At 53.1% G+C, this 57,671-nt stretch carries 47 protein-coding genes (1 of these 47 only partly in view); 44 read left to right on the top strand and 3 right to left on the bottom strand.

Features of this window, described 5'->3' with window-relative positions; all coding sequences use genetic code 11:
- The first annotated feature begins 60 nt into the window (after positions 1 to 60).
- From AB1500_02730 to aroH, 23 genes are all read left to right on the top strand, one after another.
- Positions 61 to 348 carry a response regulator gene (locus AB1500_02730; GenBank protein ID MEW6182081.1) on the top strand — a complete coding sequence of 96 codons (288 nt, stop codon included), beginning with the start codon at positions 61 to 63 and terminating at the stop codon, positions 346 to 348.
- Positions 349 to 522: 174 nt separating this feature from the next.
- Positions 523 to 2,394 (top strand): methyl-accepting chemotaxis protein, encoded by a 1,872-nt coding sequence (locus tag AB1500_02725; GenBank protein MEW6182080.1) that lies wholly within the window; start codon positions 523 to 525, stop codon positions 2,392 to 2,394.
- 88 nt (positions 2,395 to 2,482) lie between these two features.
- Positions 2,483 to 2,989 carry a chemotaxis protein CheW gene (locus AB1500_02720; GenBank protein MEW6182079.1) on the top strand — a complete coding sequence of 169 codons (507 nt, stop codon included), beginning with the start codon at positions 2,483 to 2,485 and terminating at the stop codon, positions 2,987 to 2,989.
- Positions 2,990 to 3,484: 495 nt separating this feature from the next.
- Positions 3,485 to 6,001: a methyl-accepting chemotaxis protein gene (locus tag AB1500_02715; protein MEW6182078.1), complete on the top strand. Its 2,517-nt coding sequence runs from the start codon at positions 3,485 to 3,487 to the stop codon at positions 5,999 to 6,001.
- A 711-nt stretch (positions 6,002 to 6,712) separates the two neighbouring features.
- The gene (locus AB1500_02710; GenBank protein MEW6182077.1) at positions 6,713 to 9,208 is read left to right on the top strand and encodes a methyl-accepting chemotaxis protein; all 2,496 of its coding nucleotides are present in this window, start codon (positions 6,713 to 6,715) and stop codon (positions 9,206 to 9,208) included.
- A gap of 766 nt (positions 9,209 to 9,974) precedes the next feature.
- Positions 9,975 to 10,481: a chemotaxis protein CheW gene (locus tag AB1500_02705; GenBank protein MEW6182076.1), complete on the top strand. Its 507-nt coding sequence runs from the start codon at positions 9,975 to 9,977 to the stop codon at positions 10,479 to 10,481.
- A 101-nt stretch (positions 10,482 to 10,582) separates the two neighbouring features.
- Positions 10,583 to 13,771 carry a methyl-accepting chemotaxis protein gene (locus tag AB1500_02700; GenBank protein MEW6182075.1) on the top strand — a complete coding sequence of 1,063 codons (3,189 nt, stop codon included), beginning with the start codon at positions 10,583 to 10,585 and terminating at the stop codon, positions 13,769 to 13,771.
- A 272-nt stretch (positions 13,772 to 14,043) separates the two neighbouring features.
- The gene (locus tag AB1500_02695) at positions 14,044 to 14,529 is read left to right on the top strand and encodes a chemotaxis protein CheD (protein MEW6182074.1); all 486 of its coding nucleotides are present in this window, start codon (positions 14,044 to 14,046) and stop codon (positions 14,527 to 14,529) included.
- Positions 14,530 to 14,729: 200 nt separating this feature from the next.
- Positions 14,730 to 15,110: a response regulator gene (locus AB1500_02690; protein MEW6182073.1), complete on the top strand. Its 381-nt coding sequence runs from the start codon at positions 14,730 to 14,732 to the stop codon at positions 15,108 to 15,110.
- A complete protein-coding gene (locus AB1500_02685) occupies positions 15,107 to 15,580 on the top strand; it encodes a chemotaxis protein CheX (GenBank protein ID MEW6182072.1) in 474 nt (157 codons plus the stop codon). Before AB1500_02690 ends, AB1500_02685 begins: the two co-directional genes overlap by 4 nt.
- Position 15,581: 1 nt before the next feature.
- Positions 15,582 to 16,043 carry a chemotaxis protein CheX gene (locus AB1500_02680; protein ID MEW6182071.1) on the top strand — a complete coding sequence of 154 codons (462 nt, stop codon included), beginning with the start codon at positions 15,582 to 15,584 and terminating at the stop codon, positions 16,041 to 16,043.
- A gap of 289 nt (positions 16,044 to 16,332) precedes the next feature.
- Positions 16,333 to 18,624 carry a chemotaxis protein CheA gene (locus tag AB1500_02675; protein ID MEW6182070.1) on the top strand — a complete coding sequence of 764 codons (2,292 nt, stop codon included), beginning with the start codon at positions 16,333 to 16,335 and terminating at the stop codon, positions 18,622 to 18,624.
- Positions 18,625 to 18,700: 76 nt separating this feature from the next.
- The gene (locus AB1500_02670) at positions 18,701 to 19,207 is read left to right on the top strand and encodes a chemotaxis protein CheW (protein ID MEW6182069.1); all 507 of its coding nucleotides are present in this window, start codon (positions 18,701 to 18,703) and stop codon (positions 19,205 to 19,207) included.
- 95 nt (positions 19,208 to 19,302) lie between these two features.
- Positions 19,303 to 21,819, top strand: a complete 2,517-nt coding sequence (locus AB1500_02665; protein MEW6182068.1) for a methyl-accepting chemotaxis protein — start codon at positions 19,303 to 19,305, stop codon at positions 21,817 to 21,819.
- 360 nt (positions 21,820 to 22,179) lie between these two features.
- The gene (locus AB1500_02660) at positions 22,180 to 23,010 is read left to right on the top strand and encodes a protein-glutamate O-methyltransferase CheR (GenBank protein ID MEW6182067.1); all 831 of its coding nucleotides are present in this window, start codon (positions 22,180 to 22,182) and stop codon (positions 23,008 to 23,010) included.
- A gap of 17 nt (positions 23,011 to 23,027) precedes the next feature.
- Entirely contained in the window at positions 23,028 to 24,098 is a 1,071-nt protein-coding gene (locus AB1500_02655) for a chemotaxis response regulator protein-glutamate methylesterase (GenBank protein MEW6182066.1), read from the top strand.
- 242 nt (positions 24,099 to 24,340) lie between these two features.
- Entirely contained in the window at positions 24,341 to 24,724 is a 384-nt protein-coding gene (gene ytfJ / locus AB1500_02650) for a GerW family sporulation protein (GenBank protein ID MEW6182065.1), read from the top strand.
- Between the two features lie 287 nt (positions 24,725 to 25,011).
- Positions 25,012 to 25,614: a nucleoside recognition domain-containing protein gene (locus AB1500_02645; GenBank protein MEW6182064.1), complete on the top strand. Its 603-nt coding sequence runs from the start codon at positions 25,012 to 25,014 to the stop codon at positions 25,612 to 25,614.
- Positions 25,607 to 26,131: a spore maturation protein gene (locus tag AB1500_02640; GenBank protein ID MEW6182063.1), complete on the top strand. Its 525-nt coding sequence runs from the start codon at positions 25,607 to 25,609 to the stop codon at positions 26,129 to 26,131. Before AB1500_02645 ends, AB1500_02640 begins: the two co-directional genes overlap by 8 nt.
- 146 nt (positions 26,132 to 26,277) lie before the next feature.
- Entirely contained in the window at positions 26,278 to 26,748 is a 471-nt protein-coding gene (locus AB1500_02635; GenBank protein ID MEW6182062.1) for a CBS domain-containing protein, read from the top strand.
- A gap of 248 nt (positions 26,749 to 26,996) precedes the next feature.
- A complete protein-coding gene (locus tag AB1500_02630) occupies positions 26,997 to 27,731 on the top strand; it encodes a pseudouridine synthase (GenBank protein ID MEW6182061.1) in 735 nt (244 codons plus the stop codon).
- 177 nt (positions 27,732 to 27,908) lie between these two features.
- The gene (locus AB1500_02625; GenBank protein ID MEW6182060.1) at positions 27,909 to 28,373 is read left to right on the top strand and encodes a hypothetical protein; all 465 of its coding nucleotides are present in this window, start codon (positions 27,909 to 27,911) and stop codon (positions 28,371 to 28,373) included.
- Positions 28,374 to 28,412: 39 nt separating this feature from the next.
- A complete protein-coding gene (aroH, locus tag AB1500_02620; GenBank protein MEW6182059.1) occupies positions 28,413 to 28,781 on the top strand; it encodes a chorismate mutase in 369 nt (122 codons plus the stop codon).
- 134 nt (positions 28,782 to 28,915) lie between these two features.
- Here the strand turns inward: aroH and AB1500_02615 are convergent, their stop codons facing one another.
- Positions 28,916 to 29,770 (bottom strand): diguanylate cyclase, encoded by an 855-nt coding sequence (locus AB1500_02615; protein ID MEW6182058.1) that lies wholly within the window; start codon positions 29,768 to 29,770, stop codon positions 28,916 to 28,918.
- A 116-nt stretch (positions 29,771 to 29,886) separates the two neighbouring features.
- Between AB1500_02615 and AB1500_02610 the strand changes: the two genes are divergently transcribed.
- A complete protein-coding gene (locus AB1500_02610) occupies positions 29,887 to 30,996 on the top strand; it encodes an HD-GYP domain-containing protein (GenBank protein ID MEW6182057.1) in 1,110 nt (369 codons plus the stop codon).
- On the opposite strand, the gene AB1500_02605 is transcribed toward AB1500_02610, so the two are convergent.
- Together AB1500_02605 and AB1500_02600 are read right to left on the bottom strand one after the other, a co-directional pair.
- Positions 30,993 to 32,573 (bottom strand): 1,4-alpha-glucan branching protein domain-containing protein, encoded by a 1,581-nt coding sequence (locus AB1500_02605; protein MEW6182056.1) that lies wholly within the window; start codon positions 32,571 to 32,573, stop codon positions 30,993 to 30,995. The genes AB1500_02610 and AB1500_02605 overlap by 4 nt on opposite strands.
- Positions 32,574 to 32,575: 2 nt before the next feature.
- Complete coding sequence (locus AB1500_02600) at positions 32,576 to 33,532, bottom strand: DUF4912 domain-containing protein (GenBank protein ID MEW6182055.1); 957 nt, start codon at positions 33,530 to 33,532, stop codon at positions 32,576 to 32,578.
- Positions 33,533 to 34,080: 548 nt separating this feature from the next.
- On the opposite strand from AB1500_02600, the gene AB1500_02595 reads away from it, so the two are divergent.
- The 20 genes from AB1500_02595 to AB1500_02500 all read left to right on the top strand — a co-directional run.
- The gene (locus AB1500_02595) at positions 34,081 to 34,512 is read left to right on the top strand and encodes a CoA-binding protein (protein ID MEW6182054.1); all 432 of its coding nucleotides are present in this window, start codon (positions 34,081 to 34,083) and stop codon (positions 34,510 to 34,512) included.
- Positions 34,509 to 34,967 (top strand): tRNA (uridine(34)/cytosine(34)/5-carboxymethylaminomethyluridine(34)-2'-O)-methyltransferase TrmL, encoded by a 459-nt coding sequence (gene trmL / locus AB1500_02590; protein ID MEW6182053.1) that lies wholly within the window; start codon positions 34,509 to 34,511, stop codon positions 34,965 to 34,967. The genes AB1500_02595 and trmL overlap by 4 nt, the downstream gene beginning before the upstream one ends.
- A gap of 279 nt (positions 34,968 to 35,246) precedes the next feature.
- Entirely contained in the window at positions 35,247 to 38,648 is a 3,402-nt protein-coding gene (locus AB1500_02585; GenBank protein MEW6182052.1) for a DNA polymerase III subunit alpha, read from the top strand.
- A gap of 138 nt (positions 38,649 to 38,786) precedes the next feature.
- Positions 38,787 to 39,017 carry a trp RNA-binding attenuation protein MtrB gene (mtrB, locus tag AB1500_02580; protein ID MEW6182051.1) on the top strand — a complete coding sequence of 77 codons (231 nt, stop codon included), beginning with the start codon at positions 38,787 to 38,789 and terminating at the stop codon, positions 39,015 to 39,017.
- A gap of 85 nt (positions 39,018 to 39,102) precedes the next feature.
- Positions 39,103 to 39,297, top strand: coding sequence for a glutamate decarboxylase (locus AB1500_02575; protein ID MEW6182050.1), 195 nt, complete (start codon positions 39,103 to 39,105; stop codon positions 39,295 to 39,297).
- 344 nt (positions 39,298 to 39,641) lie between these two features.
- A complete protein-coding gene (accD, locus tag AB1500_02570) occupies positions 39,642 to 40,505 on the top strand; it encodes an acetyl-CoA carboxylase, carboxyltransferase subunit beta (protein MEW6182049.1) in 864 nt (287 codons plus the stop codon).
- On the top strand, positions 40,489 to 41,442 hold the full coding sequence (locus AB1500_02565) for an acetyl-CoA carboxylase carboxyltransferase subunit alpha (GenBank protein MEW6182048.1): 954 nt from the start codon (positions 40,489 to 40,491) through the stop codon (positions 41,440 to 41,442). The genes accD and AB1500_02565 overlap by 17 nt, the downstream gene beginning before the upstream one ends.
- A 136-nt stretch (positions 41,443 to 41,578) precedes the next feature.
- Complete coding sequence (pfkA, locus tag AB1500_02560; GenBank protein MEW6182047.1) at positions 41,579 to 42,541, top strand: 6-phosphofructokinase; 963 nt, start codon at positions 41,579 to 41,581, stop codon at positions 42,539 to 42,541.
- A gap of 86 nt (positions 42,542 to 42,627) precedes the next feature.
- Complete coding sequence (gene pyk, locus AB1500_02555) at positions 42,628 to 44,379, top strand: pyruvate kinase (protein ID MEW6182046.1); 1,752 nt, start codon at positions 42,628 to 42,630, stop codon at positions 44,377 to 44,379.
- Positions 44,380 to 44,529: 150 nt separating this feature from the next.
- Positions 44,530 to 45,135, top strand: coding sequence for a DedA family protein (locus tag AB1500_02550; GenBank protein ID MEW6182045.1), 606 nt, complete (start codon positions 44,530 to 44,532; stop codon positions 45,133 to 45,135).
- A gap of 145 nt (positions 45,136 to 45,280) precedes the next feature.
- Positions 45,281 to 45,979, top strand: a complete 699-nt coding sequence (gene sigI, locus AB1500_02545; GenBank protein MEW6182044.1) for an RNA polymerase sigma-I factor — start codon at positions 45,281 to 45,283, stop codon at positions 45,977 to 45,979.
- 18 nt (positions 45,980 to 45,997) lie between these two features.
- Complete coding sequence (locus AB1500_02540; protein ID MEW6182043.1) at positions 45,998 to 46,825, top strand: hypothetical protein; 828 nt, start codon at positions 45,998 to 46,000, stop codon at positions 46,823 to 46,825.
- A gap of 636 nt (positions 46,826 to 47,461) precedes the next feature.
- Positions 47,462 to 49,204, top strand: a complete 1,743-nt coding sequence (locus tag AB1500_02535) for an adenosylcobalamin-dependent ribonucleoside-diphosphate reductase (GenBank protein ID MEW6182042.1) — start codon at positions 47,462 to 47,464, stop codon at positions 49,202 to 49,204.
- 410 nt (positions 49,205 to 49,614) lie between these two features.
- Complete coding sequence (locus tag AB1500_02530) at positions 49,615 to 51,015, top strand: MurT ligase domain-containing protein (protein MEW6182041.1); 1,401 nt, start codon at positions 49,615 to 49,617, stop codon at positions 51,013 to 51,015.
- On the top strand, positions 50,978 to 51,721 hold the full coding sequence (locus AB1500_02525; GenBank protein MEW6182040.1) for a glutamine amidotransferase: 744 nt from the start codon (positions 50,978 to 50,980) through the stop codon (positions 51,719 to 51,721). Before AB1500_02530 ends, AB1500_02525 begins: the two co-directional genes overlap by 38 nt.
- A gap of 665 nt (positions 51,722 to 52,386) precedes the next feature.
- Positions 52,387 to 53,175 carry a heparan-alpha-glucosaminide N-acetyltransferase gene (locus AB1500_02520; protein ID MEW6182039.1) on the top strand — a complete coding sequence of 263 codons (789 nt, stop codon included), beginning with the start codon at positions 52,387 to 52,389 and terminating at the stop codon, positions 53,173 to 53,175.
- Positions 53,176 to 53,718: 543 nt separating this feature from the next.
- A complete protein-coding gene (locus AB1500_02515; GenBank protein MEW6182038.1) occupies positions 53,719 to 54,543 on the top strand; it encodes an MqnA/MqnD/SBP family protein in 825 nt (274 codons plus the stop codon).
- A gap of 81 nt (positions 54,544 to 54,624) precedes the next feature.
- A complete protein-coding gene (locus tag AB1500_02510; protein MEW6182037.1) occupies positions 54,625 to 55,773 on the top strand; it encodes a glycosyltransferase family 4 protein in 1,149 nt (382 codons plus the stop codon).
- Positions 55,774 to 56,054: 281 nt separating this feature from the next.
- A complete protein-coding gene (locus AB1500_02505; GenBank protein MEW6182036.1) occupies positions 56,055 to 57,485 on the top strand; it encodes a sugar transferase in 1,431 nt (476 codons plus the stop codon).
- A gap of 101 nt (positions 57,486 to 57,586) precedes the next feature.
- Positions 57,587 to 57,671, top strand: partial view of an HD domain-containing phosphohydrolase gene (locus tag AB1500_02500; GenBank protein ID MEW6182035.1) — the 5' end (the start) only. It continues 2,183 nt past the right edge of the window; only the first 85 of its 2,268 coding nucleotides appear in the window; its start codon is at positions 57,587 to 57,589; the stop codon falls past the right edge of the window.

Raw genomic sequence — 57,671 nt, 5'->3', positions numbered from 1 at the left:
CCGGCGGTCGGTAAAGCTATGCGCAGCCTATCGCTGCGCCAAACGAGGCGCTGAATACTTATGAAAGTACTGCTGATCGACAACGATAAGGACATTCTCGACAGCTTATACACGGCGCTTGAGCCGGCGGGGTACCGCTGCTATGGGTTTTCCTCCCCGGAAGAGGCATTGGAGGCCTACCGGCGACGCCGTTGCGACGTGGTTGTTACGGATTTAATGATGCCAGGCTTAAGCGGAATTGATATCCTCCGAAAGATCCTTTCCTCGGACCCGAAGACAAGAGTCATAGATATAAGCGCTTCCCGGATAAGAAAACGGCCGGTACCGTTATGCTTACGCCTTTCTTGAGAAGCCGGTCGATTTCAACGCACTAATAAGAATATTGGCAAAAATTGAACGAGAGCTGTAAAGGGGGGAAGCCTGGTAAGAGGATCAGTACATGTCAGTATCTTTGGCTAAAGGACAATAAATAAAGGAGCAATGATCGAGAACGATTGGCTTTAAAAAAGGAGGAAACGATTGATGATTCAGAACATGAGACTTGGTACAAGAACGATTACAGCGCTTTGCGCGGTAACGCTGATCGCTGTGGTGGTGGGTGTGGTGGGATACCTCGGAATGGCCGGGATTATGAGAATGACGGACGAAATAGCTGAAAGTGATTTACCGAGAGTACAAGCGCTTCTTACCATCAACGAGGGACAAGTTGCCATCAAGGCGGCCGAGCGTACGATGCTCGTTCCGGGTATTTCCCGGGAAGAACTGCAGCGTCAGACGGCAAACATCAAGAAAGCATGGGAGGAGATAGACGACGCCTGGAAGACATATGAGTCAACGACGCATAACGAAGAACAAGAGGCGCTCTGGAAGAGTTTAAAACCGGTATGGGAGGTCTGGAAACAAGACAGTGAACAGTTTTTAACTCTTTACGAGCAATATGCGCGAACAGGCGATAAGAACGCTTACGCCAGGATGCAGGAACATGCGTTAGATAAAGAAGATGATGCATTCACAGAAGTCGAGAAACAGCTCCACGCGATGATTGATTTAAGCCAGCAAACGGCGGATAAAAATAGTAAAGAGGCGGATATAGTACAGTCTTCTTCCGTGAGGAACCTGGTCGGGGCGCTCATACTCGGCGTGCTTGCCGCGCTTGCGCTGGGGATCTTCTTCTCGCGGAGCATCGGGGGCATCGTCAGCGGTCTGCTGGCGGAGACCAAGGGACTGGTTGAAGCGGCGCTGGCCGGAAGGCTTAAGGAGCGCGGCCATACGGATAGAATCAACTTTGAGTTTCAAGGGATAATCCAGGGGATGAACGAGGTTCTCGACGCCGTGATTGATCCGGTAAACGAGGCGGCGGAGTGCCTTAAGGAAATGGCAAAGGGAAACCTGGACATGCAGATGACCGGCGATTACAAAGGGGATCACGCAGTGGTTAAAAACGCGCTGAACGCAACCATCAGCGCGATTAACGAGATCCTGGGGCAGGTTCAGGTTGCGGTCGATCAGGTGGCCAGGGGTGCGCGGCAGATATCCGATTCGAGCCAGTCATTGTCACAGGGCGCAAGTGAAACGGCGAGTTCGTTGGAAGAGATAACTTCGTCCATGCAGGAGATAACCGCACAAACCAAACAGAACGCGGAAAACGCCACCCAGGCCAACCAGTTATCCGGTCAGGCAAAGACGAGTGCGGAGAAGGGCAACGAGCAGATGGCGGCGATGGTTAACGCCATGAACGACATCAACGAAGGCGCCAACGATATATCGAGGATTATCAAAGCGATCGACGAGATCGCCTTCCAGACCAACCTGCTGGCGCTGAACGCTGCGGTTGAGGCGGCGCGCGCCGGCAAGCACGGCAAAGGCTTCGCGGTGGTGGCCGAGGAGGTGCGCAACCTTGCGGAGCGCAGCGCCAAAGCGGCCAAAGAAACCGCCGATCTAATCGAGGGGTCGATTAAGAAAACGGAGGCAGGCACTCATATCGTTGAAGATACATCGAAGGCGCTGGAGGAGATAGTTGCCGGCGCGACCAAGGTGACCGACCTGATCGGCGAGATCGCTTCCGCGTCAAAGGAACAGGCTTTCGGTATCGGACAGATCAACCAGGGGCTCGGACAGGTGGACCAAGTCACGCAGCAGAACACCGCCAGCGCAGAGGAACTGGCGGCATCGAGCGAGGAGCTGTCTTCCCAGGCGGTACAACTTAAACAAATGCTGGCCAAGTTCAGATTGAGGGCGGAACACATATACCAAGCCCAGGGTGTTGCCCGGAAGGCCGTTGGACAAGGTTGGAGCGAGGGAATGCGCGAGGCCGCCGCGGGGTCATCCTCGAGTGGAAAGGGAAAACCTGAAGAGGTAATCCATCTTGACGACCATGAGTTCGGGAAGTTCTAATATGCGCAGTTACCACGGGGCGCAGGTATAACTCAACCTGCGTCCCGGCTTTCACGGAGTGCGATTAATTAAAAGGGGTGAATCAGTTGTGGCATTAAATGAAGATTCGGGCAGCGAATTGCTTTATGAAGAAGAGGACGAAGATACGCAGGAGGATAAGTTCCTCACGTTTGTGTTGGGTGAAGAGGAGTACGGCATCGAAATCCGTTACGTAACCGAGATAATTGGAATCCAAAAAATTACAGATGTTCCCGACATGCCTTCCTACGTCAAAGGTGTAATCAACCTGCGGGGCAAGGTCATCCCGGTTATGGACGTGCGTCTGCGTTTCGGGATGGAAGAGCGGCCTTATGACGACCGGACCTGCATCGTGGTCATCAATATCAACAACCACGCGGTAGGGCTAGTTGTGGACCGGGTGTCGGAGGTGCTGGACATTCCCGGGACCGACGTGGAACCGCCGCCAAAGGTTAGAAAAGGTGAAGGAAGCCGCTTTATTAAGGGCATGGGAAAGGTCGGCGAGCAGGTGAAGATCATGCTGAACGCGGAACACGTGCTTTTCGACGGGGAGGAGGAATGGGCCGGCGCGGTATAAAGAATCGCGCGATAGTCGATGATTCTGCTTTGAAAGGGTTATTAACGGCGGCGGAGGCGCGCGGATATGACAATGTCCGACCGGCCTTGGCCGCTGTTTTATCTATGCGGAAAGCCGCGATTTGTATCTTTGCCCTCTTGCTTCTGGCACCTGCTCGTAAAAATCTCGGAGCGAATATAAGCGCTTATGCCGAAAGGACTTGCCATTATATGGCTCTCAAGGCGGCCGGGTATAGGGCCGATTTAATTTACAGGTCCTATTAACTGCTCCTTTTATTTACCTGAGATGTCTTTATATTGCACCCGGGATGCAAAAACGTCCGTTTGATAATGAAATAACAGTGCTTTTTAAGAATAAAGCCGGAATCGAAAAATTCGTCACCATGAAATATGGTGATTAGTCAGGGGGAATGAATAAAAAGCTAAGTTACTCCTCCATATGGTTAAAACAATACGCTAAAAAATTCAGCAATAACAAGAAGGGGAGGATGTAAGAGTGTTTGCGCGGATGAAACTTGGAACTAAAATAATTACGGCTTTATGCGCGGTTACCTTTATATCACTTACAATAGGTTTTATCGGTTATAAGGATATAAGTGATATAACAAAAGACACACGGGAGATTGCGCACAATTGTCTCCCGGGTTTGCAGTACCTGCAAGCGATCAACGAGGCCAAGACAGCGGTGAAGGCAGCGGAGAGAACGATGTTGATCCCGGGTATCGGGGAGGAACGGTTCAAGCATGAGCTGGAACAAAGAGACAAAGCGTTCATCCGAGCCGAAGAGGCATGGAAGAACTACGGTATGCTTCCCAAGGCGCAAAAGCAAGAGGAACTGTGGAATAGTTTTGTGCCGGCATGGGAGACATGGAAGACAGACAGCCAAAAGTATGCCGACTTTATGAAGAAGTATTATGAAAGTAATGACGACACCATATACGCCGAGGCGAAAAATCAATGCTTGGTTACCGAATCGCAGTCATTCAAAGCGGCTGAGGCGCTGCTCGGTGAGGTGATCAACGAAAATCTGAAGGAATCGGCTGAAACGGTCAAGAGCACAGAAGAAACGGGATCTACGGCCAAAAGGATTCTGATCGGGGCGATCATCGCAGGCGTGCTGCTTGCGCTTGTATTGGGAATCCTGTTTTTACGTAGTGTCAGCGGCGTCATAAACGGTTTAATGGCGGAATCGAAAAAATTGGTTGAATCTGCCGTTATCGGCAGGCTTGATATCCGCGGTGACATGGAAGGGACTAATTTTGAGTTCCGGGGAATCGTTCAGGGAATGAACGAGGTTCTGGATAAACTGGTGGGGCATATTGACGCCGTACCGACCCCGGTGATGATCATAGATAAGGATTTTTCCATCCAGTATCTGAACCAGACAGGCCTGGACCTTCTCGGCTTAACAAGACAGCAGGTGATCGCCACCAAGTGCTATAACCATTTCAAGACCTCGGACTGCAACACGGCAAACTGCGCCTGCGGGCAGGCCCTCCAGCAGGGGCAGAAGGTAAGCCGCGAGACCGACGCGCACCCAAGGGGAATGAATCTTGATATCGCCTACACCGGCGTGCCGATAAAGGATGCGGGCGGGAAGACTATCGGCGTGGTGGAGATCGTGGTCGACCAGACCGCGGTCAAGACCGCGGGGCGGAAGGCGCAGAAGCAGGCCGCCTATCAGGAAAAAGAGGTCGAAAAGCTGATCGTCAACCTCGGGAAGCTGGCAAAGGGTGACCTCCGCGTTGAGACAGAGGTTGCCGAAACCGATGAAGATACCAGGGCCGTCGGGGAAAACTTCCATAAAATTAATACCAGCCTGGGTGATACCGTTCAGGCCGTCAATCTAATGGCGGTGGATGCCAACATGCTGGCTCAGGAGGCGGTTGAAGGCAAGCTTAATACCAGGGTCGACGCCTCCAGGCACGGCGGGGAATACCGGAATATCGTCGAGGGAATCAACAGAACGCTTGACGCAGTGGTGCACCCGATCAGCGAAGCGGCGGAGTGTCTCAAGGAAATGGCCCGCGGCAATATGAATGTTGCGATGACCGGCGACTACAAGGGCGACCACGCTATAATTAAGAACGCCCTGAACTCCACCATTGATTCAATTAATGAAATCCTGGGACAGGTGGAGGTTGCCGTGGACCAGGTAGCCAACGGTTCGCGGCAGATATCCGATTCGAGCCAGGCGCTGTCGCAGGGCGCCAGCGAATCGGCCAGCACCCTCGAAGAGATAACCTCTTCCATGGAGCAGGTGACCGCACAAACCAAGAATACCGCGGACAACGCTACGCACGCCAATCAACTGGCCGACCAGGCGAGACAGAGCGCGGAAAAGGGCAACGGCCGGATGATGTCGATGGTCGAAGCCATGAACGAGATCAACGAATCGGCCGCCGACATCTCCAAGATCATCAAGGCGATCGACGAGATCGCCTTCCAGACCAACCTCCTGGCGCTTAACGCGGCGGTGGAGGCGGCACGCGCCGGCAAGCACGGCAAAGGATTCGCGGTGGTGGCCGAGGAAGTGCGCAACCTTGCGGAGCGGAGCGCCAGGGCGGCAAAAGAAACCGCCGAATTGATCGAAGGGTCGATCAAGAAAACGGAAGCTGGTACGAGGATCGTGGAAGAGACCTCTAAGGCGCTGGAGGAGATAGTTGCCGGCGCGACCAAGGTGACCGACCTGATCGGCGAGATAGCCTCTGCATCCAAGGAGCAGGCGCTCGGCATCGGGCAGATCAATCAGGGTCTAGGCCAGGTGGATCAGGTTGTGCAGCAGAACACCGCCAGCGCCGAGGAACTGGCGGCTTCGAGCGAGGAACTGTCGGCGCAGGCCCTGCAGCTCAAGCAAATGCTCGGAAGGTTCCAGTTGAAGGCGCAGCGAGCGTTGCAGGCGCAGGGAGTAGTGCGCAAGGCTGCGGGACAGGCCCGGGGCAAAGGAATGCGGGAGGCCGCTGCTGCGGCAGACGCCATTTGCCTCGACGACCAAGAATTCGGGGATTTCTAATCGTATTATAATTACGAAGCAAAAAAGCAAACGCACCGGGGCGCAGAATAATTCTGCGCCTTTTGTTATGGAGGGATAATGGGCTGAAAAAGCCCGATACCCACTTGTGTTTATATACAGCAAAATCATGTTTACTGCGTTAAGAATTTACCGAAAAATGACGAGTTATTTAACAAGTGCTCTAAATGCCTTATTAAAAATAAACCAAAGCCGGCAAAAATCATCCCAAAGACCTGCTTTTATCAAACCACTATCCGAACTTAGCAAAAGCATCCGGCGAATTCGAGAAATAGAAATGACGCGAAAGACTAAGACGGGCCGGGCAGAGAACGAGATCCGATGTCTGGGCAGTTCAGAGAAATGTTACTAATTATTTACGAAGTTTGATATCTGATGTCCTTCATCCAACCTTATTATCAGCCAGGCCTCGAAAAGGATGAAACAAACTACCTCCGGACGGCTTTATTTGTTTAAAGAGGGGTTGGAAACCTCCTCCGAAGGATCATAAAGGGAATGAGCGGACGTCCCCGATACGAGCAGAGTTGAGGACGGATGTTATTTCACGGGGAGAGACTGCCTGGAAAAGGTCTGACGTCCGATATTTGAGGTCCGACGTCGGTAACGAGGAAGGAGCGGATAAAGAGGGTGTAAATCAGTCGTCGAAGAGTTCGTTATGCTGTCAGGAACCCTAGAACAAGGGAGGAAGATGCCATGTTGTCCAGAATGAAACTCGCGAACAAAATTGCGCTCGCGCTTGGTTTGGTCGTCACCATCGCGGTCGCAGTCGGTTGCATCGGTTACTGGAAGATCGGCGCCGTCGGCAGTGAGGCGGAAGACTTGGGCACGGAGCATTTGACAAGCGCTATAAGTTTGCTGCGTATCCATCTCGCCCAAATGGAAATCAACGCCCTGGAGAGAAGCATGCTTATTCCCGGACTGGATAAGGCGACGATAAACGAGTTTAAAAGCGAAATGGCGGGACACTGGAACGATGCGGAAAAAGAGGATTGGGTAAAATACGATAAGGCTGAAAAAAGCGACGAAGAGAAGAAGTTGTGGGCCGATTTCCAAAAGTCCTGGGACGCCTGGAAGGAAAAGCACGCGGCGTTCATGGAATACGTGAACGCCGGCCGGTTGGACAAGGCGCGCACGTTCGCCATAGTGGAGGACGCTGCTGCCTTTGAAGAGACGGAAACAATCATCGACAGCCTCATGACGGAGAACGCCAAGTTTGTCGACCAAACGGTGAACAGAGCAGGTATCACGGTCCGGTATTCAAAGACGATCATGCTGGCCACGATGATTATCGGTCTTCTGCTGTCCGTTTTGTCGGGTGTTTTCTTCGAAAGGCACATCCGCGGAATTATCGACGCGTTGATTACGGAGACCAGGCGGATTGTCGAGGCGGCGGTAGTCGGCAAGCTGGACGCGCGGGGTGACGGCAATCGGATTAACGATGAATTCCAGCCGATTATGGACGGCATAAACGACGTTATTGACACTATGGTGGGGCACTTGGATAACATGCCGCTACCGGTAATGATTATCGATAAGGAGATGGATGTTCGGTATATGAACAAGGCGGGCGCCGGGTTGCTGGGTCTCTCCCAGCAGCAATTGCTCGGCACAAAGTGCTACGATCACTTCAAGACCTCGGACTGCCATACATCGAACTGCGCCTGTGCTACAGCGATGCGGCAGAGACAGCTAACCACCAGGGAGACGGACGCGCACCCGCGCGGGATGAATCTGAACATCTCTTACACCGGTATTCCGATCAAAGACGCTAATGATAAGGTCGTTGGTTGTATGGAGTTTGTGGTCGACCAGACAGGCATGATGTCGGCGCTGAAGGCGCAGAAGCAGGCCGCCTATCAGGAAAAAGAGGTCGAAAAGCTGATCGTCAACCTCGGGAAGCTGGCAAAGGGTGACCTCCGCGTTGAGACAGAGGTTGCCGAAACCGATGAAGATACCAGGGCCGTCGGGGAAAACTTCCATAAAATTAATACCAGCCTGGGTGATACCGTTCAGGCCGTCAATCTAATGGCGGTGGATGCCAACATGCTGGCTCAGGAGGCGGTTGAAGGCAAGCTTAATACCAGGGTCGACGCCTCCAGGCACGGCGGGGAATACCGGAATATCGTCGAGGGAATCAACAGAACGCTTGACGCAGTGGTGCACCCGATCAGCGAAGCGGCGGAGTGTCTCAAGGAAATGGCCCGCGGCAATATGAATGTTGCGATGACCGGCGACTACAAGGGCGACCACGCTATAATTAAGAACGCCCTGAACTCCACCATTGATTCAATTAATGAAATCCTGGGACAGGTGGAGGTTGCCGTGGACCAGGTAGCCAACGGTTCGCGGCAGATATCCGATTCGAGCCAGGCGCTGTCGCAGGGCGCCAGCGAATCGGCCAGCACCCTCGAAGAGATAACCTCTTCCATGGAGCAGGTGACCGCACAAACCAAGAATACCGCGGACAACGCTACGCACGCCAATCAACTGGCCGACCAGGCGAGACAGAGCGCGGAAAAGGGCAACGGCCGGATGATGTCGATGGTCGAAGCCATGAACGAGATCAACGAATCGGCCGCCGACATCTCCAAGATCATCAAGGCGATCGACGAGATCGCCTTCCAGACCAACCTCCTGGCGCTTAACGCGGCGGTGGAGGCGGCACGCGCCGGCAAGCACGGCAAAGGATTCGCGGTGGTGGCCGAGGAAGTGCGCAACCTTGCGGAGCGGAGCGCCAGGGCGGCAAAAGAAACCGCCGAATTGATCGAAGGGTCGATCAAGAAAACGGAAGCTGGTACGAGGATCGTGGAAGAGACCTCTAAGGCGCTGGAGGAGATAGTTGCCGGCGCGACCAAGGTGACCGACCTGATCGGCGAGATAGCCTCTGCATCCAAGGAGCAGGCGCTCGGCATCGGGCAGATCAATCAGGGTCTAGGCCAGGTGGATCAGGTTGTGCAGCAGAACACCGCCAGCGCCGAGGAACTGGCGGCTTCGAGCGAGGAACTGTCGGCGCAGGCCCTGCAGCTCAAGCAAATGCTCGGAAGGTTCCAGTTGAAGGCGCAGCGAGCGTTGCAGGCGCAGGGAGTAGTGCGCAAGGCTGCGGGACAGGCCCGGGGCAAAGGAATGCGGGAGGCCGCTGCTGCGGCAGACGCCATTTGCCTCGACGACCAAGAATTCGGGGATTTCTAATCGTATTATAATTACGAAGCAAAAAAGCAAATCACCGGGGCGCAGAATAATTCTGCGCCTTTTGTTCATGCACTGAAAATTCTATTTATATCTTGTTGCGAAAAAAGTTCGCAGCGCAGATTTGATTAATTCGCGTAAGAATTGTCACAGCTGTTATGTCATTCTGATATATCGATAAATATATCTGGTTCAGTCTGTTAAAAGGCGTTAATATAGCTTATACCAATTAATGGTATAATGCTGCACAAATGTTGTAATATACAACAAAAAACTATGGTTTTGGGGTGTAAAGGTAAGACAAAAGCAACGAGATAATTATTAAAAGCCTCATTAAATGAAAACAGAATACGTATCCTGTAATATTCCGACTTTATCTCGCAAAGATCTGCTTCTCACACAACTACATCAACCTTCTAAACAGAAACGAATTCTCTACATCCAGCAACAACACCTCTCCCAACACTGACTGTTATAGCTGCCACATTCATTCTCACTTCGCAGTAAAGCTACGACCGGCGTAACGTTAATGAGGCAATTCTGGTTTCACTATCCCATAATAACGTAATATGTGGATGGTATAGTTACATATTGCCATAATACGTCTATTGATATGGAATACGCAGCAGCAGTTTTTGTGCCGGCAAGGCTGCAGGGGAACTCAGCCATACCAGAAAGAAGGGGGGGATGCTAAAGGTCGGCAACGGTACTTTTCGACAGATATTTTAGGACAGGCGTAAAACGATTTCTGTGCGTGAGGTGAAATCAGGTGAGCATAAAAGAGCGTCTTGACGTCGGTTCAATCGAAGAGGATGAGGAGGTTGAAAACCAGGATGATAAGTTCCTGACTTTTATCCTTGGAGAGGGTGAATACGGGATTGGGATCGGCAGCGTGACCGAGATAATCAGGGTCCAGAACATCACCGATGTTCCCGACATGCCGTCGCACGTCAGGGGGGTTATCAACCTGCGCGGAAAGGTCCTCCCGGTTATGGATGTACGGTTGCGTTTCGGGATGGAGGAGCGGGCGTATGACGACCGGACCTGCATTGTGGTGATCAACGTCAACAACCATACCGTAGGCCTTATTGTCGACCGCGTTTCCGAAGTTCTCGACATACGTAAGAGTGATATAGAGGCGCCGCCGCAGGTTAAAAAAGGAGAGGGCAGCCGTTTTGTAAGCGGCATGGGGAAGGTTGGCGAAAAGGTAAAAATCTTGCTGAACGCGGATAGGGTCCTTTTTGACGGGGGAGGTGAATGGATGGAAGAAGGATAGTCGGTTGAGTGAGAGTGACAATCCTCCTTTTATCCGAACACCAAAACAAGCAACGGTTATAAAAGAGGGATGGTTATAAGAAAAAACAGGAGGCAGATAGGATGTTTAAAAACATGAAACTGGGCGTAAAAATGACCGCGGCTTTCGCAATGCTCCTGGTGGTTACCGTGATAATCGGTCTTGTAGGTTACAACGGTGTAAAAAAGGTTAATGACTGCGCCACCGATATCCATGACAACCACCTTGCGGGCGCGCAGGCCCTGCTTCACCTGCATGCCGCACAAATGGACATCGGCTACGCGGAGCGGACGCTGCTCGCTTCGGGGATAGACAAGCAGACGGTCGACAGGCAATACGCGTACATGACTGAAGCATGGAAGGTCATCGATGAAAACTGGAAAACCTATGAGGGAGTGGAGAAGGACCAGGAAGAGACCGCGCTCTGGAATAAATTCGGCTCCGCGTATGCGGCCTGGAAGAAGAATGAGGATGAGTTTCTAAGACTCCATAAAGCGGGCAGCTTGAACCAAGCAAGGGAACAGAGTCTCGGCGCAACAGACGCCTCTTTCAAGGAAACCGAAACGGCGTTGGAAGAACTGGTCGCGTTGAATGCCAAAATAGCGGACCAAACGGGTACTGAGGCCGACAATACGGCAGCGGGCTCGACCAGGAACATCGTTCTGGCGATCGGAATCGGCCTTCTCCTGGCGATCGGTATAGGGGTCCTGTTCTCTCGTCATGTGGGCTGCATAATCAGCTCACTTGTCGGTGAAACAAAACGTCTCGTTGGGCTGGCCGTTGTCGGTAAGCTTGACGCCCGGGGCGATGTCGAAAAGATCAACACGGAATTCCAGGGGATCGTTCAAGGGATGAACGACATCATGGACACGCTGGTGGGTCATATCAACGCCGTTCCTGTTCCGGTAATGATCATCGACAAGGATTTCACCATCCAGTATATGAACGGTACTGGGGCCGGTCTTCTCAATCTCTCGCAGCAACAGGTGGCCGGCACCAAGTGTTACGACCACTTCAAAACCTCCGACTGCCACACGACCAACTGCGCTTGCGCGCAGGCCATGCAGCAGGGCAGGATTGCATCGAGGGAGACCGACGCGCACCCGCGCGGCATGGACCTGGATATCGCTTACACCGGCATACCGGTAAAGGATGCGAGCGGTCAGATCATCGGTTGTATGGAGTTTGTGGTGGACCAGACCGCGGTCAAGACGGCGGCGCGGGTGGCCCAAAAACAGGCGGTCTACCAGGAGAAGGAAGTCAAAAACCTGATCATCAACCTCGGCAAGTTATCCAAGGGAGACCTGCGCGTTGAAACTAGGGTGGCTGACACCGACGAGGATACAAAAGCCATCGGTGAGAACTTTACCAAAATCAACGGCAGCCTGAGCCAGACCGTTGACGCCATCCATTTAATGGTGCGGGACGCCAACATGCTCAGCGAGGCCGCGGTGGAAGGCAGGCTCAGCAACAGAGCCGATGCCTCGAAGCACGGCGGCGAGTTCCGCAACATCATCGAAGGGGTGAACCAGACCCTCGATACCTTAGTCGGTCACATCGACTCGGTGCCGGCGCCCTTTATGATTCTCGACAAAGATTTCGGCATCCGGTACCTGAACAAGACCGGCCTGGACCTGCTTGGTATGACGGGGCAGCAGGCGGTCGGCACGAAGTGCTACACCCACTTTAAGACCTCCGACTGCAACACGGCCAACTGCGCCTGTTCGCAGGCGATGCAGCAGGGGCGGACGGTAACGCGGGAGACCGACGCGCACCCGCGCGGCATGGACCTGGACATTTCCTATACCGGCACGCCGCTTAAGGACGCGGACGGGAAGACGATCGGGGTCGCGGAATTCGTGGTCGATCAGACCGCGATCAAGACCGCGGCGCGGGTGGCCCAAAAGCAGGCGGTCTACCAGGAGAAGGAAGTCGAAAACCTGATCGTAAACCTCGGTAAACTGTCCAAGGGAGACCTGCGTGTTGAAACAAAGGTTGCGGCTACCGACGAGGACACCAAGGTTATCGGCGACAACTTTGCCGCCATTAATCGCAGCCTAAGTGATACCGTAAAGGCCATCAACCTTATGGCTGAGGACGCCAACATGCTCAGCGAGGCCGCGGTGGAAGGCAGGCTCAGCAACAGGGCCGATGCCTCGAAGCACGGCGGCGAGTTCCGCAACATCATCGAAGGGGTGAACCAGACCCTCGACGCCGTGTTGCACCCCATAAATGAAGCTGCGGAGTGCCTTAAGGAAATGGCCAAAGGCAACATGGATGTGGCGATGACGGGTAGCTATAAGGGCGACCATGCGATAATCAAGAACGCGTTAAACGGCACAATCGATTCGGTTAACGAGATCCTGACCCAGGTTTCCGTGGCCGTGGACCAGGTGGCCAACGGCTCGCGGCAGATATCCGACTCGAGCCAGGCGTTGTCGCAGGGTGCAAGTGAATCGGCAAGCTCATTGGAGGAGATTACTTCGTCCATGCAGCAGGTTACCACTCAGACCAAACAGAACGCGGACAACGCCACCCATGCCAACCAACTGGCTGGGCAGGCGAGAAGCAGCGCGGAAAAAGGCAACGGGCAGATGGGGGCAATGGTCGGAGCCATGAACGAAATCAACGAGTCTGCCGCAAACATATCGCGGATTATAAAGGCAATCGACGAGATCGCCTTCCAGACCAACCTGCTTGCTTTGAACGCTGCGGTTGAGGCGGCGCGCGCCGGCAAGCACGGCAAGGGTTTCGCGGTGGTCGCCGAGGAGGTGCGCAACCTTGCCGAGCGCAGCGCAAAGGCGGCAAAGGAAACGGCGGAGTTAATTGAAGGTTCGATTAAAAAGACGGAAGCCGGTACGAAGATCGTGGAGGAAACCTCCAAGTCGTTGGAGGAAATCGTTGCCGGCGCAACCAAGGTAACTGATTTAATCGGCGAAATCGCGTCCGCTTCGAAGGAACAGGCATTCGGCATCGGGCAGGTCAACCAGGGCCTCGGACAGGTGGACCAGGTTACTCAGCAGAACACCGCCAGCGCGGAGGAACTGGCAGCCGCCAGCGAGGAACTGTCGGTTCAGGCCGTGCAGCTCAAGCAGATGCTGGGCAAGTTTAAACTTAAGGCGCAACAAACGTACAAGGGAATGGCTCTTAAATCTACGGAGTCAGCACGGAGTGCGGGCGTTCTCGAGGCAGCCGCCGTATCCGGCGCCGGTGAAAAAAAGAAACCTAATGACGCTATTCACCTTGACGACAGAGAATTCGGCAAGTTCTAGTACACCGGAACAGGGACGCAGGGTCGCCCAGGCTTCCCTGCGTCCCTGCCGTATAGTATCACGGTGTGGATATATCGCCGCCTACCATGATTACCGGAGAAAATGTGACCATAGTCAACCAGGCGACGATTCTTGCAATTGAGATAGTAACGGACGCGGGTCTGATCGAGGTCAATGTCGGCCTTGACGCATAAGGCCTTTGCCGCGGAGTGAAACAATGGGTGTTTCTATGATTTGGGTTAAAAGTTTTTGTAAAGTTCAGGGGTAAGATAATGACAACAATTTTCATAGGCATAGGTGAACTGGGGGCTACGTGCCTTGGGAGCGGGGTGCTTAGAACATATGCCCTGAGTTCCTGCGTTGCGGTGATAATGCTGGCGCCCCGAAAGCGGGCCGCGGGCCTTCTGCACGTGGCGTTACCGACATCGGATATCGACCGTAATCTGGCTATGGACAAACTCGGGTATTTTGCGGACACAGGAGTGCCGGCACTGTTACGGCGCATGAGGGAATGCGGCTGCCGGAAGGATGATCTTGTCGTTAAAATCGCCGCCGGCGGCGCCGTATCGATAGAATCCGGCCTTAGATCGAATATAGGCGGCCGCAACCTAGAGGCGGTCAGGGAAGAGCTGAAAAAATACGGGATGGGCGCCGCCGCACAGGATGTCGGCGGAGATATTGTCCGGACGGTAAGCGTCTTTGTGGAAACGGGAGCGGTTATCATTTCATCGCATGGAAAGGCCCTTGGGGAATTATGAAGGGCTCAAGTAACCGCATAGGATACCGACTTAATCTGTAGGCAGATTCTTCGCATAGTCCTAAATGCACCTCGCTTCCACCCCGGTGAACTGTCTGAAAACGACAGGAATCGGTCACGCAACAGCACCTGTATGGAGCTACACAAAAAACATCTGGTTTAAGCTTCTATGGGTAAAACGGCGCGAAAGGACTGGGACAAATGGATAAGACAAGAATATTGGTCGTTGATGATTCACCCTTCGTACATAAACTGGTGGCCAAAGCCCTGCCCGCCGATTCATACGAGGTATGCGGCGTCGCGAAGAACGGGAAAGAGGCTCTGGATATGTACGCTAAACTTGTTCCGGATGTGGTGACCATGGATATCACCATGCCCGTAATGAACGGGCTCGATGCCTCCCGGGAGCTTCTGGCGACAGACGCCAAGGTGAAGATAATAATGCTGACCTCGCGGGGCGACAAGGATTGTGTCCAGAAGGCAAAAGACATAGGAGTTGGTGTATTTCTGCAAAAGCCTTTTGAGCCGGAAGAATTACTCCGGGCGATCGAAACAATATGTAAAGGGATGAGAGAGTCTTGAAAAAACAGGACGGCTACCTGAATCAGTTTGTTTCATCCTTCGGAAAAAATATTAATACGATGGCCGGGTTGAACTGTGAGTACGACAAGCCGCGGAGGCAATCAAGCACCTTCAGGTCAAACGGCCTTACCGTGATTATCGGTATTACCGGGGCGAGGCCGGGAATTATTATCGTTGACACCGGCAGGGAGCTTGCCCGCAGGCTCTGTGAGTTGATCAACGGGGAAGAGTATTCAACCGACGATGAATTCGTCTTATACACCATCGCCGAGTTCGCCAACGTTTTTTCCGGACATGCCGTTTCGCTTTTAAACGACTCGAACGGTTTGCAGCTTGATCTCACACCCCCGAGCATTTTATTTGGAGACAAAGTGGTAATCACGAGTCCCAAGATAAAACCCGAAGTCATCGAAATCAAAACGCCGCTTGGGGAAATATCTATCACGGTGGGATTTGAGAGGAGTCTTTGAATTGGACGTAAAAATGTACATGCCCTTTATTGAAGCATTTTACCAGGTGCTGCCTCAATTCGGTTTTTCCGAAGTCAAGCGTGGGAATTTAAGGTTAAGCGACAGGTTGACCGTGACAATGCAGGTGACGGCCCTTATAGGATTGTCTAAGGATGTTCGAGGCAACGTGGCGTATTGCATGACCGAGGCTACCGCCAAGAATGTGGCTTCACGCATGATGGGCATGCCGGTGGAGACCTTTGATGAAATGGCACGCAGCGCAATAGCGGAATTGTCCAATATTCTTACTTCGAGTGCAGCCATATTATATGAAAAAAACAGTAAAATCTTTATGGATATATCTCCCCCCGCATTGATTACCGGTGATAATGTAACGTTGATGGGGCAGATAAAGGCCCTTACCATTGAGTTTTTCACTGATGCAGGGTTGATAGAAACCAACGTCGGGTTGGAGGATACGTGAATCCGTCGGGTTTTCTTAAGAGAATTAATCTAGAAGCTGACAGGTTACATAACAGTCTAAAGAGCTGCGGAAAAATTACGAATTATTTACTAATGGATTTTTTACACAGCCCCGAAATCTACAATAATTTACTACACCGTTTGCGTTAAAATTACAACTTCTGGGGAGCGTGTAATCAAGTACGCGGCATAGCCTGGTTCTGTAAATAGAATCGCGTTTTCAATATCGCTTCTAGGATAGTGTGCCGTTTTGCAGCAGCCTTTTAAATAATGTCTCGATGGAAGGTGATATGTTGTTTGATGATCAGGAAAGACGCGAACTAATCAAGGAATTCCTGACCGAAGGACGAGAGCTTTTAGACGAGGTGGAGCCGCAAATCATAACCATGGAGCAAAGCGCGGTTGCTTCGGGGGAAGTAAATATTGAAATTCTGAACGCCATTTTTAGGCTCTTCCACACCCTGAAGGGCGCCGCCGGTTTTCTGGATTTCCCAACGGTGGTCGCCGTGACCCATGAGGCGGAAACCCTTCTTGATATGTTCCGCAAAGGTAAGGCGGATGTAGAGCCGGGACACGTTGATCTCCTGTGCAGAACCAGTGATTTAATCAGGATTATCCTGGACTCTGTGGAACAACAGTTTCATGATCGGGGTTTTGAGACCGATGCGGGGGCCATTATTGATGATCTAAAAAAGACAATGACGATCATTCTGAGCGGGAAGGCGGCACCTCCCGTGATAGAACGGGGAGATGCCGGGCCGACGGGCGGCGTGGAGGAAGAGACAACCGACGATGCGGATGAGATAAACCTGGAGATCACGCCGGAGTTGGTCCGGCGGTTCGCGGAAGAAGCCATCAGTCTCTGCGAGGAAGCGGAAACGGCGCTACTGGCACTGGAAAGAACGCCTGACGATCAGGAGCAGGCCGGAAATGCCTTCCGTGCGCTGCATAGTCTAAAAGGAAACGCCGGCTTTTTGGGCTACGGAGATCTCGAAGAAATCAGTCACCAGGCTGAGACCGTTCTCGACGTGATAAGGAACAATCAGAAGGATTGCGACTCGATCACCATATCCTTTCTGCTTATCGCGGCGGACGCCTTACGGGAGGGTGTTCGGCAGATTAACAGCGGCTTGCCTGTCGACATTCCGGGGAAAGAGGAACTGATCAAACACCTGACGGGTCTGAGCGGCGAAACCGATGGACCGCAAACCTCAGAACCGGCCGGGAAAGAGTCGGATAAAGCCGGGCCTTCGGAGACGGGCAAGTCCGCCGGCAGCGAACCGGCTATGAACGACAATCCGGAAAAGGCATGTAAAAACAAAGGAAATGGCGGCGCAGTAAAGACTGAAGATACCAGGGGGAACGGCGATGCCAGGGAAAGGCAGCCTTCTTTCGGCCAGCAGCAAGTAATAAGGGTGGATATCGAAAAACTGGACAAACTCCTCGACCTGGTAGGAGAACTGGTCATTGCGGAGGCGATGGTGGGTAATGCGCAGGATTTGAACGGAATGCAGTTTGAACGTTTTGAAAAGAGCGTCCTCCGCCTGGACAAGATAACCAGGGAGATCCAGGAAGTGGCCATGGCGATGCGCATGATCCCTCTGTCCGGTACATTCCGGAAGATGATGCGCCTGGTTCGAGACCTGGCGCATAAAGCCGATAAAAAAGTAGACTTGCACATTGTCGGGGAAGAAACCGAGGTCGACAAGACAATCATCGAACAGATCTCCGATCCGCTGGTGCACATTATCCGCAACGCGGTGGATCACGGCATCGAGAGCCCGGGGGACCGTCGTGCCGCGGGTAAACCGGAGACGGGTCGCATCACCATCGAAGCCAAGCATTCGGTCGGCGAGGTGTGGATTGTCGTCGAGGATGACGGTCGGGGACTAAACCGGGAGAAAATCTTGCGTAAGGGGGTTGAAAAGGGATTAATCAAAAACGAAGACCGGGACTTGAAGGACGAGGAAGTCTGGCGGCTGATTTTCGAGCCTGGTTTCTCCACCGCCGAGATAGTCTCCAACGTTTCCGGCAGAGGCGTGGGAATGGATGTCGTGAAGCGAAACATTGAAAAACTGAGGGGCAGGGTGGACGTCCGAAGCAGGCTTGGGGCCGGTACGATGTTCGTCATCCGGATCCCCCTGACCCTGGCGATCATCGAAGGCATGGTGGTGAGGGTAGGCCGCAACCGCTATACCATACCGATCGGTTCGATAAAAGAATCCTTTCAACCCAAGGAAGGGCAGATTACCCGCACCCCGGACAGTCTCGAGGTCGTTAGTATTCGCGGGGAACTTCTGCCGGTAATACGTCTTCATGAACTGTACGCGGTGGAACCGAACTACCGGATGCTGACCGACGGCATCCTGATTATGGTGGAAAACGAACAACAGAAGTATTGCCTGTTTGTGGACGAGTTGATAGGTCAGCAGCAGGTGGTGATCAAGGGACTTGCCAGCTACCTGGGACACGTGAAAAGCATTTCGGGATGCGCCATCCTGGGTGACGGAGACATCAGCATGATCCTGGATATAGCCGATTTAATCAATTCCGTGGAAGGTGTGGCGTCCCAGGTGCACTAAGGGATCCCGGGCGAAGAAGGAATTCCGCCTCCAGTGTTACGATTACAAAACATCTTTACCGAAGGAGTGATGCTCCGTGTCCGCAAGAGAAAGCTTCGATACAGATTTGCTGGAAGAGGAAGAGGATGAGGACACCCAGGAGGATAAGTTCCTGACCTTTTATCTGGGGGAAGAGGAGTATGGGATTGAAATCCGGCACGTGACAGAAATAATAGGGCTCCAGACCATCACTGATGTGCCGGACATGCCTTCTCACGTAAAGGGCGTCATTAATCTGCGGGGGAAGGTGGTCCCGGTCATGGACGTGCGCCTGCGTTTTGGGATGGAGGAGCGCGCCTATGACGACCGGACCTGTATCGTGGTGATAAACATCGAAAACCATGCGGTCGGACTGATTGTGGACCGGGTTTCGGAGGTTCTGGACATCCCGAAGAGCGACGTTGAACCGCCGCCGAGGGTAAGGAAAGGGGAGAGCAGCCGGTTTGTCCAGGGTATGGGCAAGGTCGGCGAGCAGGTAAAGATCCTGCTGAACGCGGATAAGGTGCTTTTTGACGAGGAGGATGAATGGGCCAATGCGGGATAGGGAAAACAGAATTACTCCGGATAATGCAGCGCATGTCGTTATCCCGGGATAATACGTAAACGTTTAGCAGTTTGTAAGATAAAGGAGGAAGCGCATTGTTTAAAAAGGTCAAACTGGGAACCAAGATAATGGCGGTCATGGTTGCGTGTTTCGTCGTTGTGGTCGGCGTTATGTTTTTTATGGTGCAGCAGGGCGTCGTCAAGATGTCCAAGGAAGCCGCGGTTCAAAAGGTGACAGGGGATTTGGAAACCGGCGGGATGATTGTTGACAAAATGTATCCCGGCACCTGGCGCAGGGAGGGCGACAAGCTGTACAAGGGGAACACACTGATGAACGGCAATTATGCTCCTGTCGACCTCGTCGCCAAACTGACCGGCGACACCGCGACAATCTTTTGCTGGGATACCCGCGTAGCCACCACCGTGAAAAAAATAGAGGACGGAAGCCGAGCGGTAGGGACGCAGGTATCCAAGCCGGTTTTCGACGCCGTACTCAAGGAAGGGAAAAACTACTACGGTGAGGCCGACGTGGTCGGTCACATGTACCAGACCGCCTACAAGCCGATAAAAGACGCCAGCGGGAAGGTAATCGGTATCTGGTACGTCGGAGCGCCGAAGAGTGTTTTTGACCAGATGGCAAGAGAGGCTGTCGGTACCACGAGCATAATCGTGGTAATGTTCATTGGTCTGGTGTTTTCAATCCTTGCGGGATTATTCTTCAGCCGGTATCTTGGACGTATAAACAGTTCACTGGTTGGAGAGGCCAGGAATCTTAGCGGCGCCGTCCTGGCCGGCAGACTGGACGCGCGGGGCGACTCCGATAAGGTGAATTTCGAATTTAAGGGAATCATTCAAGGCGTTAACGAGGTCCTGGACACCCTCGTGGGGCATATCGATTCAGTTCCCACCCCTGTTATGCTTCTGGACAAGGATTTTTCCATCCAGTACCTCAACCAGGCGGGATTGGACCTTTTAGGCCTTACAAAACAACAGGTAATAGGCACCAAATGCTACAGCCATTTCAAGACATCCGACTGCCATACCAACAACTGCGCCTGCGGGCAGGCCATACAGCAAGGGCATAAGGTAACACATGAAACCGACGCCCACCCGCGCGGGATGAACCTGGATATCGCTTACACCGGCGTGCCGATAAAAAAATCGGACGGAAAGATCGTTGCCGTTATGGAGGTTATAACGGATCAGACCGCGGTCAAGACCGCGGCGCGGGTTGCGGAAAAACAGCAAGCCTATCAGCAGAAAGAAGTGCAAAGCCTCATAATCAATCTCGGTAAGCTGGCTAAGGGCGACCTGCTGGTTGAGACAAAGGTGGCCGATACCGATGAGGACACCAGGACCACCGGGAGCAACTTCGTTGAAATCAACAACAGTCTAAATGAGACCATTAAGGCGATTAAACTCATGGTGGACGATGCGGATATGCTTGCCGGCGCTGCGCTGGAAGGGAAGCTTAACACAAGGGCTGACGCCTCCAGGCACTACGGCGGGTACCGCAGAATCATCGAAGGGGTCAACAAGACCCTTGATGCGCTGATCCACCCGGTCAACGAAGCCGCCGAATGCCTCAAGGAAATGGCTCGCGGGAACATGGATGTTGCGATGACGGGCGATTATCAGGGCGACTACGCCAATATCAAAAATGCGCTGAACGCTACCATCGATGCTATTAACGAAATCCTGGGGCAGGTCCGGATCGCGGTGGAACAGGTGGCAAACGGCTCGCGGCAGATATCGGACTCGAGCCAGGAGTTGTCGCAGGGCGCCAGCGAGTCGGCGACCACCCTTCAGGAGATAACGGCTTCGATGCAGGAGGTTACCGCGCAGACCAAGCACAACGCGGATAACGCCACTCACGCCAACCAACTGGCGGGACAGGCGAGACTGAGCGCGGAAAAGGGCAACGGCCAGATGTCGGAAATGGTGAATGCCATGAACGACATCAACGAGTCCGCCGCCAATATATCCAAAATAATTAAGGCGATCGACGAGATCGCCTTCCAGACCAACCTGCTGGCTCTCAACGCCGCGGTTGAAGCGGCGCGCGCCGGCAAGCACGGCAAGGGTTTCGCGGTGGTGGCCGAGGAGGTTCGCAACCTTGCGGAGCGCAGCGCCAAGGCGGCCAAGGAGACCGCCGAGATGATCGAGGGGTCGATTAAAAAGACGGAAGTCGGTACGCGGATTGTGGAAGATACATCGAAGGCGCTGGAGGAAATAGTTACCGGAGCGACCAAGGTAACGGACCTTATCGGTGAAATAGCCTCGGCGTCGAAGGAGCAGACGCTCGGAATCGGGCAGATTAATCAGGGGTTGGGACAGGTGGACCAGATCACCCAGCATAACACCGCCAGCGCCGAGGAACTGGCGGCTTCAAGCGAGGAGTTGTCTTCGCAGGCCCTGCAGCTCAAACAAATGCTTAAGAAATTCAGACTGAAGGAGCAGCGGGATTATCATGCGCCGCAGGATACCCGAAAGCCGATCAGCCGGACCTGGGGCGACGGAAGCCTTGAGGCTGCTGCAACGTCCAAGACTCAGGCGAAGGGGAGATCGGAAGAGGTCATCCTGCTTGATGATAAGGACTTTGGTAAGTTTTAACCTGTAGGTACCACGGGGGCGCGTCATAGGGGAGAAAACCCCGGACGGTGCGCCCCTGTGTACTTAAACCGACGACCCCGATAAACTTTTGGAGATAGCCGCCTATACCCGGCATTCAGAAGGCATTTGATACTGTTAGTACAGCACCATACCTTTGGCTCATCGGAGACCATCTATCAATAATTACAAATATTGGACTGAGTGCTGCGTACAACGAACAATGAAAATGAGGACCCTTAAGCTGGATACTTAGAAGCGCCAACGTAACAAAGGCGGAACGCGGGGAGAAGTGATGCAGCAATGCGTTGCTTATCGCTGCGCCCACCGCAAGCAGCACTATTTTCAGCGGGGTGTACTAGGATGGAGGGTCTGGCACAGATAACCGATGAGGAATACTCATTGATAAAGAACCTGGTTTATGACCGGTTTGGGATAAACCTGGGCGAGCATAAGCGTGCCCTGGTTATCGCGCGGCTGCAGAAGGTGCTTCATACCGGAAGTTTTCCGAGCTTTAAGGATTATTACGACCACGTAATGAGAGACCCGAGCGCCAGATCACTGCTGACCCTTATCGACCGGATTTCAACCAACCATACCTACTTTTTCCGGGAAAAGGAACATTTGGAGTTTTATAGAACTACCCTGTTGCGGCAGTTACGGGAGGTTTCCGGCGGACGAAAGACGGATGTCAGGATTTGGAGCGCAGGATGTTCGTCCGGTGAAGAACCCTATACCCTTGCCATAATTACAAGCGATTATTTCGCCGATGATTTTTCGGGCGTTGAGGTGGGAATCCTCGCTACGGATATTTCTGTAAGCGCTTTACAGAAAGCTAAGGAAGGGGAGTACCCCGCAGAAAGAATGTCACAGGTACCCCTTGAATACAAGCAAAAATATTTCAGCCCCTTGAAAAACGGTAACTGGGTGGTTAAAAAGAATTTAAAAGACATTGTGCTTTTCCGGCGGTTGAACCTTATGCGCAAAGACTATCCGTTTAAAGGCCGGTTTCAGGCGATATTTTGCCGTAATGTGATGATTTATTTCGATAACACTGTACGGCAGGAGCTTATCAAACGTTTCCACCGGTACATCGAACCTGAAGGGTATTTATTCATCGGCCAGTCCGAGTCGCTGGACCGGTCGAATGGATTGTTCAAGTATGTCAAGCCGTCGGTGTATCAAAAAGTCTGACTACCGGAGATGGAAGCATGAGAAAGATTAAGGTCTTGGTGGTCGACGACTCTGCACTGGTAAGGGACATCCTTGCCCAGGGCCTGGCGAAAGACCCGCAGATCGAAGTGGTAGGGGCGGCTTCCGACCCCTACGTTGCCAGGGATAAAATAGTCAAGCTGAGGCCGGATGTGCTGACGCTGGACATAGAGATGCCGAAAATGGACGGGGTGGAGTTTTTACGCCGTCTGATGCCGCAGTATCCTCTACCGGTTATTGTAGTAAGCGCGCTGACCAAAAGGGGTGCAACCGTAACCCTGGCGGCGCTCGAGGCCGGCGCGGTGGACGTGGTTACCAAACCCAGCTCGGACATAGCCCGCGGACTGAACGCGATGCTCGGGGAACTTCGGGCTAAAGTGAAGGTCGCCGCCGTCACGAATGTAAGCGCGTGGAAGGTCAACCGGAAGACCTCTCCGGCGCCGATGAAGATGAACAGCAAGGCGCTTGCGGAATCTACGGACAAGGTTATCGCCATCGGCGCCTCAACCGGTGGAACGGAAGCGATACGGAAAATACTCCGCACCTTCCCGTCCAACGTTCCCGGGGTGGTGGTGGTGCAGCATATGCCGCCCGGGTTTACAAAGCACTTTGCCGACAGCCTGAATGATATATGCGAAATGGAAGTATTGGAAGCCAAAACCGGTGACCGGATAATGCCCGGGCGGGCGCTGATCGCTCCCGGTGACCGCCACATGACTGTCCGCCGTTCCGGCGGTATTTACCTCGTGGAGTGTCGTGCCGGTGAAAATGTCTGCGGGCACTGTCCTTCGGTGGAGGTTCTTTTCCGTTCTGTGGCGCAATATGTAGGGACCAACGCAATAGGGATCATGTTGACAGGAATGGGGAGCGACGGGGCCGACGGCATGGTGGCGATGCGTCAGGCCGGTGCCAGGACCATCGCCCAGGACGAGATCACATCGGTCGTTTTCGGTATGCCCAAGGTCGCTTATGAGCGCGGCGGAGCGGAATGTTTGATGTCCCTCGACGCGATTCCCACGGCGGTAATGAGTTTTCTATTGGGGGCGAAAAATCGGGAACGGAACCATTAACGGCCGGACGGGTCTGTTAGCGGCTAAGAGCGGGCATAACCGTTTTAGGCTGCGGCGGGAATTGGGCACAAGGTATTTGTGGTGGTTATGTCCACTGAATATTTAACATCTTTCAGGGACATATTTGTTTTAAGATACGGTTTTATTGTGAGCATTAAGAACACGGCGACTTCCGGTATATAAGTCCTATAGTATGACCCTGAAACAGTACATATCGGCAAAAGATAAATTGCGAGGTGAGCCTGTTGGAACACCCGGTTGAAGGTTTGATGAAAACCGCCATGGAGAGTATTAGAGGGATAGTAGACGTTAATACGGTGGTAGGCGACCCTGTCGAGACCCCGGATGGGACGATAATAATCCCGGTGTCCCGGGTAGCCTGCGGTTTTGCCGCAGGAGGAAGCGCTTTCGCGACTGAGAGGGTCGGTAACAGCGGGGAAACACCTTTCGGCGGAGGCAGCGGCGCCGGGGTTTCGGTGCAACCGGTGGGTTTTCTGGTGGTAAGCGGTGAAAATGTGCGCCTGATACCCGTTGACGGCAACCACCTTGCCGAGCGGCTGATGGATTCAGCACCTCAAATACTGGATAAAATTGAAGAGATAAGGCGAAAATTTAGAGAATCCTAAATTTATACCGACGCAATTTTAACAAATAGGTCTTCCCGTGAGGGGAGGCTTTTTTTACAATAACGAAAGCGAAACACCAAGTAATTTCAATTCTTGGTTCCCCAATCGCTTCTAATCCCCAATCACCTAAATAATCATTATTAGAACAGTTCAAAACGCCCTAGGCCGGAATCTGCGTATCATCTGATGTGCAATCGGCACGACCATAAGATGCATTGCGAGGCGTGCCGGACCCTCCGGGATAAAACTCATCCCGGCGGCGGGGCAGGGTGTGGAGGTCAAGATAAATGGTCAACTTCCTGTGGCTTTTTTTAATGCTTTCCGGTATCGTTGTCGCTGCCGTGCACGGGAGGATCGATGACGTAACCAAAGCGGTTATCGAAGGCTCGAAGGTCGGCGTGGAAACATCGTTGGGGCTCATTGCCATTATCACCTTCTGGCTGGGGGTGATGCGTCTAGCGGAAGCGGCAGGGCTTATACAGGCGATTACCTGGCTTGTGCGGCCGCTGGTCCGTCTTTTGTTCCCCGGGGTGCCTCCCGGGCATCCCGCAGCCGGGGCGATTATCCTTAACATCAGCGCCAACATACTCGGTCTTGGAAATGCCGCCACGCCTGCCGGACTTATCGCCATGCGGGAACTGCAGAAGCTTAACCCGCGCCCGGAAGAGGCCACCGGTGCGATGTGCACCTTCCTGGCGTTAAACACCTCGTGCATCACGCTTGTACCGACAACCGTTATCGGCATCAGGGCGCTCTGCGGCTCGCATGAGCCGGCGGCGATCATCGGGACCACAATCATGGCCACGGCGATTGGGATGACGGTGGCGGTTGCGGGCGACGTTTTACTGCGATGGTTTTACTTGCGAAAGCAGGGACGGCGTAATGGTTAACGAAGCGGCAAAATGGGTGATACCGGGGCTCCTTTTTGTGATACTGACAGCAGGATTCTACCGGCGGATCCCCGTCTATGAGGTCTTTATCTCCGGGGCGCAGGAGGGGTTCGAGGTCGCGGTGAAAACAATCCCTTACCTGGTGGCGATGCTGGTGGCGATCAGCGTCTTCAGAACCTCGGGGGCGATGGAGGGGCTGGCTCAGCTTTTACAGCCCGTTCTAACGCCTTTCGGCATACCGCCGGAGGTCTTGCCGCACGCGTTGATGCGGCCGCTCTCCGGGGGTGCGGCACTGGGCATCGCCACCGACATAATCCGCACCCATGGACCCGACAGCATGATCGGACGAATGGTTTCCACAATGCAGGGCACTAGTGATACGACGTTCTATGTCCTGTCAGTTTATTTCGGGGCGGTAGAGGTAAAACGCTATCGCTACGCGCCTGTTACCGGACTTTTAGCCGATGTCACCACCTTCCTGGCTTCGGTAATCCTGGTAAGGAAATTCTTCGGATAGGAGAAGCCGACGAGCTCACAAACCGGTGGGCAGGGTCAAGTTGACAACCGCAATGCGATACGATACAATCCCGGCAACAGCGATAAAATCCCAGGACTGCCAGGATGTTTAAAACTTATTCTTAAAAACACAGAAAGGGTGGGGACATGACAAAAACGCTTATGGCACGCGATTTAATGACGACGAACATAATAACGGTTAATCCCGACGATGACGTAGAAAAAGCCGCACGCCTCCTGTTGGACCACCATATCAGCGGCCTGCCCGTGGTGGACGGAAAAGGGAACGTCGTCGGAATAATCAGTGAGGCCGACCTTGTGCTGCAAACAAGCGAGATTAAAGGACCGGCTTACACTCTCTTCATGGGAGGCATCATCTATCTGGAAAACCCAAAGCGTTTCGAGGAGGACCTCAAACGCATGGCAGCTCAAAAGGTAGGTGACCTTATGTCGCGGAACGTTTATACGGTAGGGCCGGACGACCCGTCGGAAAAAGCCGCCGCCGTCATGGTGGAAAAGAGTGTGAACCGGGTTCCCGTTATAGACGAGGACGGAAGGCTCGTGGGGATCATAACCCGTCAGGATCTTATCAGAGCATCAATCGCGGAAAAAGGATGATCGCCGGCAAACGTCTTCGACGTCCTTTACTTTAACGGTCTTGTGGCAGGTGCTACGGATTTGCCTTACCGTTTTCCTTCATTACGGTGACTTCTTTGACCCAAGAGACCGCCTCCGCGGTCTCTGACAGCTTTTCAACAGGCTTTGTATAGACTCTCCCCAAGCCTTCTTCCGCGGTTAGAATATTCCATAAGGGCCTTATGTAAACGGGTGGTTAAAGGGTTTGATTGCGCAAAATATACTTGTGGGTGAGCGATTTGACGGAGGAACGGCTTCAAAAAATTTTGGCGCGTGCGGGCATTGCATCACGGCGAGAGGCCGAAAGAATGATCGAGGACGGACGCGTAAAAGTCGACGGAGAACCGGTGGACAGGCTCGGCTTGAAAGTGGACCCCGAAAAAAACAGAGTCGAGGTTGACGGAAAACAGGTCAGTCTAAGGGAGCCCCCGGTTTATCTAATGTTCTTCAAGCCGGCCGGTGTGGTTACCACTGTTTCCGATCCACAGGGCCGGCCAAAGGTAATCGATTTTTTACACCGTATAAAGGAGAGAGTCTTTCCTGTAGGGCGGCTTGATTTCGACAGCGAGGGACTGCTTTTACTGACCAATGACGGGGAGCTGGCACATCGTTTAACCCACCCGCGTTTCAAGGTTCCCAAGGTTTATTTGGCATTGGTGGACCGCAGGGTAGACCGGGAGGCCCTGGCCATTCTCCGAAAAGGTGTTGAACTGAATGACGGTACTACACGGCCCGCGCAGGTGGAAGTGGCCCGCCGTGAATCAGCACGCACCCTTCTAAGGATAACAGTGTCCGAAGGAAGGAAGAGACAGGTTCGACGGATGTGTGCGGCGGTGGGGCATCCGGTGATCGAGCTCCGAAGGGTCTCTGTGGGACCGTTGAGGCTTGACGGTTTACAACCCGGAGGGTACAGGCACCTTACTAATAAGGAGGTTGAACTTTTAAAAAGACAGGTTGGGCTTTAGAAACGGTAAAAGGAGGATTTTTATCCATAGACGCGAATCATTCATACATCCTGGCTAAAATGAGCGTTGAAGAACCTGATTATTCTGAAAACCTTTTGTCTGGTCAAACTGAGTTTAAAAGAACTGTGAAAGTTAGCGTGCAGTGGTTATGCTACGGTTAACAAAGGGGGGATATACTTGGTTAGAAGCATGGCCGACGGAGATTTCCTCGATAAGGTTATCCGGGCACGGGTGCGTCTGGATTTCAGAGGGGTCGGGCGACCCGGAAGGCTGCTTTTCGGCGGTAAGACCACCGAGAAAGCGGCCGAGGAAGCGCGCGAGCAAAACGCTGCGGTTTTTAGGAACGTTCCGATTCAAGGGATAAAGATAGAGGACATCGATATGTCTCATGAGGTTTATATGGTTATGGATGAAGGTACAAGGACGGAGACGGCGTATGCTCCTTTGGAACTGACTGTAATCTCGGACGGGGTGGATGACCTGGTGCGGCTGATCTTCCGGGAGGAATTCCGCAAAATAGAGATTCTGGAACTGGAAAGCCTCGTTCTGGGCCGGTATGAAATAGAAAGGCTTTTTTTTCGCATCGGGGATGAGGTGCAGCGGTATCGAAGCGCCCTGGAAAGAAAATATAATGATAGATAGAGTACCGTTTTAAAGGTTCAATGGAAGGAGTGCAGCGACATTCGCGTCCGAGGCATAAGAGGAGCGATAACCGTTAAGGAGAATACCGCAAAAGATATAATTACCGGCACCAAGGAACTTCTGCAATCGATGGTGCAGGAGAATGCCCTTGATCTTGATGAGGTCGCCAGTGTCTTTTTTACCTTGTCTCCGGATCTGAATGCGCAGTTTCCGGCGTTGGCCGCCAGAGAAATCGGATGGCGCCATGTGCCGCTTCTGTGCGCCCGGGAAATAGACGTTCCCGGTGCGGCGTCCCGGGTAATAAGGGTTCTGTTACACGTGAATACGGATAAGTCGCAGAAGGAACTCAAACATGTTTACCTGGGAGACGCGGCAGGGCTCAGACCGGATTTGAGCGTGCCTCAGTAGTCGGTGAACCCACATCCTTCCGGCTTCTGAACTCGGAATTGAGCAGCTTTGTTTCGTCGGGCGTCGTCCTTTGTACCGTCCTTGACCGCGTTTCGTCAGTGTGATACGTGTGGTCTTTGAGATTATAGGCGACCTTAATTCTGAGGTGCGGCTTGGCTGTCGGCAACCATTATGCCGGAGTCGGTGCCTTTTGCGTGGGTAGAGGCGAGGCTGGCAAGGTTGATGAGGCTTTCTATTATATCCTCCGGATTAACACCCGCACGCGGCTTCATGCGGCGACCGCCGGCGATACCGATGGAAACGGTAATAGAAACCGACTTGCATGCATTTTCCACGGCGAGCCTGAAACCTGCAGCCCAGCTAAGGGCTTCGTTAAGGGGGCGGGTGCTGACCAGCGCGAACTCATCACCCCCGAAACGGCAGGGAAAGTCCCGGGCGGGATCGCCGGTATGGTTCAAAAGACTACTTAATACGCAAAGACACCTGTCTCCCTCGGAGTGGCCGATGCGTTTATTAATGAAACCGAAATCGTCTATATCGATAAAGATTATGCTGATTTCGCTTTCTGATTGAATAAGCCTTGCGGCCGTATCGCGCAGGTAAGCGGCCGTATACAGGCCGGTAAGTGAGTCGGTGTGACGTGCAATGGTTACGAGAAGGTTAGTCTTGGTGACGACGCCGATAAGCTTATCTGCCGCGATCACCGGGAGACGGTCTACCCGTGCGGCATTCATTATCTTTTCTGTTTCCCAGATGGATGTTTCCGGACGGATCCCGGCGGGTTTTCGGGATAGGGTCTCACTTATCAGACAACCGTCGGGCACGCCGCATAAGTCGCGTAAAGTGACTATACCTGCAAGACCGCCTCTTTTATCCAGAACGACCAGGTCACCTACCTTACTCTTGAGGATAAGGTCGACAGCCTTAGAAACCGGTTCATCCTGAGAGATGATAAAAAACTGAGAATTCATTATTTCAGCGATATCCACCAGCATCCACCTAAATGATGTAATAATTTACTATAATCCCATATTATTTTTACTGAATAGAATGGTGTTGTCAATAGCTAACTGATCATAATTACAATTTGGAAGGACCTTTTCAAATGCGTCGTCTGATGCTAACGCAGTTGGTATCGGGAATGAAAGTGGGCCAGAACGTTTACGGAAAAGACGGTCAGGTCTGGCTGGCGCGCGGCGCGATACTGACCCGGCGTTATATAGAGCACCTGTTTAATCTGGGCATACCCTCAATTTATATAGACGACGGGTTGATGGGCGATAGAGAGATACGGGGTGTGGTCAGGGAGGAAACACGACAGCAGGCTGTACAGCAGGTAAAAAGCATTCTCTTGGATTCATCGACCTGTAAAACCGGGGTGATCAAGCCTTCCCCTGGGATTTACCGTACGGTGGAAAGGATCGTCGGCGAGATTATGCAGAAACCCGGCGTGATGTTCAACCTTATGGATATCCGTATGGAAGACGAATACCTTTTCTATCATTCAGCGAACGTATGCATCTTGTCCGTTCTTGCCGGGGTAAACCTTGGTTTCGATGCCACGCAGCTGATGGAACTTGGCATGGGGGCGCTTCTTCACGATGTGGGGAAGATGCGCGTGCCTCAGGAAATTTTAAACAAACCGGGATCGTTGACGGAACAAGAGTTCAACGAGGTGAAGAAGCACACCCTTTACGGAGAGGAGATGCTGGAAAATCTTTTTCCGGCACGGATTATCGCGCGGTCGCATCATGAACGGCTGAACGGGGAGGGGTACCCGGATCGGCTTGAAGGATTTAAAATACCGGTTATCGCTCAGATAACCGGTATGGCGGATGTTTATGACGCCATGACCGCCGATAGAATTTATCGTAAGGCTTACCAGCCGCACGAGGCATTCGAAATGCTGTCGGCCACGGGTGATTTTTGGTTCGAACACGCGGTTGTCAAGGCATTTCTGAATAATATCGCCGCCTTTCCGGTCGGCTGCATCGTTCGGCTGACTTCGGGGGAGGTGGCGGTGGTGCTGGAGAATATACCGGGTTTTTCGCTGTACCCTCAGATACGGCCGATAATTGGTAAGAACGGCGAAATTCTCACCGAGACCACCGATTTTTGGTGTTACGAAGCGGGATTAGGGATAGCGCAAATACTCAAAAACGAGGAAGTAACGGCGCTGGGACTCGCGCTGATCGAGCCCGCTCAGCCTTTCTAAGATTGGGCGTAAACCCGGTAGTCGATATCGGGAAAAATGTTGTGGCGGTTTTCAAGATCCGCCACCCAATCATCTTCGAGGCGGCATTCCGTAATTTGTTGGTATATACCTTTGAAGTTGCTCATATGGGTCTTGAAACGGCGCACTGCGTATTCGACCATTGTTCCGGTGGCCATAATAAACGGCCAGTCGCTGGACTGTGCCAAAAGGAGTTCTCGAGCCGCCTGGTTCAGCGCCCGTCGCAGCATTCCCTCACTGCCCGGAAAACGCTGCGCTAATTCAACCATCCGGTCCGCACCCCAGTGAAGGTGCCTGTATATCCAATCATTCGAGCCGCAAAGCCAGACCTCGTGATAGCCTTTGTTACCCCAGCTCGATGCGCACGGTGTGACTACCTGATTACAGGGATGAAGCCGCAGGTAATCGGAAGGCGTGACCAATTCTACGATGTCCTGGTCGTAGGCGGTTTTTCTGATTAGGAACTCAAGCCATTGAGGCCCTTCGAACCACCAGTGACCGAAGAGTTCGGCGTCGTAAGGGGCCACAAGCAGCGGCGGGCGGTCCATAAAATTACTGAGGTAACGTATCTGATGCTCCCGGTTGAATATAAAGTTTCCGGCATGGGTGGCGGCTTTTTGGGTGGCCCATTCCGGTACGTACGGTTCCTTGTGATCTGTTTTTCCCGTTATACGATAGTATTTTAAGCCGGTGTTGACGCGAATCCCATCCGGGTGGATGTAGTCCCTGACATAGTCGAAGTCCTCGTCGAAGCCGACGTCCCGGTAATACTCGCGGTAATCGAAATCACCCGGATATCCTTCTCTGGCGCTCCATACCTGTTTGGAGGACTCGATATCACGGCCGAAGGCCGCAACGCCTGTTGAGCAGAAGACCGGGGCGTAAATCCCGAAACGCGGCCGGTGCGAGGCGAACAGGACACCGTGAGTGTCCAGGAAAAAGAAACGTATGCCGTTCTCTTTGAGGTACTGGTCAATACCGGGGGTATAAGCGCACTCAGGCAGCCATATCCCGGGCGGTTTATGCCCGAAGAACTTTCGGTAAAGGTCTACCGCCGCTGAAATTTGAACCTTGACGGCCGCCGGATTAACGTAAAGAAGGGGCAGATATCCGTGCGTTGCGGCACAGGTAATTATCTCCAGACGGCCCGCTTCTTTGAATTTTCTAAAGGCGTCGATAAGGTTCCAGTTATAGCGGTTTAAGGTGTCCCGGGTCCGGCGCAGACGGTCCCGGTACATCCGCGCCGGACCGTTAAACGGACCTTCATTGGTCCGGTCTACCTCTTTGTCCGCGAGTTCAATGAGTTTGTTCAGGTAATTACGAGAACGCTGCTGCAGAAATCCGTCGGCGAACATCGTTAAAAGCGGCGGTGAAAGCGAAAGGGTGAGCCGGAATGGAACGTCGTCATGTAAAAGGTTCTCAAAAGTCCAGATCAGCGGTATGTAACACTCGGTAACAGCCTCATAAAGCCATTTTTCTTCAAGCGAATACTGATGTTCCGGGTGACGAACAAACGGAAGATGAGCGTGTAGAACCAGCGCAAGATACCCTTTGGCCATTCCTAAACCCCCTTCTTCTTTCTGCCGGGTTTAGGCCGGGCGGCTTTTGCCGCGCCCTTGGTCAGACCGGCGGGTACGACCATTCCTTCCGGGAGACCCACCGGGGCTGGAACACCCCGTCGCAGTGACGGCGGGACGCCAACGACCGCCTTCTCCGCTTCCCTGCGGGATACGGGACGCTCGGGGACACCTATAAGGGATGAAATCCCTACGGATGATACGCCCGGAGAGGAGATGCCCAACGGCAATCCGACCGGCGACGAAATCCCTATCGGAATGAATTCCTTGCCCATTCTTGCCGCTACCTCTTCAAATAAAATCGGCGAGCTCAAACCAAACTGGTAGCGCAACAGTGAGCGGTAGATCCCCTCCAGCCACATCCACTCTTCATCAAAGCGTTCCGAAAGAGAGGCGCGCGGCGTATGCGCCAAATTGGACCGGAGCAGCGTTACAAATTGTCCTGTGGAAAGCATCCGCCCGAGATCCACACAAAATGAGCGATTGGGCTGTCCCACTTCCATGTACCAGTTGTCGGCTTCTTCATTCACGGAGATATCAACATAAGTATTTGCGTTATTCCCTTTGAAATCCACCCCGGTGACATCGTACAGCCGCAGAACAGGACGGGACGTATGCCAGGCTTCGGGGCCGTAGCGGGCGGCGAACTCTTCTTGTTTGGTGGCGCTGATTTCCCAATAGGCGAACAGCCAGTATGGGTCGCGGGCCAACAAGGCCATCTGGTTCTTACCGTACCGGCGGGGAAGTTCCGGTGTATAGAGCGCCGGTTTTGCCGGAGATGACGGGGAAATGTACGGGCTTATTTCGGCCCCGAACTCTACATCCGCGGGCGGAGGCACGGATGGCAACAACTTTTTGACCGGACGGCGCGACGACCATAGATATACGGCCGTGGCCAAGGCTAGCAGGGCGATAACGAGTATCCAGGCGAAAACTTCCATGTTTAATAACCCCTCCAAGTTCAGTACTTACAATTCTTTATCTATTTCGTTTAATAGGACTAAAACGCCGGAACGCGAAACAAGCTTTGAGGCTTCTCTTATTATTGCCGTCGCTTTTCGGGATTATAAAGATAAATATTACACTTGAAGGGAGCAATGCGGTCAACGGGAAATAGTTCGCTGGAACAGTGCATCCATGGTTAATTTTGAAAAAATATAATCAGTTTTATTTTGTTATCGAAAATCAATTTCAAAACAACCGCCGGAAGGTGCTTCGAACATAAGATTTTACTGAGGCGTTTCACAAACATGAGCTTTGGGAAGCATTCACGTCGCTTTGTTTGAAGGGCTTGAAGGAGATATTATTGGTTTGGTAGAACTTCGTACAAAAGAACCGCAGGGTAAACAGGTCAGGATAATCCGTTAGTTTTATGACGCCGCTGACGGGATCGCGGTGATAATAAGCGGGTGCCGTGCCGGATATCAGCAGCGGGCCGGGGTTATTATGTTTATTAAGGATAAAGAGTTAACACCGGGCCGAAGGGGAAGTGATAACGGTGGTGGTTTTTGCCAACCCTGAAAAAGAACTTTTGGCCGCCTTATTGAGCGAAAGTAAAACCATTGCCGTGGTGGGACTTTCACCCAAAACCGACCGAGACAGCCATCGGGTGGCGATATACTTAAAGGAGCGCGGCTACCGGGTGGTGCCTGTTTACCCGCTTGAAGATCTGATCCTCGGCGAAAGGGTTTACCGGGATCTTAATGATATACCCTTCCCGGTCGACATCGTGAATATTTTCCGCCGAAGCGAGGAGGCGCTGCCGGTGGTTATGAATTCCCTTTCTCTAAGGCCGAAGGCGGTATGGCTTCAACTGGGGATTATAAATGAAAAGGCGGTTGAACCCTGCAGAGAAGCAGGTGTTCCGTTGATAATGGATAAGTGTATAATGGTCGAGCACCGAAGGATTTTCGGTGAATGAACATTGTGCTTGTGGAACCGGAGATACCCGCCAACACGGGGAATATCGCCCGCACGTGCGCGGCTACGGGTACCGCGCTGCATCTGGTTGGGCCGCTTGGTTTTTCGACGGACGACAAATACTTAAAAAGGGCGGGGCTTGATTACTGGCATCTTGTTAAGATCACTTATTACAACGATTTTGATGAACTCTTCCAGGCAAACCACAGGGCCTGTTTTTACTTTGCTACCACACGGGCGGCGGTTCGATACTCTTCCGTCAGTTATCCTCCTGATGGTTATCTGGTTTTTGGAAAGGAAACATCCGGCCTGCCGCCCCAAATACTCGAAACGTTTTCTGACCGTTTGATTCGCATCCCGGTTGTTTCCGGTGCTCGCTCGCTTAACCTTTCCAACGCCGTAGCGATAGTGCTTTACGAGGCGCTGCGGCAGCAGGGATTCGAGGGGCTTAAGTAAGGTTCAAAGTTCAATGTTCAACGTTCAACGTTCAACGTTGGGTGACAGGGTCAAAGGCAGTAGGCATTAGGTAGAAGGTAGAAGGTAGAAGGTAGAAGGTAGAAGGTAGAAGCCGGAAGGCCACCTGTCTATTGTCGAGAGTTCCGAGATTAGGAGCAGGAGTTCGAGTCACCATTCATAGTAAAATAAAAGCTCTTTATTGCTCTCATTCTGGAATTTTAAATTCTATATCCTGACTTCTGAATTCTGTATTCTTGAAACCATGGAGGGAATAGCGTTTTGTCTTTTGTACACCTTCACCTGCATACGGAATACAGTCTGCTTGACGGGGCGGCGAGGATCAAGGATGCCGTTCAGCGTGCCGCGGATTTGGGGATGCCCGCGCTGGCGGTAACCGACCACGGGGCGATGTACGGAGTAATCGACTTTTACCAGGCCTGCATGAAAAAAGGAATAAAACCGATACTGGGGTGTGAGGTTTATGTGGCGCCGCGGACGATAGACGACCGCACGCCCAAGGTCGACGACAACCTATATCACCTGGTGCTGCTTGCGGAGAACGATACCGGGTACCGGAATTTAATGGAGCTGGTTTCGCTCGGTTTCACAAGCGGTTTTTACTACAAACCGCGCGTGGACAGGTTCCTGCTCGGGCGTTTCAGCAAAGGGTTAATAGCCTTGAGCGCTTGTCTGGCGGGTGAGGTGGCGGCCGGCATTTTAAGAGGCGACCCCGGTAAGGCCCGTCAGGCTGCCGGAACATACCGGGAGATTTTCGGTCCCGAAAACTATTTTCTGGAGATACAGGACCACGGGCTCAAGGAACAACAAACGGTCAACCGGGAAATTATAAGTATTTCAAGGGAATTAGGGATTCCGACTGTTGCCACGAACGACGTTCACTACGTTAATCAGAATGATGCCGCCATACAGGACATACTCCTTTGCATTCAAACGGGTAAGACGGTTGATGACCCCAAACGTCTGCGCTTTCAATCCGACCAGTTATATATGAAAAACGAAGAGGAAATGAGCGCACTATTTCTGGATTTTACACCGGCAATCGAACGTACGGCGGAAATCGCACAGCGGTGCAATACCTCCTTGGTTTTTGGGCAGTACCACCTGCCGGCATACGCTGTTCCGCCGGGAAGCACGCCCGCGGATTATCTCCGGGAGTTGTGCTACACAGGCCTCAAGTGGCGTTACGGTGATCCAGACAGCTCGGTGGTTGACAGGTTGGAGTACGAGTTGCGGGTAATCGAGGCGATGGGATACCCTTCATATTTTCTCATCGTGTGGGATCTTATACGCTTTGCGCGGGAGAACGGGGTGCTGGTCGGCCCGGGGCGTGGTTCGGCGGCGGGAAGCGTGGTGGCCTATTGCCTTGGCATCACCAACATCGATCCGCTGAAGTACGGACTTCTTTTCGAGCGGTTCTTGAACCCGGAGCGGGTGTCCCTTCCGGATATAGATACCGATTTCTGTTATGAGCTTAGGGGCAAGGTGATCGATTACGTATTTGAGCGCTACGGCAGAGATCGGGTCGCTCAGGTAGCCACGTTCGGGACACTCGCGGCACGGGCCGCTATCCGGGATGTAGGCCGGGCGCTAGGATTATCTTACGGCGAAGTCGACCGCGTCGCGCGCCTTATCCCGACTGAACTGGGCATGACGGTGGCAAAGGCCCTCGATGTATCTCCCGAACTTGCGGAGCTATCGGCCGGCAATCCAACGGTTAAACACCTGCTCGACGTGGCGGCGCGCCTTGAAGGAATGCCGCGGCATGCCTCCACTCATGCCGCCGGTATCGTCATCGCGCCGGAGCCGCTTACCAACTTCGTACCCCTGCATCGTGTCGCCGACGGTTCCGTATCGACACAGTTCGCAAAAGAGGCGGTGGAGGAGCTCGGCCTGTTGAAAATGGACCTGCTCGGGCTTCGAACCCTTACGGTTATCGGGGACGCGGTCGATCTTATAAGAAAGCACCGCGGCATTAAGATCGATATTGATAACCTGTCGCTGGATGACCCTGCAACCTATAAGCTTTTATGCCGGGGCGAGACGGCCGGTGTTTTTCAGCTTGAATCCAGCGGGATGCGTAACATCCTCCGGGAACTTAAGCCCAGCGTGTTTGAGGATTTAATCGCGCTGGTGGCGCTTTACAGGCCCGGTCCGCTAGGCAGCGGCATGGTGGAGGATTTCATCAGGCGTAAGCACGGGAAGACACTGGTTACCTATCCCCATCCTTTACTCGAAAACATTTTAAAAGAAACTTACGGTGTCATACTGTACCAGGAACAGGTTATGCGGATCGCCAGCACCCTTGCCGGTTTCAGCCTTGGGGAGGCCGACCTCCTGCGCCGGGCGATGGGTAAGAAAAAGCCTGAAATCCTAGCGGGGCTCAGGTCGCGCTTTGTGGACGGTGCGGCTAAGAACAATGTTGACGATAAAACAGCAGGCGAAATATTCGACCTCATGGAGTACTTTGCCGGATATGGTTTTAACAAGAGTCATTCGGCCGCTTACGCAATGGTTGCCTACCAAACCGCCTTCCTGAAGGCGTGTTTCACACCTGAATACATGGCTGCGCTTTTAACGTCGTCCCGCGATAACAGCGATAAAGTGGCCGCATACGTGGAAGAGTGCAGGCGGTTACAGATAGAGGTGCTTCCACCCGACGTCAATGAAAGCGGCAAGAATTTCACCGTGGTGGAGAACGGTATTCGTTTCGGGCTGTCAGCGGTGAAGAATGTCGGGGAACACGCCGTCGAAGCGGTCATCACCGCCCGTGAGGAGGGCGGCGTATTTAAGGATTTCGAAGATTTTTGCGTGAGGATTCCCCCGCGAGCTATAAACCGCCGCGTCATGGAAAGCCTTGCGCGGGCGGGGGCTTTTGCCTCGCTCGGGCAGACCCGGCGGCAGCTGTTATCGATGCTTGATGAAGGCCTGGAACTTGCCCAACGGTCGGTAAAGGAAAAGGACTCAAGCCAGCTTTCCCTTTTCGGGGATCTCGAGAACGGCGGGTATCACCTCAAAACCGACCCGGAACTTGGTGAGTTTCCCGTTCAGGAACTTCTGTCCATGGAAAAGGAGCTTCTCGGTCTGTATATCACAGGCCATCCCCTGGCCAATTACCGCGAGATTCTGCGGGCGCTGACGGATATGCAGGCGGTTGAACTGCCGGAGGCGGAACAGAACGTCTCCCTCAGGGTTGGGGGTCTTGCGCTTGGAATCAAGAAGCTTCGGACTAAAAAGGGTGAACAAATGGGAGTCCTTCAGTTGGAGGATCTAACGGGGATTATCGAGGTTGTGCTTTTCCCGCGGGTGTACCTGGAATCACGTCTGATCCTCAAACCCGAAGCGGTGGTTCTGATCAGGGGCAAAAAGGCGGCCGGCACCGAGCGGGCAAGGCTCGTGGCGGAAGAGGTTACGGCCATTGATTGGAACGGCGCGGAGGTCTATCTGCGTCTGCCGGAGGCGGAGCCCGAGTTTATGAACCAACTAAAAAAAACCCTCGGTCTTTATCGGGGGACAAGTCCGGTCTATCTGTATCTTCCGGGAGAAGGCGGGGTCCGGAAAGCTCCCGAGGACTTCTGGGTCGACCTGACTTCACCGGTGGTCGGTATATTAAAGGATATGGTTGGAGAAAAGAATTTAAAAATTGCCTGGCGGCGGTCTTAAGTTTTAAGTTCAAGGTTCAAGGTTACAAATTCAAGATTGTAGAGGGCAATTGGCCTTCAAACAGCTTGAAAAGCCGGGTTACTTGCCCTTTAATTACCGTTATGCTATCATACATGCCAGAACACAGGAGGTAAAACAATGCTTGAGCAGCAATGGATTCTGGCCGATTATATCGTTATCAAAGCCATGGAAAACGGTGTGACCATCATGGGGCTGACGCGTGGAAAGGATACCAAGTTCCACCATACGGAGAAACTGGACAAAGGTGAGCTTATGATCGCGCAGTTTACCGAGCATACTTCGGCGATCAAGATTCGGGGCAAAGCCGAGATCCTTACCAAGCACGGCGGTATCCGCACCGAGGACTAACCGGCATTGAAAGTGCGCCTAAGCATCTTGAATGTTCATTCCGGGTATAATTGAAAAAACTGCTTCGGACAGGAGAGGACCTTTTGTGTGGACGGTAGTCTATATCGCTCCAACCCGAGAAGAGGCTGAAAGTGTACGGGATATGCTGGTGAGTGAAGGCTTGTTAGTTAAACTGCGTGCGGAAAATACCGGTACGGGTGACAGCCAGTTGCACGAGATTCTTGTGCCGGAGGCCGAGGCCGAGGAAGCTCATAAGCTGCTCGGCGGTTTTGACGACTAAGACGTTATCTGGAAAATAGAGACGTGGCGTTGCATATACCGGTTGTGGAAGTGTTGACGAAAAGGAATCCAAGGGTATACGACGAGTCCGACGTGCGGCGTCTGTGATTGGGAATTCCACATGCCGCATTCAGCGGCACAACGAGGAATGAAAATATGGGCAGTAAGCGTGTTGCCTAGTTGCATTAGTGTAACACAATCGAAAAGCCGTGGGAAGCGAGCAGAGCAAGGAAGATTGGCAAGGACGGGCCGGAGCGTACAGAATTCAGATGTCGGAAACCAGAAATCAGAGATCAGAATCATCGTAAGAATTCGCCAACAGCGAATTCAAGGGAGGGGATAAACCTGGTCTTGGAGCTCTTCAAGAAGCCTAAATACGTAACCGTACACAAGGAAGAAAAGAAAGATATTCCGGAAGGGTTATGGGTAAAATGCCCGGACTGCGGGATTATCGTTTATAACAAGGACGTTGCCAAGAACCTCAACGTTTGCGGCAAATGCAACCACCACTTCCGGCTCACCGCGGAAGAGAGGTTGAGTTACACCCTTGATGAAGGAAGCTTTAAGGAATATGAATCCGGGCTGGTTGCGGACAACCCGTTGGATTTCCCGGGTTACCCGGAAAAACTGGCTGACGCGAGGCAGAAAACGTCGTTGAAGGAAGCGGTGGTCACCGGGGAAGGCGCCATTCTCGGACACCGGGTGGTCATAGGAGTGATGGATTCCCGTTTTATAATCGCGAGTATGGGAGCCGCCGTGGGGGAAAAAATCGCCCGGGCGGCGGAGCGGGCCGCCGAACGCCGTTTGCCGTTTATAATGTTCAGCGCATCCGGCGGAGCAAGGATGCAGGAAGGTATGGTTGCGCTGATGCAGATGGTTAAAACCGCTGTGGCTCTGAAATGCCTGGACGCCGCGGGGCTGCTTTACGTAACCGTCCTGACCGACCCTACCACCGGCGGCGTAAGTGCCAGTTTTGCGATGCTCGGGGATATCATTCTTGCCGAGCCGGGGGCACGTGTCGGTTTTGCCGGCCCGCGCGTGTTGGATCAAACCATAAAACAGAAACTCCCCGAAGGCTTCCAGAAGGCGGAGTTCATGCTGCAGCGCGGTATGATTGACATTGTAGTGCCCAGGGCCAGGATGCGCGAGACCCTGGCGCGCATCCTTATGCTTCATTACGGGAGGGAAGATATTGCCGACAGCCCTTGATTTTGAAAAACCCCTTATGGAGTTGGAGAATAAAATCGCGGAGCTTACCTCTTTCAGCCAGGAAAAAGGCCTGGAGCTTTCAGGGGAGATAGACAACTTGAGGAAACGCGCGGAGGAACTCAAACGCTCAATCTTCACTAACCTTTCCCCCTGGCAAAAGGTGCAACTTGCCCGCCACCCCGACCGTCCAAATACGGAAGACTATGTTAAAATACTTTTTCAAGATTTTATTGAGCTTCATGGTGACCGCTGTTATGGCGATGACCCGGCAATCCTCGGCGGTATCGGCCTGTTTGACGGATCGGCGGTCACCGTCGTGGGGCATCTGAGGGGCCGCGACACAAAGGAAAACGTAAATCGGAACTTTGGAATGGCCCACCCGGAGGGGTTCCGCAAAGCCCAGAGGCTGATGCTACAGGCGGAAAAATTCAGGCGGCCGGTGGTCAGCTTTCTCGACACCCGCGGCGCTCACTACGGTGTCGGCGCCGAAGAACGGGGCCAATGCAACGCGATCGCACAAAATTTACTTCGTATGAGCACACTGCGGATACCGATAATAGTAATAGTTATCGGTGAAGGGGGAAGCGGCGGAGCGCTGGCCATCGGTGTAGGGGACAGAATCTTGATGCAGGAGCATGCCGTGTATTCGGTGATCAACCCCGAAGGGTGCGCGAGCATTCTGTGGAAGGATCCTGCACGGGCGCGGGAGGCTGCAGAAGCCTTGAAGCTTACCGCGCAGGATCTTTTAGCGTTGGGCATCGCCGATGAGGTGATCCCTGAACCCTTGGGAGGGGCTCACCGGGATCCTGAAGGCGCCGGCGCCCTGTTGCGGGAAGCCCTTGCCCGGAACCTAAAGGAGTTGAGTACGGCGACTCCCGAAGAACTTGTTGCCCGCCGCTACGAGAAGTTCAGGAACGTCGGGGCAATAAGCGGTTAAAGGTTGTAGGTTAATCACCTTCAACTGGTGACAGTCTTTCGATCACTTCCCCTTGTAACGGAAATACATAAAGCCGGTTTTATCATAGGCGTCATATTATCTTTGATCCATAACCGTCTTCTTAGGGGGGATTTGCTTGCACCGGATTGGGTTATTAACCAGCGGCGGCGACGCGCCGGGGATGAACGCGGCGATTCGTGCAGTGGTTCGTAAAGGCCTCTTTCAGGGTCGCGAGGTTATGGGAGTAAGGCGGGGCTTTGCCGGTCTGGTGGAGGGGGATATCCACCCGTTGAGCCTCGGTTCGGTGGCCGACACCATTCAGACAGGCGGGACGATACTGTTAACGGCGCGCTCGAAGGAGTTCTTATCCCCCGAGGGAAGATCGCACGCCTTTGCCTCGGTCCGGGAGGCAGGTATTGAAGGGCTGGTTATTATCGGCGGGGACGGCTCATTCAAAGGTGCCCATGTCCTTCACCAGGAAACAGCGCTTCCGGTGGCGTGCGTGCCCGCTACGATCGATAACGATATTCCGGGAACCGACTACACCATCGGTTTCGACACCGCAGTAAATAATGTAGTGAGTGCGATAAATAAAATCCGCGATACGGCGACCTCGCATGAAAGAACCTTCGTGATAGAGGTAATGGGGCGTCAATCGGGTTTTATTGCTCTTACCGCCGGTCTTGCCGGAGGTGCCGAGTCGATTCTGATTCCGGAATTACCTTTTGACCTCGACGCTGTTTGTCGCCGTCTTTTTCGGGGGGTTAAGAGAGGTAAACTCCACAGCATTATCATCGTAGCTGAAGGTGCCGGTTCTGCCGCTGAGGTTGCGCGTGAAATAAAGTCCCGTACCGGTTTTGATACAAAGATTACCGTCCTCGGGCATATTCAACGCGGCGGTTCGCCCACTGTGATCGACCGGGTTTATGCCAGCATGATGGGCGCGCGGGCGGTGGACCTGCTTGAGGCCGGTGAGGAGTGCACGGCGGTATGCATTCGCGATGGTCGGTTGGGGCATTGCAAACTTGCCGAGGTGTTTGAATCCAAAAAAGAAATTGATAAAGAACTATGCCGGCTGGCCGAGGTTCTGGCGATATAGTTGTAAAAGTCCCGAGTCCGGGACTTGACTCAACCCGTAAACCTCGACTCGTGACTGAGGACTGAAGACTGAGGTATGGAGGTATTATGAGGCATACCAAAATCGTTTGTACCATAGGACCGGTGACAGAAAACCCCGAGGTGGTACAGGGGATGTTAAAGGCCGGGATGAATGTTGTCCGGGTAAATATGTCACACGGCACCCGTTCCGAGCACAGCCGCAGGATACGCCTTTTTAAGGAGGAAGCCGGGAAGATCGGTAAGAACATAGGCTTCCTGGTGGATATAAGGGGCCCGCGTATTCGCCTCGGAGAGTTTGACGCGGAACATCTCAGACTTAATACGGGCGAAGAAGTGGAACTGGTTCCGGAGAACAACAAGGGCACGCGGCGCCGCATTCCGGTAAATTATCAGGGCCTGGTCAATGATGTAAGGCTGGGGAACATAATACTAGTCGCCGATGGGCTGGTGAGGTTAAAGGTTCTGGATACGAAGAAAGAAAGCGTTATGTGCCGGGTGGAAACCGGTGGGGTAATAAGCGCGCATAAAGGGGTTAATCTTCCGGGAGTCAGGGTCAACCTTCCCTCACTTACCGAAAAGGACGTCGACGATATTAAGTTCGCCATCGCTGAGGAGGCGGATTACATCGCCCTGTCTTTTGTCCGGAAAGCCGAAGACGTGCTCGCAGCACGGCGGCTTTTGGAAGAGGCGAGGGCCGACACCTGGATTATCGCAAAGATTGAGAACTGGGAGGGGCTGGAGAACCTTGCCGGGATCTTGAAGGTTGCCGACGGGGTCATGGTAGCAAGGGGTGACCTAGGGCTGGAGATCCCGATCGAAGAGGTTCCCCTGGCACAAAAGAAGATCATCGAGGAGGCCAACAGTGCAGGCAAGCCTGTGATTACAGCGACTCAGATGCTGGAATCCATGATAAGCAATCCAAGCCCTACGCGTGCGGAAGCCAGTGACGTTGCCAACGCGATATTTGACGGAACGGACGCGGTCATGCTTTCCGGTGAGACAGCCGTTGGGCGTTATCCTCTGGAAGCGGTGGCCGTAATGGCAAGGATTGCGGCTCGTGCGGAAGAGGCTTTATCTTTCAGCGAAATTCTCGGCCGCAAGAAAGCCCTTTCCAAACATACGGTTACAGACGCAATAAGTTTTGCAACCTGCACCACTGCTCATGACCTGGGGGCCGCGGCGATCATCACAGCCACGCAGACCGGCTATACTGCGCGGATGGTCGCAAAGTACCGTCCCCGTCCGCCGGTGGTTGCGGTCATCCCGCAGGAAACTGTGGTACGGAAGTTGACCGTCGTCTGGGGGGTGCTTCCGCTTCTGGTCAGGCGGATCGAAAACACCGACCAAATGATTTCCGAAGCGGTGGCAGCGGCGGTTGGCGCGCGGTATGTCAACGCCGGGGACCTGGTGGTTATTACGGCTGGAGTTCCAGTGGGTGTGCACGGTACGACCAACCTTTTAAAGGTGCACACCGTGGGCGACATACTGGCGCGTGGGATTGGTATCGGTACGAAGGCGGTTACCGGCAGCGTTCGGGTGGTGCGTACAGCGAAAGAGGCCGATGAGCGGATACGGCAGGGGGACATTATGGTGGCAACCGCTACCGATAAGGAGTTTGTCCCGGTTATGGAACGCTGCGCCGGCATTATTACCGAAACCAGTGGTCTAACTTCACACGCGGCGATAGTGGGGCTGGAGTTCGGGCTACCGGTTATTGTAGGCGTCGAATCAGCCACCGCGATCCTAAGAGACGGACAGGTGGTAACGATGGACGGGCAAAGAGGCGTAATATACAGCGGCGTCGCACGAGTGCTTTAATAGTAGTGAGTAGTCAGTAGCCAGAAGGCAGAAGGCAGAAGTTAGGAAACCAGGGATCGGGAGACAAAAGTCAGGAGTCAGGGACGATTTTTAAGGAATTATTCTGAATTCTGGATTCTGGCTTCTGAATTCTATTTTTGCGGAAGGCTTGTGGCAACGTTGAAAGAGCTTATTATCAACTATCTTGCCGCCTTGGGTACGGGGGGCATTCTTTTGAGCAGTTTCATAGAAGCTATGGGTGTGCCGTTTTTCCCCGGCGGTATAATGATAATAGTCGCCGGTTTTTTGGTTGCCGAGGGTTACATGGCTTTCACGGCGGTTTGGGTCGCTACTTCTATCGGTTTTATAGCGGGTTCTCTTCTGGCATATATATTAGGCGCCAAATTGGGGGAAAAGGTCTTTGAACATGGCGGACGCTTACTGGGGGTCAACGAGAAACGCCTGCAAAAAGCACGGGAATACTTAAGCCATTCGGCGCCGGGCTTTGTGATTTTCGGCCGGTTTATACCCGGGATCAGTAATCTTACTCCCTATATTGCGGGCATAGGAGGCTTACGCATCGGTGTTTTTCTGGTGCTGACGACAATCTTTGCCGTTCCCTGGAGCGCGCTTTATCTTTCGCTTGGCATGATTTTCGGGCAGGGGTGGGAAAAAGTTACACGGCAACTGCAGCCGATGCTCCTTTTAGCAGCCCTCGTAGGTTTAGGCTTGTTTCTCTTATTCACCGGACGACAAAAAGCAAAAAAAGTACCATAAAAACGATGAGTGTCTAAACTTTCCCTTTAAAATTAGTGATAAAATTAAATAGATAGTCAAACAGTCAAATACCCTTCAAATCGTGTCTTTGCTTTGTATAGACATACAAGGGCACTTTGAAGGGTGCGGCGCAAGGGGTTATGTAATGGACGAAAGTGCCCTCCGGCTGCTTGCCCGTGCGAAAGAAGGAGATGTCGAGGCGCGCAACGCCATTGTCGAGGCATGCCGGAATTTTATTTCCGGGGTGGTTAATTCTTATTGCCGGCGAACCCTTGAATGGGGCCGTGATGATGAACTGAGCATAGGTCTTATCGCCTTCGACGAGGCTGTAACGAGGTATGACTTCGAACGGAATGTACCGTTCCTTGCCTTCGCAAGACTGGTTATTAAGAGCCGCCTGGCAAATTACTTCCGGCAAGAAGGACGGCATACAAGCGCAAGTTTGGGCGACAACGGTTCCCCGGAGAAAATGTTTAACGAGTTGAGCGCGGCGTGGGAGGAATACCTCTGGGAGAAAACGAGTCAGGACCGGGCGGAAGAGATAATCGAATACGAACATGCGTTGTCGGAGTACGATATATCCATTGAGCAACTGGTTTATCTTTCGCCGAAGCACTGTGACAGCAGGATGGCGCTTGTAAATGCGGCGCGTTCTCTTGCGGAGGACGAGGATCTGTTTAAACGGCTGGGACGGAAGGAGCGGCTTCCGGTTAAAAGGGTGGCGCTTAAAACCGGTTTAAGCCCCAAGGTCATAGAGAAGAACCGTCGATACCTTCTGGCACTCGCAATAATCTTCAGATATCCGGAGCGTTTCATTTACCTTAACTCTTACCTGAAAAGTTAAGTCAAGGCGGGAACTATAATGCAAGGGATATTACTGAAAAAGAAAAACGGCGGTGGAATTATCCTGACCCGTGACGGTGGTTTTTGCCAGGGAGAAATCGGCGAGGGCTCATCGGTCGGGGAAGAGGCGGCGGTCGATCCACCGCAGCAAAGGAAAACGCCGTGGTTTGCCGCAGCGGTCGTCATTGCCGTTGCAGTTCTTAGTTTCAGTGCATACCGGATGATTCTGCCTTCCACCTGGGCTTACGTGACTTTGGATATGGAGCCGAGCGTCGAAATCTCCCTTGACCGGGACATGGTTATTACCGGACAGCGGGGTTTTAACGCCGCCGGCAAAGAACTGGTCGCGATGGGGGATCTGCGCGGGAAACATCTTGAATCCGGTATTTCCGCCGTATTGAAGAGAGCCCTGGATTCCGGATACCTGGAAGAGGGTACGGAAAGTGTGTTGCTGGTAACCGGAACAGCAGACGCGGCGGATGACAGGCTCAGCGCGAGTGCATTGTCGCGGCTGGTGGCCCGGTCTTTCCCGGTGCAGCGGGGAAAGGCCGAAATAGTGGCTGTTTATGCGGATGCAGGAACGCGCAAAAAAGCTGAGAAGGACGGTCTTTCGGCCGGAAGGTATCTTCTTTTGCGGGAGGTGCAGCGGCGCGGACTGAATGTCCCGATTAACGTTGTCCGGGAAGGACCGCTTAAAAAACTGGAGCGGGAAGGCAGCCAAACGGTTGCCGCCCTCGTTGGTGAAAAGGGATTCACCTTGGTCCGGTCGGAGGGGGAGCCCCTGCGGGTACCGGGACAAGAACAAGAGCCCCCGGCTTTTTTCGCCGCTCCGGTACCCGAACGATAGGTTTTTGCTAAGACCAGCGTCGTAACCCGGCAAACATTATGTTTGCTTTTTTTATTTTTCAGCACTCATCAATTGCAAGGTGCGGAATTCGGGATTGCTTTCAAATTTCTTTCAATGGCAGCTGAGGCGGCTTTATACAGCTGTATTGTGTAACACGGTACGATTAGGGTATTATACCTTAACGGAACTAAATTTAGGGATTTTAACGCTAAGTCACAGAATGGCAAGCCCAGCACTCAACGGTACGTTAAAACTGCTTTGCGACGTTGTATGCAATGCGCAACCAGAAAGCCACGTCTTAAGATTAACAAGTTAAGTGCTGGGTAACCACAGAGATACAGAGCACGCGGAGGGGAACTGATAAAAAGTCGCGAGTCATAAATTAAGTCCTCAGTCGAAAGTTCCCAGTCCTCAGAGTCGGGAACGGGAGGAAACGAAGCGAAAGTCCCCAGTCCCTGTTTCCGGACTTAGGACGCAGGACATAGGACTTCGGACTTGATGATCTGCCTCTGTGGTGCAATATTTTGGTTCCGGCTTGTCTGGGTTAGGGATGACATAAATTTATCTTAATCCGTGTATACCTGTGTCCATCTGCGGTTGAAATTGGTTCCGACTTATCCGGGTTAGGGAGATCAGATGGTCGAACTGGATGCTAATCAAAAAATTATCTTGGAAGGGCGATACCTCCGGCGTGATGCTGAGGGTATGATTAATGAAACCCCTGAACAGATGTTCCGGCGGGTGGCCGGGACCGTTTCACAAGCGGAAGGCCTTTTCGGCAAGGGCGTCGCGGCCGATACATGGTTGAAGCGATTCTTTAAATTGATGGCCGAATTTGATTTCTTGCCGAACAGCCCGACCCTTATCAACGCGGGACGGGGTTCCGGTCAGCTTGCCGCCTGTTTTGTGCTGCCGATCGAGGACAACATCGAAGACATTTTTGAATCCCTGAAACAGGCTGCGCTAATCCACAAGAGCGGCGGCGGCACCGGTTTTAATTTTTCCCGGTTGAGGCCTAAAGGAGATCCGGTTAAGTCAACAGGGGGGGTCGCATCCGGGCCCGTGAGCTTTATGCGCGTGTTTAACGCGGCCACCGAGGAAATAAGACAGGGAGGGGTCCGGCGGGGAGCGAACATGGGTATCCTTAGGGTGGACCATCCGGATATCCTGGAGTTTATCACCTGTAAGCAGCACGAAGGCGAATTTCGGAACTTTAACATATCTGTAGCGGTGGGTGATGTATTCTTTGATGCCGTGGAAAAGGGCGGCGATATCCCGCTGGTCTTCGGCGGGCGTGTTTATACCACTGTTCCGGCACGACAAGTCTTCGGATCGATATGCCGTCTTGCTCACGCCAACGGCGAACCCGGGCTGTTGTTTATCGACGAGATTAACCGCGCCAACCCTCTACCGGCTCTCGGACCGATTGACGCTACAAATCCTTGTGGGGAGCAACCGCTGCTTCCTTACGAATCATGCACCCTCGGTTCGATTAACCTGTTCGCAATGACGTCGGGTAAAAAGGTTGACTGGGAAAGGTTGCGCAGGGTGGTCAACCATGCCGTCCGGTTTCTTGACGATGTGATAGAGATAAATAACTTCCCGGTGCCGGAGATCGACGCGGCAACAAGACGGACGCGTAAGGTCGGCCTGGGTGCTATGGGCTGGGCTGATATGCTGTACGGTCTGGGAATTCCCTACGATTCGGAACAGGCCTTAGCCCTTGCGGAGGAGGTCGCGTCTTTCATCAGACGGGAAGCATATGAGGCTTCGAAGACCCTTGCGGAAGAGCGCGGACCTTTTCCCGCCTGGGAGCAATCGGTCTATTACCCCAAGACGCCCCTCAGGAACGCCACCCTTACCACAATCGCCCCCACGGGTTCAATCAGCGGGATAGCCGGGGTAAGCCCCGGTATAGAACCGGCTTTTGCGCTGAGTTATTCCCGTTCGGTTCTGGACGGGAAGAAGCTTCGGGTGGTCGACCGCGTTTTTCGGGACCATCTGCGAAATAATTACCCGGAACCCGAACGGGAAGCGATTCTAAGCGCTGTGCATGCCACCGGAACCTTAACGGACGTGCGCGGGCTGACGGAGGAGGAGCAGGCCGTTTTTATAACGGCGCATGAGATAAGCCCGGCCTGGCACCTCAGGATGCAGGCCGCTTTTCAAAAATATGTGGACAACGCAGTCAGCAAGACCGTAAACCTTCCGCAACAGGCGACGGAAGCCGAAGTGTCCGATATTTTTAAGCGGGCTTATGCCCTTGGCTTAAAAGGACTGACAATATACCGCACCGGTTCCCGCAATGACCAACCCTTAGCTTCGTTGACAAATTGTCCTCCCTGCCAGGAAAGCGTTATAAAAGACCTTAACCGGTAGAAAGACGATCTGACGGCTTTCGTTGGTTTCTTAAAAAAAAAGGTCCCGGAGGCCGAAAACGGACGTCTGATGCAAGACGTCAGAGGCAGGATCTTTGGGCAAATTCGTTGCAATTTCCTTAAATTCTAACTTCAGACTTCCGGCATCTGACTTCTGAAACAGCCGGGCGCAGTTTTGCAACGGCCTCCCAGGAAATATAGTAGGCTTGATTTTTCACAAGGTAACACTATAATTTATTGTGGTTGTTGGATTAATATCGAACCTCAAATCGTATCTTCTTTAACGACTGGCGAGTTGTCCCGCGGTTTGGGGATGGAAACGGAAGGCTTAAAGCGAGAGATGAAGCCAAGATTCACTATCATGATTTGCTGCCCGGGATTTTGTTAGACAGGTTGTTTGGAGGAGTATTGTTGCGCGTCAGGCTGACAGCGGCCGTTTTGGCCGGAAAACTGGCCCACTACCTTGGAAAGATCAGCGGCGGGCGGGGATCATCACTGCCGGGGATGGTGGCGTTGCGGGTGTATCCGGGGACCCTTTCCGCCCTGGCCGGCCAAATGCGCTACGGTGCTATCATGGTAACCGGGACCAACGGTAAAACAACCACTAACAACATGCTGGCACGTTTCCTTGAGTCGCGCGGCAATCGGGTGGTGGTGAACCGTGAGGGAGCGAATCTAATCAGCGGGGTGACAACCGCTTTCGTAAAGGCCTGCGGCATCGGGGGGCGGCTTGATTACGACTGGGCTCTGCTTGAGGTTGACGAGGCGGCCTTCCCCCGCGTGGCGGAGATAGTAAAGCCGAAAATCGTTATCGTAACGAACTTTTTCAGGGATCAGTTGGACCGTTACGGAGAACTCGACAAGACGGTTTCCTTTATCAGAAACACACTACGGCAGATTACCGACATAAAACTGGTGCTCAACGCCGATGATCCCCTGGTGGCGCAACTTGGCGGCCTGAGCCTGCCGGTTGTCTTTTTCGGGTTGGGGGCGCAACTGAGGGGTAATGAAGAACAGTGCCTTACCCGGGAAGCTCGTTTCTGTCCCCGCTGTGGACAGGAATTTGTTTATGCGTATTACCACTACAGTCAACTCGGCGCCTTCCGGTGTCCCGGGTGTGGCTTTTCCCGGCCCCCGGCGGAAGTGGAGGCGTTAAAGGTAAACGTGCTTGACGGGGACCTTTCGTGCAAGGTGCGCGTGAAGGACACTCTGGTGGAATTCACGCTCCCGGTGTCGGGTTTTTACAACACCTACAACGCCCTTGCGGTGTTTGGAGCGGGTCTGTACCTGGGATTGAACCCTGAGGATACAGCCGCCAGTCTGCGTGGCTTTGTTCCTGCAACGGGACGGTTGCAGAAGTTCGTCTATAAAGGGAAGCCGATTTACCTGAACCTGGTTAAAAACCCCGCCGGTTTCAACGAGAGTCTTAATCTACTGAACAACAGCAGGGAACCGAAGGACGTTTTCATCGCCTTGAACGATAACGCTGCAGATGGACGCGACATCTCCTGGATCTGGGACGTTGATTTCGAACGGTTGGAAAACTCCAAGAACGTTTTACGTTTTATCTGTTCGGGTACCCGGGCGGAAGAGATGGCCCTGCGGCTCAAATATGCGGGAGTGCCGGTGCGCAAAATCGATGTCTGTTCCAACATTACCACCAGCGTCAGACAAGTTTTAGAGGGCCTGGGGAGTTCCGGTTATCTTCTGGCTACCTATACCGCGCTCTGGCCGGTTGAGAGAGTCCTGCGGCGATACACAAAGGAGGTCAACGGTGCTAACCGTATGCCATCTGTACCCCGATCTTCTTAACCTTTACGGTGACCGGGGGAACATCATCGCTTTTGTTAAACGCTGCCGGTGGCGCGGTATTTCCGTGAAGGTTAATGAAGTAAACCTCGGTGAACCGGTGGATTTTGCACAGGTGGACTTCCTCTTTCTCGGCGGGGGGTCGGACCGGGAGCAGGGGCTGATAACCGCAGACCTTATAGACCGGGCTTCCGATCTTGCCGCGGCCATCGAGAACGGGTTAGTGGTGCTCGCCATTTGCGGCGGATACCAGCTTCTCGGGCATTATTACCGGACCCTCGACGGTACGGAGATACCCGGACTCAGTATCCTGGACCTTTACACCCATGCCGGCACGAAACGAATGATCGGCAATATCGGCATTGAAGTGGAGATCAACGGCAAAAGGATGCAGACAACCGGTTTCGAAAACCATTCCGGGCAGACCTATCTTGGTAATGTAAGACCGCTGGGCCGGGTCCTCAAAGGCTACGGGAATAACGGCAGCGACGGTTATGAGGGCGCCCGTTATCAAAATGTTTTCTGCACCTATCTTCACGGACCCCTTTTCCCCAAGAACCCGGTCCTGACCGATAATCTACTTTCACTTGCCTTGCGGCGGCGAGGGGAGGATAACTTCCTGGCACCCCTTGACGACACATTCGAAAACAAGGCAAACGAGGTCATGCTGCACCGCCTCGGGGCCAGGAATAAAGACGCTAGGAAGTAAATAATTATTAATTAACCATTGCTGTTTGTGTTCAAGCCTGTTAAAATATTCAAGGATACTGTATACAAAGTACAGGATATCTTTTGCGGGATTCCACATGCCGCATTCGGCGGCATCGCGGAGGATGAAATTCTAAACGCGTAAGCGTGTTGTTTAGCTGCAGAAGTGTAACGTGAACGAAAAACGTAGGAAGTGACCAGAGCATGTAAGATTGGCAAGGTCGGGCCGGAGCGTTCAGCCTTCAAGTAGGCTCATCTTAAATCATAACTATCACAGGTGAAACTGAGTGCCGGGTGAGGACCCGGCCCGGTGAGCCGGACGAAGTAAAGCGAAGCTCATCGCCGCGACCCACCAAGGAAGAACGTGTTTTCAGAGGAGGAAGGTAGATGTACCTTGTCACCTGGATCGAGGGAGAAGAGGTAGAGTACCGTTTTTTGCCTTCCGAGGAACTACCGGAGAAGTTAGCCGAGGATAAAAATCCTATTGTTATCAAGTTCGACGCCTAAGATCCAAGATTTTGGAAACGGCCGCGCAAAGCGGCCTTTTTGTTTTTTCTCATAGAGGTTTTAGGTGGTTGAAAAAAGGAATGACGCGGCACCGTTATTGCGTGGTTAGACTTGCGGGGAAAAGCTGTGACCGGTATGATTATTTAGGGTTTGATGAATATGGGAAGAAGGTTCGCCGGGAGAGCAAGCGGGCGTTTATGGGAAATCGACGCGATGCGCGGGAGCGCAATCGTGATGATGGTGGTTTATCACCTTGCGTGGGATCTGAATTATTTCGGTCTTTATAAGAAGGATGTGACCTTAGGATTATGGGCGCTGTTCCAGAAGGCCACGGTAACTGCATTTATTTTTCTCGTCGGGGTGTCATTATGGCTGAGCTACGTACGACGGGGCCGTATCCGGTTTACGGGCTATTTGGTCAGGGGGCTTAAGCTTTTGGGGTTGGGGTTTATCGCTACCGTAATCACCGGGCAGCTTTTCGAGACAGGCATGATTGTATTCGGTATCCTTCATTTCATTGGTATTTCGGTGATTTGTGCATACCCCTTTATACGTTGGGGGTTGTATAATATTTTACCGGGTGCGTTCTGCCTGGGCATGGGAAGCGTTTTCACACGGATGACGGCTGATGGTCCGTGGCTGCTATGGCTCGGCATCACTCCTTCGGGTCTGTTCATGCTGGACTATGTCCCCTTTTTCCCCTGGTTCGGGCTGGTGCTGCTGGGGATATCAGCCGGCTGCATCTTTTACCGCGGGAACGGACGCCGGGCATACGACCGTCTCCCTTTATCCGTTCCCGTAAGTACCCCGGCCGGGCCGGAAATGAGGTGCGGCAGAGTACTATTTTTTCCGGTACGGATGCTTGCGCTATTAGGCCGTTACTCCCTTTTCATTTATATCGTTCACCAGCCGGTCCTTTTCGGCTGTCTTTTCCTGGTAATGAGGTAATTGCTTAAGGACGTTTCTCCCGAATCCGGGGTGAGGGAAGCCTGCCCTATGGTATAATGGATTACCTGAACGGTTCCGCCGTTAAACGGGAAAGACGTCCAAAGTTGAAAACCAGTACTTTCGCAATTACGGTCTGCCCTAAAAAGGCGTAATTAAATTTTACAAAGTTTAATTACGTTAAAAGTTTAATTACGACGGAGAAGAGTTGCCATGCGGCCGGGGGCGGGCTCCAACTGAAGAATGACAATGGGGAGAATGGCGGCACACGAACGCAGCGTAAAACGGAGTGCGAGGAGAAGCAAGTAGAGCACGAAAGCCTGGAACGGACTGGCCGGACAATTGGGAAGCGAGACGCGGGAAGTTGGAAGAGGGATTCTCGAAAGAATTCGCTTATAAGCGAATTTCCACAAGCATCTCACCTCTAACCTCTCACGTTCCACCACTCAAATACGTGAGAACCCGGTCCTGCCGGGCTGACAACAGCTATACGCAGCTTACGTAGCGCCCTACAAAAGAATGCTTATTTTCAGAGGAGTGATTTTTGTGAAACTTACGCTGGCGCACAGTCCGGATGCAGACGACGCCTTTATGTTTACCGCCCTGGCTCAGGATAAAATTAACACGGGCGGGTACTCTTTCACCCATGTATTAAGGGACATTGAAACGCTGAACCGGGCGGCGCTCCAAGGGGTCTACGATATCTCGGCGATTTCCCTGCATGCCTATCCATATGTTGAGGACAAATACCTGCTCCTTCCCTGCGGGGCAAGTGTGGGAGACGGTTACGGACCTCTGGTGGTGGTGCGTGCGGACGCGCCGGAGGGGTTCGAACCCGCGGCCGTAGCGGTGCCGGGAGAGATGACCACGGCGTATCTGGCCTTGAAACTATGGCGGCCGGCGATGAAAACAACGGTTATGCCGTTTGACCGGATCGGAGAGGCGGTCGGCGCCGGGGAAGTGGAAGGCGGTCTTTTAATCCATGAGGGCCAGCTTACGTATCTCCGTGAAGGATTGAGGAAGGTTATAGATCTCGGGGAGTGGTGGAAGGAAGAAAACGGACTCCCGCTGCCCCTCGGCGGCAATGTCTTGCACCGGCGCCATACGGAGCGGGCGGTTGAAATAAACGAGTTGCTGCGGAAGGCGATAGCTTGGGCGCTTGACTTCAGGGAGGAAAGTTTGAAACATGCGCTATCTTATGCCAGAGGTCTGGAGAAGGCGGAAGCGGACCGTTTTGTCGGCATGTACGTGAACGCCTGGACGCTGGATCTCGGGGAACGGGGCCGACGCGCGGTGGATGATCTGTTGAGGCGCGGGTACGACGCCGGTATTATCCGTAAGCGGGCATCCTTGGAATGGGTGACTTCCTGAAACAGAAAATGATACGTGAAGTCACCTCGGACGCCGAACCCATTATCAGGGTAGTCCATACTCATTTCCGGAGGATTAAACGTGTCTGAGGATTCTCCGAAGGTCTTATTCATAGCGACAGTTGCGCGCCACCTTCTGGCGTTTCATACGCCTTACTTCAGGCTACTGCAGGAATGGGGTTATGAGGTGGAAGCGGCCTGCAGCCCCGGCGGGGAGACTGAGGCCTTTACACCCCTCGGGGTAAGACTGCACGATATTCCATTCGGACGGCGGCCGTTTTCCCGTAGAAACGTAAGGGCGCTCCTGCAACTGGTCCGGCTGATAAGGACCCGGTCTTACGTTCTTATACACGTCCATACCCCGGTGGCCTCTTTTATCACACGCCTGGCGGCAAGGATTTGTTCATTCAGGCCTGTGCTGTACACGGCACACGGCTTTCATTTTTTTAGTGGGGCGCCGGCTAGGAACTGGCTGGTCTACTATCCCCTGGAGTGGCTGGCGGCTCGCTGGACCGACGGGCTGGTCGTCCTGAACGAGGAGGACTTTGCAAGGGCCCGCAGGCTGCCGCTGCGCGGAGAGTCCTTTCTAGTACCGGGAGTGGGGGTACCGCTTGATTCTTTTCCGATATCGCAGGCTAAAAGACCGGAAATACTTAAAGACCTCGGTTTAAAGGCGGACATGCCGGTGGCGGTAATGGCAGCCGAATTCAGCAGGGTTAAGAATCACACCCAGGCGGTACGGGCCTGGCGGCAGGTCGTCGCGGCAATGCCGGATGCGGTTTTGCTACTGGCGGGAGACGGGGAACGGCGAGAGGCGGTTGAGAGGCTTACGGGATCGCTCGGGCTGCTCAGCAATATTCAATTTTTAGGATTCCGCCCCGACATAGAGAGGATAATGGCGGTGGCGGACGCGGTGTTGTTAACCTCGAAAAGGGAAGGTTTACCGAGGGTGATCCTCGAGGCGATGGCGGCGGGAAAACCAGTGGTGGCAACGGACGTTCGGGGATGCCGAGATCTGATTGCCGACGGCGGAACGGGCTACCTCGTAGGGGTTGGGGACGCGGCAGGTACCGCTAGGGCACTTTTGAAATTGCTGAGCGACAAGAAGCTGGCGCTCCGGCTCGGTACAAAGGGAAGGCAGCAGGTTCAAGCTTACGGATTGGAACGGGTTCGTCCGAAAATGGCCGGAGTATACAGGCGTTACTTACAAGGCAGCGCCCTTAGATTCTAATCCCGACCTCTATCCGATGTCCCTTACATGTCATTTTTCGCGGTCTTTAAAGAAACCCGGGGTTAATTAAAAAGGGACGACGGCATTTCTGCCGGACGGTCCAGTATTAGCTGTCATGTAGAACTAAAAAACAAAATATGTGATTTATTTCATACAACAATCCTTTCGGGAGGAAAACCGGTACGAATATCGAAATTACTTGCAGACAGATGAAAAATATCAAATAGTGTTGTATTAGTTAACGAAGGATTTTTCCATCAAATATGTTAGGTTTGGTGTCAATGAGCAAGAAATCCTTGAGGCGTTTACCGGCGTGGCTCTTGGCTACGGGCGATATGGTTGTCCTGAATCTAGCGCTGATCATGGCTTTTTACCTCCGGTTTGCCGGAAGCCAGCCGTCTTCTAACTACGAGGCGCTGGTAAGTACGCTGCCCTGGGTGAGCCTTACCGCTCTTATGCTTTTCGCCGGGCTGGGTTTGTACGAGCAACAACTCGGCGGGTTGGTGCCGGTAATGCGGGCTTTACTTCCGGCTGTTCTTATTACAGGGCTGGCGACGGCAGCCATCGCTTTCTGGATACGGGGATTCGCTTTTCCCCGGAGCGTTTTACTCTTCGGTGTTCTCGGACAGTTTTGCGGTTTATTGGTCTGGCGTGGCATTTGCTGGCATGCTGCCCGCGTCATTCACGGGCAGCGGCAACTCCTGGTGATCGGGAGCGAGGAAACGGCTTGCCCCTTCCTTGAAAAGCTTTTGGATCTTCCGCGGGGCCTCTTCAGAATCCAGGGAGTGGTGGCGCCGTGGGATATGGCAACGCTGAAAGAGCAACTCCCGGAAGTGGATGGCGTGATTGTAAGCCCGGGCGCCACCCCGGAAAACAAAGCCACTGTAGTGGCGCTTTGTCTTGAAGCGGGACGCGAGGTCTATCTGGTGCCGGAGCTTTACGAGGTGATGCTTACCGGAGCAAGGGTTGAACAGCTGGACGACCTTCCCGTGCTGCAGGTGGAGGATATCAGTCTATCCTACGTTCAGGCTGCGGTAAAGAGGGCGCTGGATGTTATCGTTACGTTTATGATTTTGGTTGTCACGCTTCCTATTGTGATAATTGCGGCACTTTCCGTCCGGTTATCTTCACCGGGCCCTGTATTCTACGTGCAGGAACGGGTGGGTTATCGCGGACGCGTTTTTAATCTGCCGAAGTTGCGGACAATGGTCGATAACGCGGAGAAAGACACCGGACCCGTGCTGGCAAAAGCGGACGACGGCAGGGTGACATGGGCCGGAAAATTCCTCCGATCTACTAGAATTGACGAACTCCCCCAGTTATTCAGCGTTCTCAAAGGTGATATGAGCCTGGTCGGCCCCCGGCCGGAACGGCCGGTTTTTGTGGACGAGTTCCAGCGTGCTCACCCGGCATACCGGTATCGTCATGTGGTGAAACCGGGTTTGACGGGAGTGGCGCAGGTTTACGGTCGTTATACCACCTCATGGGAGGACAAGCTGCGCTACGATCTTTATTACATCCGTAATTATTCGCTGATTCTTGATTTAAGGGTATTGCTGCGCACGGTTCCAGTGGCGCTTAGCCCGAGCGCCGCGCGTGGAAGAACGAAAGGCCAGGACAAGACGGAAGCGGTCCACGCCCTTTTTAACACAATGCGCCAGGAAACAACTGCGGGAAATAAGGGGAAAGTTGTCGAAGGTTCGATCCGATGATAATGATGTAGGACCGGATTCTCTGCCGGGAGACGCACTGCAGGTAAACCGTATGGTTTCAATATATTATCCACTTATATACCGTTTAGGAGATCTGGAAGATGAAAAAGAACGGGGATAAAACCAAAGCCCAGCTGCTGGATGATATATCTGAATTGCGGCGGCGGGTTGCCGAACTCGAACAGG

This window comes from Bacillota bacterium, assembly GCA_040755295.1.
In the GTDB taxonomy this organism is placed as follows: Bacteria; Bacillota; Desulfotomaculia; order Desulfotomaculales; family Ammonificaceae; genus SURF-55.
This window is presented reverse-complemented; position numbering and strand designations above follow the sequence as displayed.

Bases quoted from the DNA above. Each gene is read 5' to 3' on its own strand.
- AB1500_02730 (MEW6182081.1), top strand. From the start codon at position 61: ATGAAAGTACTGCTGATCGACAACGATAAGGACATTCTCGACAGCTTA.
- AB1500_02725 (MEW6182080.1), top strand. From the start codon at position 523: ATGATTCAGAACATGAGACTTGGTACAAGAACGATTACAGCGCTTTGC.
- AB1500_02710 (MEW6182077.1), top strand. From the start codon at position 6,713: ATGTTGTCCAGAATGAAACTCGCGAACAAAATTGCGCTCGCGCTTGGT.
- AB1500_02700 (MEW6182075.1), top strand. From the start codon at position 10,583: ATGTTTAAAAACATGAAACTGGGCGTAAAAATGACCGCGGCTTTCGCA.
- AB1500_02695 (MEW6182074.1), top strand. From the start codon at position 14,044: ATGACAACAATTTTCATAGGCATAGGTGAACTGGGGGCTACGTGCCTT.
- AB1500_02690 (MEW6182073.1), top strand. From the start codon at position 14,730: ATGGATAAGACAAGAATATTGGTCGTTGATGATTCACCCTTCGTACAT.
- AB1500_02675 (MEW6182070.1), top strand. From the start codon at position 16,333: ATGTTGTTTGATGATCAGGAAAGACGCGAACTAATCAAGGAATTCCTG.
- AB1500_02660 (MEW6182067.1), top strand. From the start codon at position 22,180: ATGGAGGGTCTGGCACAGATAACCGATGAGGAATACTCATTGATAAAG.
- AB1500_02655 (MEW6182066.1), top strand. From the start codon at position 23,028: ATGAGAAAGATTAAGGTCTTGGTGGTCGACGACTCTGCACTGGTAAGG.
- AB1500_02645 (MEW6182064.1), top strand. From the start codon at position 25,012: ATGGTCAACTTCCTGTGGCTTTTTTTAATGCTTTCCGGTATCGTTGTC.
- AB1500_02640 (MEW6182063.1), top strand. From the start codon at position 25,607: ATGGTTAACGAAGCGGCAAAATGGGTGATACCGGGGCTCCTTTTTGTG.
- AB1500_02635 (MEW6182062.1), top strand. From the start codon at position 26,278: ATGACAAAAACGCTTATGGCACGCGATTTAATGACGACGAACATAATA.
- AB1500_02610 (MEW6182057.1), top strand. From the start codon at position 29,887: ATGCGTCGTCTGATGCTAACGCAGTTGGTATCGGGAATGAAAGTGGGC.
- AB1500_02605 (MEW6182056.1), bottom strand. From the start codon at position 32,573: ATGGCCAAAGGGTATCTTGCGCTGGTTCTACACGCTCATCTTCCGTTT.
- AB1500_02600 (MEW6182055.1), bottom strand. From the start codon at position 33,532: ATGGAAGTTTTCGCCTGGATACTCGTTATCGCCCTGCTAGCCTTGGCC.
- trmL (MEW6182053.1), top strand. From the start codon at position 34,509: ATGAACATTGTGCTTGTGGAACCGGAGATACCCGCCAACACGGGGAAT.
- mtrB (MEW6182051.1), top strand. From the start codon at position 38,787: ATGCTTGAGCAGCAATGGATTCTGGCCGATTATATCGTTATCAAAGCC.
- pyk (MEW6182046.1), top strand. From the start codon at position 42,628: ATGAGGCATACCAAAATCGTTTGTACCATAGGACCGGTGACAGAAAAC.
- sigI (MEW6182044.1), top strand. From the start codon at position 45,281: ATGGACGAAAGTGCCCTCCGGCTGCTTGCCCGTGCGAAAGAAGGAGAT.
- AB1500_02540 (MEW6182043.1), top strand. From the start codon at position 45,998: ATGCAAGGGATATTACTGAAAAAGAAAAACGGCGGTGGAATTATCCTG.
- AB1500_02535 (MEW6182042.1), top strand. From the start codon at position 47,462: ATGGTCGAACTGGATGCTAATCAAAAAATTATCTTGGAAGGGCGATAC.
- AB1500_02520 (MEW6182039.1), top strand. From the start codon at position 52,387: ATGGGAAGAAGGTTCGCCGGGAGAGCAAGCGGGCGTTTATGGGAAATC.
- AB1500_02505 (MEW6182036.1), top strand. From the start codon at position 56,055: ATGAGCAAGAAATCCTTGAGGCGTTTACCGGCGTGGCTCTTGGCTACG.